Below are 57,671 nucleotides of genomic sequence, written 5' to 3'. Positions count from 1 at the left end.
CTGGAGCAGCTACCGGTTCTGCAACCGTAAGTGCTTTTGGAGGAACTCCGGGTTATACTTACTCTTGGTCTCCATCGGGAGGTACTGCAGCAACTGCATCAGGACTTACAGCAGGAACTTATAGTGTTACTATTACTGATGCTAATTCTTGTATGCGTACAATCAATAATATTACAATAGGAACTGCTACAGCTATTAATGGAGCTATATCTACAACAGCCGTTTCTTGTTTTGGAGGAGCTAACGGTACAGCAACAGTTACACCATCAGGAGGTGTTCCGGGATATACCTATTCATGGTCTAACGGAGCTACAACACAAACTATAACAGGACTTACAGCAGGAACTTATAGTGTTACGATTACAGATGCTAATGCCTGTACAAAAATAGTAACAGGTATTGTTGTGGGACAGCCTGCTGCAGCTCTTGACGGAACTGCTACTACCACAGCCGTTTCTTGTTTCGGAGGAACCAATGGTACAGCAACAGTTACACCATCAGGAGGTACTCCGGCTTATACGTACTCTTGGTCACCTTCAGGAGGTACAGCAGCAACGGCTACAGGACTTGCTGCCGGAACTTATAGTGTTACTATTACAGATGCTAATGCCTGTACAAAAATAGTAACAGGTATTGTTGTGGGACAGCCATCAAACGTTCTTGACGGAACTACCACCACAACCGCTGCTTCTTGTTTTGGAGGAGCTAACGGTACAGCAACCGTTACTGCGACCGGAGGTACTCCTGCCTATACCTATTCATGGTCTCCAACAGGAGGTACAGCAGCCACTGCAACCGGACTTACCGCAGGAAACTATAGTGTTACCATTACAGATGCTACTGGATGTACCAGAACGATAACGGGTATTGTCGTAGGTCAACCAGCTACTGCTCTTGACGGAACCCCAAGTACAACAGCTGTTTCTTGTTTTGGAGGAGCTAACGGTACGGCTACCATAACAGCATCAGGAGGTACTGCAGGATATACTTATTTATGGTCTACAGGAGCTACAACAGCTTCTATTACCGGACTTATCGCAGGAACTTATAGTGTTACTATTACAGACGCTAACGCCTGTGCAAAAACAATAAGCAATATTGTTGTTGGACAACCTGCTGCAGCTCTAGACGGAACGATAGCTACAACTGCCGTTTCTTGTTTTGGAGGAGCCAATGGTACCGCAACAGTAACTCCTAACGGAGGAACTGCAGGATATACTTATGCATGGTCTAACGGATCAACAACTCAATCCATAAACGGACTTATAGCAGGTACTTACAGTGTTACCATTACAGATGCGAACTCATGTTCAAAAACTATCAATAATATTGTAGTAGGACAGCCTGCCACTGCTCTTGACGGAACTGCTACTACAACCGCCGTTTCTTGTTTCGGAGGAACTAATGGTACGGCAACCGTAACTCCATCAGGAGGTACTGCAGGATACACTTATTCATGGGCACCAACAGGAGGTACAGCTGCAACAGCAACAGGACTTCCAGCAGGAACTTATAGCGTGACCATTACAGATGCTAACGCTTGTTCAAAAACAATAAGTAATATTGTTGTCGGACAACCGGCTGCGGCTCTTGACGGGACTGCAACTACAACTGCTGTTTCTTGTTTCGGAGGTGTTAATGGTACTGCAACAGTAACAGCAACCGGAGGTACAGCTGGTTACACCTATTCATGGGCTCCTACAGGAGGTACAGCTGCAACAGCAACGGGACTTCCAGCGGGAACTTATAGTGTTACCATTACTGATGCTAACGGATGTTCTAAAACCGTAAATAATATTGCTATTAGTCAACCTGCTGCTCTTAACGGAACTGCAACTACAACAGTAGTTTCTTGTTTTGGACAAGCTGACGGTACTGCAACGGTTACTCCAACCGGAGGTACAGCTAATTATACCTATTTATGGTCTAATGGAGCAACTACGCAAACCATAACTGGTCTTGTTGCCGGAAACTATAATGTTGTCATTACAGATGCTAACTCTTGTACAAAAACAGTAAATAATGTTACTGTATTTCAGCCAACTGCTATAACAGTTGTCCCTACACAAACTAATGTGAGTTGTAACGGAGGACAAAACGGACAGGCCTCAGCAACAGTAAGTGGTGGAGGCGGAAGCTATACCTATTCATGGTCTCCATCGGGAGGTACGGCAGCAACAGCAACCGGACTTGCTGCAGGAACATACACTTTAACCATTACAGATGGTAGTGGTTGTACTAAAACTCAAGTTTATAACATCTTAGAGCCAGCTGCAATCGCAACTACAATTACAGGAACAAATGTTAGTTGTAACGGAGGAAGCAATGGTTCGGCTACTGTTAATGTAACAGGTGGAACAGGAAGCTATACTTACGTTTGGTCTCCAACCGGAGGAAATTCAGCAACTGCAAGTGGTTTGCCATCAGGAAATTATTCAGTAGTAGTTACTGACGGAAATGGATGTACCAAAACTGCTAATATTGTTATCAACCAACCAGCTATATTGTCTGCTGCTATTGCAACTCAAACAAACATTTCCTGCAATGGAGCAAGTAATGGAGCGATTACTACTACTATAACTGGCGGTACAACTCCATACACTTACTTGTGGTCAAATGGAGCAACAACTAAAGACATCAGCGGATTAACAGCGGGAACCTATACCCTGACAGTTACAGATGCTAATGGTTGTACTGCACCACTATCAGTAACTTTAACCACTACTCCTGATGTAACACCACCAGTACCAAATGTGGCCACTCTTCCGGTAATTACAGGCGCTTGTGCTGTTTTATCGGCTCAGATTCCGGTTCCAACTGCAACGGATAATTGTAGTGGAAATATTACTGCAACCACAACGAATCCTTTAACTTATAATACACCGGGAACCTATACAATAACCTGGACGTATACTGATGCTAGTGGAAACACAAGCACACAAAATCAGACCGTTAAAGTTCTTCCTTCGTCTATTCAAGCAGTAACATTTAGCAATGCTACAGTAACCTACAACAAAAACCCACAAGCAATACAGGTTGCTAATTTACCTGCAGGAGCTACGGTTACTTATACAATAGCACCTGGATCTACAGGAAATTCAGCTACAAATGCGGGTACGTATACGGTAACTGCGGTAGTAACTCCTTCAGCAAGCGAACCTAATTGTTCTCCAATTACGCTTACTGCACAGCTTACTATTCAAAAAGCGGCACAGCTAATTACTTTTCCAATATTGGGAATCAAAACACTTGGAGGATCAAATACTTTCAATCTGGGGGCTACTGCCAATTCTGGTTTAGCAGTAAATTATACCTACACTTACACCACAGCTTTGCCTGCTGCTACTGTTGCTCCAACAACCGGTTTAGTTACTATGCTAAGATCAGGAGAAATAACAATTGTTGCTGCTCAGGCTGGTGATGCGAATTACTTACCTGCTCCGGATGTTTCACAGCTTTTGGTGATCAAAAACAATGACATCACTGTTACTCAAATTACCGTTGGTACTAAAGTTTATCCAAATCCGGCTAAGACTATTAATTACCTGATGGCATGTGGCGAGAACAACGTAAATGTAGCGTTGACCAATACAACCAATGCAACCTTTACTCCTGCGGCTAATTTTACGATCAATACACCTAAACCTGGGATTTATACGCAAAATGTAACAATTACTTCTCAAGACGGAAGTGCTAGCGCTACTTATGCTATAACTGTAGAAAAACCATTTGGATTCTATGATATTGTACACCAAAAATTCAATAATGTACTTATCGTAAACAATAACCCTCAAACGAATGGAGGTTACGAGTTTGTTTCGTACCAATGGTTTAAAAACGGACAAGTAATTGGAACTAATCAATACTTTTCAGCAGGTGAGGCTCAATCCAATACATTGGATTTAACAGCCGACTATAGCGTGAAAATGACTACTAAAGATGGTAAAGTGCTGCAAACATGTCCTTCTAAAATTAAGACACAGAAATCACTTGAGGTTAAATTGTATCCAAATCCGGTTGAAACAGGAAAAATGCTTACTGTAGATGCTGATTTACCGGAAGGTGATTTAGAAAACATGCAAATAAGTCTTTACTCTGTTACAGGTAAACTACTTACAACAATGAAATCATCTACTGCTCAGACACAGCTACAATTACCTCCAAGTACTGAAAGTAATATGGTTCTTGTAGTTATTGAGTCAGGCAATATCAAAAAGTCATTCAAAGTAATTGTAAAATAATCAAAATCATGCCAGTACCACTTCAAAATGGTACTGGCTAATACAACTTTAAGATGAAAAAATATATCAGTACCTCTATAAAATCTATAGCTACAGTTACGGCGTTTTTAGCGATTTGCCTCCAGGGCTATAGTCAGGACAAAAAACAGGAAATATCGATCTCCGTCGCAGGACCCGGCTCCTTTCTAAAGTACAGTGGCGGTGGTACGATCGTACCCGGAAACGGAATTAGTGCAGGAATCAGATACTCCTATTATTTAAACGAAGGCTTAAGCATTGGAATTGGAGCTGAGTATCAATCCTACAATTCTGATGCAAAGTACGCTTCTTTTAGTGGACAATATGTTACTAAAGATGCCGAAAATGAAACCTTTCAGTTTAGATACAAAGCTACTAACTTCAGAGAAGAACAAAGCCTGAGTTACATAAATGTTCCAATTGCAATTCAATTTGAAACTAAGGGAACTACCCAATTGTATGTTGCTGCGGGTGCTAAAGTAGGATTTGCGATTAAAGGATGTTATCAGAGTACCTTTCAAAACCTTACTACAAGCGGTTACTATCCGCAATACAATGTAGAATTATTTAACCCTGCGTTTGCCGGTTTTGCAAGTACAAATGATGTAAAAACCAGCGAACAGGATTTAGATACTAAAGTGTCCTACTCTGCTACTTTTGAAACAGGTGTAAAACAAAAGATTGGAAACAGAACTTCATTCTATCTTGGTGCTTATATAGATTATGGTCTAAATAACATCTACAATAAAAATGGAGACAAAAGTCTGGTACAGTACAATCCGGAACTTCCTGTACAGCTACAATACAACAGCGTATTGGATTCTCCATCCGTACACAATGTCAGACTAGTTTCTTACGGACTTAAACTGAGATTTGCTTTACGTTAATTATCAAATAAAAAATATTAAATAACTACTTTTCCCGCTCGGGAAAAATTAAAAAAGTCGGTTTCTTGGGGGAAATCGGCTTTTTTTTTATGGATTAAAAACCATCTTCAAAAAAATTACCGTTATCCGCAAAAGAATAATAACCTTCCAAAGTAATAATTAAATGATCAACCAATTTAATATCTAAAAGAGCAACTGCTTCGTTAACTTTTTTTGTAAATAATCGATCAGCAATTGAAGGCAGCGTTTTACCCGAAGGATGATTATGAATCATAATAAAAGCAGATGCATTTGCCTTAATTACTGAAGCAAACAATAATTTAAGATCTACCGAAATTCCTGAGGTACCCCCCGAAGATACTTCGTAAACCCCTAGTACCTTATTTGAACGATTGAGCAAAAAAACTTTACACTGTTCGAAGAACTCAATTTTCCCCATGTCCCAAACTTTCAAAGCTAGTTCATAAGCTGTTTTAGAGGATGAAAGATAAGGTCGTTCCGAAACTCTTACTTTATTCTTATAAATCAATTCAATTTCGGAAGCAATTTTCCAATCTTGTTTTTCTTTCCTTGCTCTCATAGTTATTAATTAATACTATTATTAAACACATGCTTAAGAGACAGCCATTACGTAAATGAATATTGTAACCTGAATCTTTTTCCCAAAGCTGATTTTTTCAATAACAACATTTAGCAAAGAAAAGTAATTTCAAAAATTAAAGTGCGGTCGAAAGTACGCACTTTTAATATATTATTACATTTATTTTAGAATTGGTTTACCTTAAACAAGGCAGAATTACTCTCTTGTATTAGCTCTGAAAGAGCCAAAGCACCAACATAGTGCAACGCACTATGGAATAAATAAACCATCTATCAAAGCCCTGTAAGGGCGAAAGATCAAACTCCAATCTATACATCTCGTTTGATCCTTATATATTTCTATCATTTTTTGTTTGAGGGCGCACTTTTAATTACTTTTATGGTATTAAATCTAATCAGTGTCAATGATTATAAAGAAAAAGAATACCTGGTTTAAAATGCTCTTTGAATGGCGAGGCTCCGTTTTGCCACAGCTTCTCCCTAGACTTTTATTATTACTGCTGTTTTCCTTTGTCGTCGTTTATTTTAAACCCTGGCTCCTTCAATATAATCTGCACATCAATCCTGCTATTTTTACATTATTTGGAATTGCGCTGGCCATTTTCCTCGGTTTCAGAAACAGTGTGAGTTACGATCGTTTTTGGGAAGGGCGAAAACTTTGGGGTGCATTACTCAATGATACCCGATCTCTTGCCCGACAAAGCATCACTCTTGTTCCTGATAAAGAATACGAAGCTAAACGCGAAAAATTCACTAATTTGCTTATTGCATTTGTATACAGTCTCAAACATCAGCTTCGGGAAACCAATTCTGATCCCGATATGAGTCGATTACTACCCGAAGAGCTAGCCGACCAATTAAAAGAAACTCGCTATAAACCCATACTTATCTTAAGAGAATTGGGACTTTGGGTAAAAGACGCCAAAGCTGAAAATAAAATAGACAGTGTTACACAACTGGCTTTTGAAGAAAATCTAAATAAACTGTCTGATATTGTTGGCGGTTGTGAGCGAATTGCCGGTACACCTATCCCCTATACCTACAGTGTATTATTACACAGAACGGTTTATATTTATTGCTTTTTATTGTCTTTTGGTTTTGTCGAAACTATGGGTTGGGTCACACCGTTTATCATTGTTTTTATTGCCTATACTTTTGTAGCGTTGGAAGCCATTGCAGACGAACTCGAAAATCCATTTGGTTTACAGCCTAACGATCTTGCCCTTGATACAATGTCTGAAATGATCGAGAACACCTTGTTAGAATTAAACGATAAAAAAATAAATCCGGTAACGCACCATAACAATTACTTTATTACTTAAGAGGTATTACACCTCAATTATACTTCGAATATGAACAGAGTGTTATTAGTTGAAGACGATCCCAGAGTGGCATCATTTATCACAAGAGGATTAGAAGAACATTTGTATGAAGTTAAAACCATTGCCAAAGGTTTTGAAGCCATCAAAGAGGTCATGGAAAACGAGTACAATATCATTATTCTTGATATCATGCTTCCGGACATTACCGGCTTTGAAGTTTGCGAAGTTCTACGAAGCAGAAAAATTATAGTGCCCATACTTATTTTAAGTGCACTAGATACACCACAGGAAAAAGTAAAAGGTTTACAATCCGGAGCCGACGATTATCTCGCCAAACCCTTTTTGTTTGAAGAACTTTTGGCCCGAATTAATGCACAGCTTCGTCGTGCCGAATTCAGTACCGGAATTCTCGATTTTCAGTCCTATGCCGGAATCGAAATCAATATGAAAGAACAAAGTGCCACAAGAGATGGCAAAGAGCTCAACCTTTCGTCAAGAGAACTCAAACTCCTGATTTTCTTTATGAAAAATCGCGAAACTGCCTTATCAAGAGTTTCCATTGCACAAGCGGTCTGGAACATTGATTTTGACAGTACCTCCAATACTGTTGACGTGTATATTAATTATCTGCGAAATAAAATCGACAAGAATTTCCCTACTCCGCTCATTCATACGATAAAAGGAACCGGGTATATGTTGAAACAGAAGGGTTGAAAAGAGTAAAGAGTAAAGAACAAAGAGTAAAGAGTAAAGAATAAAAATCTGCTGAATCTGCTAACCCGAGCGATAGCGAACAGGCGAAGCAATCTGCGAGAGAAAAAACATCACTATGCAGTTTATTTTGAATGATGTCCCGAATGTATTAAAAACAGCCCTAAAGCGTTATGAATCTAAAAAAAAAATTAGCGGTAAATTCGACCCTGCTTTTTGCTTTTATCGTCGGATTACTCATGACCGGATCATTCCTGCTTTTCAGAAGTCATATGAAAGATCTTTACTATGACAATCTGGAAGATCATGCCCTGACCGCTGCTTTATTTTATTTTAAGAAAGATGAAATAAAAGAATTTACAAACGAACGTTATCATCAGATTGAAGTTCAGTACCACCGAATCAACAATGAATCCATTCGGGTTTACGATGCTAAAACCAAAAAATTGTACTTAAAAGATTCAATTGATATTGAGCTTAGCGACCATGAACTGAATACTATTGTAAAAAACAAAATTGAATCGTTTACCATAAAAAACAGGCAGTTTGTAGGTTTATTTTACAAAGACAATCAGGGCGATTTTATAATTGTAGTCTCTGGTATCAATCACACCGGAAACCGACAACTTGAGATTCTGGGTCTAATGTTTATCCTTTTTTACCTGGCAGGCATTCCTCTAAACTATCTTTTGGGAACATTTTTAGCCAAACAAACCTTCCGTCCATTTAAAGAAGTCATTGCAAAGGTAAATACCATCACCACCGAAAATCTGCATTCGAGATTAGAAGTACAGCAAGCTCAGGAAAAAGATGAAATTAAAGAACTTGTAACTACTTTCAATTATCTCTTAGAAAGGCTTGAAACCGGTGTGATGACGCAGAAAAATTTTCTAAAAAATGCCTCGCACGAACTCAAAACTCCCTTGACCATCATCATAGGTGATATTGACGTATCCCTGCAACAACCCAGAACCAACGAGCAATATGAAGAAATTTTAAAATCTCTTAAAAAAGACACGCTGCATTTAAAATCAACCTTAGATGGTCTTCTGGTACTATCGGGACTTCAGCTGTCTGAACCTCAGCAAATGGAAACCATAAGAATTGATGAAATACTATGGAATGTATTGGAGAAAAAAGCAATTGAATACCCCGAATCTAAAGTATCGGTAGATCTAAGCGCTTTGGCCGATCGCGAAAATTTACTTTCGGTTCATGCCAATAAACATATGCTTTTTATAGCCCTTTACAATATTTTAGACAATGCTATCAAGTTTTCATCTCCAAAACCGGTAAATGTTTTAACTTTCTCTGAGCACAATAAACTTTTAATACAAATTACAGATCAGGGTTCCGGGATTTCAGAACAGGACAAAGAATCTATTTTTGATCTTTTTTTCAGAAGTGATCATACCCGCCACATACAGGGACAAGGTTTAGGTCTCTTCATTACCATGCAGATACTTAAACTGCATCATATTCATGTTAGAGTAGATTCTGAAGTTGGAAAAGGTACTTCTGTCACCTTAATATTTCCATAATCTGATTCGTTTTTCTGCTGTTTTAGTAAGCCTTAATCCGGTCTGTTTTTGCAGTTGGTAACCTTTACTTAACACTCTAATCTTTCTCTAATCTACTTTAAACACAATTCTAATCTGTTTATTTTTAATCATTTACACAAATCATTGATTTTAAAGACCTAAAAGATTCTACAAACCTAACAGCTTGATAATTTTAAATTAACACTAACTATTTTTATCATTTTAAGTTAACAAAAGCGTTAAATCCGATCGGAGCAAACTGAGTTTCTTTGTCAAATAAAAACTCAAAAATCAATGACAAAACTAAAACTCATTTTTTCGGCTGTAATGCTCCTTGTTATGGGAAACATTTTTGCTCAGATTACCACCTCTTCATTATCTGCAAAAGTTAATGATGGTACAAGCCCGCTTACGGGTGCAGAAGTTACTTTAACTCATTTACCTACTAATGCAGTGTACAAAGCTGTAACTGACAAACAAGGTAGATTTAGTTTCGAAAATTTAAATGCCGGCGGACCTTACGAATTAGAAATTAAAAGTTCTGCTACTAAAGACTACTCTAATGCACAAATACACTTAGCACTTGGCGATAATGACCTTCCGGTGATAGTGGTTGGCAAAGCAGACAACAATGTGCTGGAAGAAGTTGTGATTACAAGTTCTAAACCCTCTTCCAAAAATAACGGAACGAATATTAATGAAAAACAGGTCAATGGTCTTCCGTTAATCAATCGCGGGATTCAGGATGTGACAAAATTAGTCCCTCAAAGTTCCAACAACTCTTTTGCCGGTACCAATTTCAGATACAACAACGTCACGATCGACGGTTCGATCAACAATGATGCGATCGGTTTTAGCCCGTCTTTAGGGGGACAATCAGGAACTTCAGGAATGCCCGGAAGCAGTACACGTTCCAATTCTATAAGTCTTGACGCTATACAGGATATTCAGGTTTATATCGCCCCTTACGATATTAAATTAGGTAACTTTTTAGGAGGAAGCGTTAATGCTGTTACCAGAAGTGGTACCAACAATGTTACGGGATCGATTTACAGTTACGGAAGAAACGCAGCTATTACAGGCCGTAACAATGCCGGTGACGGTTCTAAAATGCCAAATTCTTTTGGTGATTATCAAATTGGATTCCGATTGGGTTTACCGATCGTAAAAGATAAATTGTTCTTCTTTACGAATATGGAATATGCCGAAAGAACAGATCCTATATTTTACAATGCAGGACAAACCGATTCTAACGGAAAACTGACTTCATTGGTAGACAATACTACCGCACAGCAAATCTCAGACTTCGTAAAAACAAACTACGGATTTGATACCGGAACTTTCGGTGGGTACAATAACTTTGCAAAAAGTCAAAAATTCTTCAACAAATTAGACTGGAAAATTAACGAAAAACATTCGTTATCGTTGCGAAACAACACCGTAATCTCGCAAGCTTCCAACTTAGAGCGTGATGCAGCAAACTTCAGATTCTCCAGCATGGATTTTACGCAAAAAAACCAATCTATCAGTACCGTTTTAGAACTTAAAAGTCATTTTAACAGCCAGTGGTCTAACTCGTTCATTGCAAGTTACTCGGCTATCAAAGATTATCGCGATCCAAAATCAGCTAATATCATGTTTCCACAAACTGAAATTGGATATAACGGCGGAACCATCTTTTTAGGGAATGATCGTGAAGCAACAGTATTCAACATGAAACAAAATACTGCCGAAATCACAGATAACCTTACCTACAAAACCGGAAATCATACCTTATTGTTCGGTACACACAATGAGTTCTACGACATCAATTACGGATTCGTAAATGCCCTTAACGGAAGAGTATCCTACAAATCTCTGGCAGATTTCTACAACAAACTTCCTACCCGTGTTCGCGGAACCTATCCTTTCGACGGTTCTTCAAGAGATCAAATCTTTAACAATCCTTATGCACAGTTCAAAGTAAATCTTTACAGTGTTTATGTACAGGATGAAATTAGAATTGGCAACAAACTTAAAGTTACTCCCGGTGTGAGAATAGACTACACTGACTTGCCTAATAAACCAAAATTAAGCCCGCAAGTACAAAACTCTCCGGCGGATCCAAATTACGGTAACACTTACTCCTATACTCCGTTAAGCCAGATTAAAAATAACTTTTTCAGTACGGCATTAGTTTCTCCAAGAATTGGATTTACGTACAATGTAGACGAAGACAAAACACTTGTTATTCGCGGCGGATCCGGAGTATTCACAGGAAGAATTCCATTTGCATGGCTGGGATATGCTTACTACAATGATGGTGTAGGTTACGGAAGTTATGACAAAAATAACCTTACCCCGGCACAGGTTGCTACGGCTGGAGATCCTTTGGCAACCAACGGATTAAACGGATATCACGATGCAACGCCAAAAGTACAGGCCGATCTGGTGGATAACAAATTTAAAATGCCGGCAGTGTTGAGAAACTCCTTAGCAATCGATAAAATCATCAACGGTTATAAATTTACTACTGAAGGTATTTATACTAAAGTGATTCGTGACCTGGAATTCCAACAGGTGAATAAGACTGATAACCCGACTTATTTTTCTTATGATACCAATCATCAGATGCCCATTTATGCAGCCAATATAAATCCTGCTTTTTCAAATGCTTATTTATTATCAAACACCAACAAAGGATACCGATACAGTATTACGGAGATGATCTCAAAAACGTATGATTTTGGTCTTAACTTTATGGTGGCTTATACCTACGGAAATTCTAAAGATATTACTAACGGAATCCGTAACTCGATGGAAAGTAATTTTCAGATGAATCAGTCGTTAACACCAAATAATCCACAGTTAGCAACATCCAACTTCAACATCAAGCACAGAATTGTTTCAAATGTTGGATATGCTGTAAAAGTGGCCGATAACAATAGGTTCTCAGCAAATGTATATTTCAATGCTCAATCCGGAAATCCGTTTTCATGGGGATTTGTAAACTCCACTATTGCAGGAACAGGTCAGGCAGCAGGATTGGCTTATATCTTCAAGGATGCGGCAGAAGCAGCGAAATACATTGGAGTAAATGCAGCAGGAGTTCCGTCGGCTACAGCAGCTCAACAGGTAGCAGATTACGAAGCTTTTATTAATGGAAATGATTATTTGAAAAGCAGAAGAGGAAACTTCACAGAAAGAAACGGCGCTACTACCCCATGGAACATACAAGCTGACTTGAAACTAATGGATGAAATCAAAATTGTTAAAGCAGGTACTTTACAGCTTTCATTCAGCATAGCAAATGTCGGAAACCTGATTAATAAAGATTGGGGAAGAAGTTACTTTGTTCCGAACACCTACAATTCAACAGCAAATCTTGGGTTAACAAAATCAGGAAACTTAGGCGGAGTTGCTACTGGCGATCCAACTTATACCTTCCAGAAACCTTCGACATCACCTTATACTGTAGATCAGTTAGCCTCAAGATTCCAGGGACAATTTGGAGTGAGGTATACGTTCTAAAGATTGTGTTTTATTTTTTTATTATCCCCCAGTTTCAGTCCCTTTTGAAACTGGGGGATTTTTTTAAGAACCTGAACTTCATTACGAAGACAAATCTAATAGTCATAAATTTAAGCGAACCAAATTTTGCCTTTTTGTAGTGTTTTATTAATTGAGATTAGGCTTTACGCCCTTACAGGGCTTATAAGATCTTGTTTTTTATTCATAGCGCTCCGCACTATGTTATTGCTAGTGCTCTTTCAGAGCAAGGTTACGAATTTTTAATGATATTTTTCAAATCCTCATAAAAATAGGCTGAAAGTCTAAAAAAAATTAGCGTAGTGTATCGCACTACGAAATAAGTTAATCTCACGCATTACCCTGAAGGGGCAAAAGCAAATAATTCCAATAATCATTAAGCATCAGATCAAGAAAAATATACTCTATTCTCTATTCTTTTTTTGTAAAACCTTTTCGGGTCATTTCTCCCCAGCCTTTTGTACCTAAAATTTTTTCTTTATAACCTATCAAAGCAGCGTAAACCGCTAAAGGATGAAAATAAAAAGGTTCGATAAAAGCAGCCATCAAAAGTTTGAAAAAATCCGTTTGTTTGGGATATTTATGATACGTTCTTTCTTCGCTGTACAAAGCAATAACCGAAAAGAAAATGGCAAAAGCATACACAAACAATAACAGTAAAAGGAAAAAATGCCAATTGAGCAGTCCAAATGCAAAAAAAACAATGGTAATAAGAAGACCTGTAAATTCAATACCGGGAGCTAAAAATTCAAACAAAGTCCAGTATGGAATACTCAGCATTCCCAGCAATTTATATTTAGGATTTAAGAACATTTTTTTATGAAAACTTAAGGTTTCAATTGTTCCTCGCATCCAGCGGCTGCGTTGTTTTTTAAATATTTTGAAATCTTCCGGAGCTTCTGTCCAGCAAAGCGGGTCGGGAATGTATCGCACGGAATACGGCAATTTGTTTTCGAGCATATAACGGCGCATTCTTACGACCAGTTCCATGTCTTCCCCTACAGTTTTGGTACTGTAACCTCCGGACAGTAAAGCAATTTCTTTATCAAAAGCACCAAAAGCCCCGCTGATAAGCAACAAACCGTCTAATCTTCCCCAAGCCATTCTTCCTAAGAGAAAAGCTCTTAAATACTCTAAAACCTGTATTCTGGACAACATAACGTCCGGGACATTCACTTCAATCAAACGTCCGTTTTTAATAATACACTGATTTGCAATCCGAACGACGCCGCCCGTTGCAATAATACGCTGTTCGTTGGACTCTAAAAATGGTTTTGCCAGTTTAAGAAGCGAATCTTTGTCGAGAATACAATCCACGTCAATACAAACTACATATGGATTTTGTGCAATATTCAGTCCGGCATTAAGCGCATCAGCTTTGCCTCCATTTTCCTTATCCACAACAATCAGCTTTTTAAAAGCTGCATTTCTGGAAGTATAAAGTCCTCTGATTTTTTTTGTTTCAATCTGTTGATGAAAAGAAAGCTCTGTAAGAACAAGATCGTAAGTATGAATTAACAACTCCATCGAATTGTCTTTACTTCCGTCATTCACCACAATTACCTCATACTGATTATAGTTTAAGGAAAGTAGTGATTTTACATTTTCTTCAATAGTAAAACCTTCATTGTATGCAGGAGCAATTAAAGAAAGTTTAGGAGCCAATCCACTCGTTAAGAGTACATCATAATCTATAAAACTGTTTCTTTTTAAATAATCTCTTAATTCCTTTGCGGAGAGATAGGCCAATATAAGATAAGACGACATAATCAATATCGCATAAGCCAATATCAGAATTAAGTAAGTATGGACAAAAAATGCTATTTCTTGATTAAAAAAAGTCATTAGCTACGATTTTTAAACGGTTAATGCTAACACTACATGCTGAGCTCCATATTTCACTGATGTATTTGAAGTTCTTTCTGCTAATTGTTCTACAAAAATTAGCTTTTGTGTCAGTTTAAGTTCTTTAATAAGTTTTAAACCAAGTGTAACCACTGTAGTATTTTGCGATTCCAATAAAAGTTCGATACCTTTTGTATCTCCGATATCATGTTTTTTGAAGGCATGAATAATATTCACCTGAGCCCAGTCGTCAATAGGATTGGTATGTTCTGTAAGGTGTACAATACCTTTTGTTCCTGCCAGTTTAATACAGGCGTTTATAGCTGTAATCTGCAGTACTTTATTACGGGCATTTGAGAATGTTATTAGGGTATCAAAAGCGTCATAAACATTCATTTCTGCCAGTTCTGTGATTCCCTTACCTCTGACATCCCATTTTAAACTTTTCAGTTTTTTCAAAGAATCATTTATAAGTCCTGAATCTTGATAAAACTGTTCTAGCTTTTGTGCATAAACACCCTGGTAGTTTTTATGAAGATTGATAAGAGATTCTGTAATAACTTCTCTGAAAAACTTATTTTCAGCCATTAACGTATAATCATTATTCTTCAAGACGTCAGAAAAAGAAATATCTTCAAAAACGACAGAAAACAACAGTTTATCAATAAATGCATCATATCTTTCTCTACGTCTTTCTTCTTTAATTTTTCTATTACGGCTTTGAATAATTAAAAGGTAAAAGAATAACGAGGCCAATACAAAAAGACCTATTGAAAAGGTTAAAAATGGTTCAACCCATGTCCCTCTTTTATAAAATTCCCATAGATCTGTCATCTTAAAATCGTTTCGTGATAATTATCTGAGCGTTAAACCTGTTTCTGTATTCGTTTGGCAGATATTCTTCATATTCATACAGAAAAATTGGACGTACAAAAAATGAATTACCCAAACGGTGCTGATACTGCACTCCTGCTCTATATGCTTTTAAAGGCTGTACAAAATCGCTGTACAAATATAAATACGGCACATTTCCGTATTGAACTTCGAATCTTATGACACGTTCTTTTTCTTCATTAGTATGCTGAAAACTTAAAACATGAGAGAATAACGCATTTCCTGTATCATAATAAGGTCTGTAAGCAATTGTGTTTGCTCCGGTTTTATAAGAAATTTGTCCGGTAAGTAATGTCAAATCATCGGTTTCAAAATGCATGTATCTCGCTCCCAAAGCATAGTCGAATCTTTTTTGCGGTCTGAAATAATATTCGGCACCAAATTTTGCCACCGGAAATATAGTTTCTCCTGTCGAAACTCCTGCATTTACATACAGATAATCTTTTTTGGCAAAAGTCTGATAATAATCTGCCTCAAACAATGCCTGAGTATCGTTCCCGATATGCCCCATATTAGCACGTCCTACAAGAGCTGATTTACTGAATTTACGTGTATACTCAACATAGCCGTAATGCAATGGCGCCTGCCCCGGGTTTGAAGTCGAAATGTTTAAATAAGAAACCGAAACGGCATTTTTAGTCTTACGATCAATAAGTGTACGTAGCGCTTTAAAGGCCTGAGTACTATTTTCGTTTACGAATGCTTTTTCGATAATCTCCAGTGCTTCTTTGTCTCTGTCCAGTTTTTCAAGACAGGTCACTTTTATTTTTAAGACGTCAACATTCGTAGCATCAACTGCCAGATAACGATCGCAATAGAATATGCATTTCTCAAAATCTTCTGTCCAGTAATACACATTTGTAATGGCTAGCAGAGCATCCGGATTCGGGTTGACCCTGTCTGCCATTGGGGACAATGCTTGTATGGCTGTTTTATACTCTTTTTTCCAGCTGTAAATACGTCCTGAGAAAGTTTTTATATCTTCATTTTCAGGATATGTTTTAAGCAAAGGATCAATTAGTGATAGCGCTTTATCATAACGACCCTGCTCTGCTTCGCTCCTTGCACTTGTCAGAGTTTCATCGATATTCATTTCCTGTCCCGCAGCAGTAATCGAGACAAACAACAGGGCAGCCAGATAGTATACCCATCTCATTAAGCACGTACATTTAGTAATTTATTAATTCTTACCAAAAGTACGGCAGGGCTTATAGGTTTTGCAATAAACTCGTTTGCTCCGATGTCAAAAGAATCAAGCTCTGTTTGCTCAACCCCTGAAGAAGTAAGTATAATTACCGGAATATCTAAATTAAGAGTTTGCCTCACATACTGCGTAATTTCCATTCCGCTTATGCCGGGCATATTTATGTCTGTAAGGATCAGATCATAGCTATTGCTTTTAATAGCTCCGAGTGCGTCTTTACCATCAGAAAACTGGTCAACGTTATATCCTTTCGACTCTAAGAAAAATGATAATGATTTGCGTAGGATATCATTATCTTCAGCTAAAACTATTCTCATAGGTTCAAAATTTGTCTTTGGGGGGAATTGATAATTCTATATTCTAAAATTAAAAACTACTGTAAAGCTACGTGATATTTCGCTTTTATCATAGTTCTTTTAAATATTTAATTACTTCAATTATGCCACAATGAAAAATATTTACCTTATCTGCTGCGTCGTTTGTAAATTTTTCAGTCCTGGCTTCTTCTTCGATTACAGCTAAACAATTACTGAGATCATCCAACATAAATAAGTCTAAACTGGATCTCATGTTATGGGTCAGGTTTTTTACTTTTATGAAATCATTATTTTTAAATGCTTCCTGAAGCAAAACTTCTTCATTTGGTATTTTTTCGATAAAAAGATTGATCATGTCCTGTCTGAAGTTTAAATCACCACATGCCATCTCATCAATAAGAGATAAATTTACTTTTCTCTTACGCGTTACTTTATACTCCGGATTCATTACTGCTCTTATGGCTTCTAAAAGCACCGGCTGTTTGAACGGTTTCGGTACATAACCATCCATCCCTACATTATAACAACGTTCTTGTTCGCCTACGAGCGAATGTGCGGTCATGGCAATAATCGGAATACTCGAATTCATTTCATTTCGAATATAATCAGTAGTCTGATATCCGTCTTTAACCGGCATTTGAAGATCCATCAATACCAAATCGTATTCATTTTTCGATAAAAGCTCGATGCCTTCTTCTCCGTTTTCTGCTATTTCCAATTCAAAACCAAAATTATGAATGACACTTTTGGCCAGTTTCTGGTTTAAAACATTGTCTTCACAAAGCAATATTTTTAGTTTCCCCAAACTTTCTCCTGATATTTCCTCATCAGTTTCTTGAATATAATCTGCTTTTTTGTAATTAATAACAAAGAAAAATTCCGATCCTCTGTTCTCCTGACTTTTTACATTAATTTCGGCATCTTGTAATTCAATTAATTGTTTTACGATATTAAGTCCTAAACCAGTCCCTCCAAATCTTCTTGTGGTGCTGTCCTCCGCCTGAGTAAAACGTTCAAAAATAGTTTTCAGTTTTTCGGGAGGAATTCCAATACCTGTATCTTTAATGGAAAATTTAAGCAAGTAATAATCCTCTGTTTCTTCAATCACTTTTACCGAGACCGTCACTTCTCCTTCATGAGTAAACTTAAGTGCATTGCCTATTAAATTAACCAATATCTGATTTAATCGTCCTTCGTCTCCAATAACAATTTCTGGCATATCAGCATCCAGAAAAAGATTGAATTCTACTTCTTTAGAAACCTTTATTTTAAGTAAATTGTAAATATGTCTTAAAGTGCTTTTTAAATTGAAAGGCATGGCTTCTATGGTCAGATTACCGGATTCCATTTTAGACAAATCCAGAATATCATTGACAATTAAAAGCAGATTTTCTCCTGCTATCTGCACGCTGTTGATATAGTCCCGCTGAACAGTATCGAGTTTCGTCTGCGCAAGCAGATCGGTAAAACCAATGATACCATTTAAAGGCGTTCTGATTTCATGACTCATATTAGCCAAAAAACTGTCCTTTGCCAGAACGGCTTTCTCCGCAATCTTTTTCTGCCTGTCAAGCTCAATATTCTTTGTTGCCAATTCCAGCTGACTGATTACGTGTTTTGCTACAATTCTGAGTGCATTTCGCTGATCTTCATTCAGTTCTTTTGTAACATGATCAATGGCACATAACGTTCCAATATTATAACCGTCCGGCGTTGTCAGCGGTATACCGGCATAAAATCGAACTTTAAAACCACCCGTAACATTAGCATCGTCTTTAAATCTCTCATTTAAAAAAGTATCATTTATTTCAACCATTTTAGATTCTAAAATAGTGTACTGACAAAAAGAAATTTCGCGAGGCACCTCAGAAACGCCGATTCCAATTTCAGATTTAAACCACTGTCTGTTCTCGTCTATAAAGGAAATATGAGCTATTGGTACATCACAGATATAGGATACTAATTTGGTTGCATCATCAAAAGCATGATCAGGTAGTGTGTCAAGTATATTGTAACGTTTTAGAGCAGCTAAACGCTCTGATTCGTTGACCGGTATTGGAAAGTTGGAAGTTTTCATTGCAGCTAGTGGTAAACTTGGATAAATATAAAAATAATTTGAGATAAAATGTTCTTTTTTTACGACCGATCGTTTGGATATGACGCATAAAATCAAATACCTGAATTTAATAAGCAATCACATATTAAATTAAATCAAAACAATACAAAAGGCAGCTTAAAAAAGCTGCCTTTTGTGTTACTGATCTCCTTTATTCATAAAGCTCATTAAAAGTGTATAAGCATTTTGGATTACAATCTTCGAAGATTGATCTATAATTGGCGACTTTATCTGTCGGTATCCGTACCCTGAAGATCCGGTTTCTACCGGAACCATCTTATAGATTCCGTTTGTACTTACCGAAAAAACAAAAAACTTACCCTGCCATCTTACCACAGCATCTTCCGGAACTGTAAGCGCTTTTGCATTGTCAAACTCTGCCTCAGCATTAATAAAAAGTCCAGGAATTAACGAACTTTCATACTGATTCACTTTACAAATCACCTCTGCTGCACGATCATCATTTAGACTTTGATTGATATAAGCAATTTTTGCCTGGTACTTTTTAGACGGATTAGCATTGGTAAAAGCCGTAACGGTTTGCCCTACCGAAAGTTGCTGTATGTCTTTTTCAAAAACATTCATTGTCAGGACAATGTCGCTCATTTCGATTAATTCAAAAAGCATGTCGGTCGCCGAAATGTATTTTCCCACATTCACATTGATCTTAGCAACCAACCCATTGATTGGTGAACGAATCACAACCGTTTTGCTTATCGTTGAAGCGGTGAGTTTTTTGACATTAATCCCTAACAACCCCAGCTTTTGGGCTAACGATGACATATAAATGTGTTGTGTCTGCATCTCAGTTGCAGTCTGTTCAAACAACTTATCACTACTTGCTTTCTTGGCATTAAGTTCCTTTTGTCGGTTAAACTCACTCTGAGCCAATTGAAATTTTTCTTTCGCGGTAAGATAATCCTGTTGCAATTGTATGTATTGCATGTCCTCGACTACCGCCAATACTTGTCCCTTTCTAACATGCATACCTGCCATTAAATCCGTTTTTTTGATGTAACCTCCTAAAGGAATACTCACTGTAACCACACTCTTCGGAGGTACCGTCACTGTTCCCTGAAGCTGTAATATTCCTTTTACTGCTCTTTCTTCAGGATAACCAATAATCAATTTTGCATTTTGGATCTGTGCATCGCTTAATTGAATACTGTTTTCGGGTGTTAGTACTTTTTTACTTTGTGCTTCTTTTTTGTCGCTCTGGCAGGAAACCAAGCATAGAAAAACAAAAATGATACTGCTATATATTTTCATTATTTTATAAATTATTAAGGGTTTGCCAATCAATTACTGCTTTGTTGTAATCATTAATTCGGTCTAAATATTCATTTTTTATGGTGATCGCCTGATTGACCACTAAAACCCATTGCAGGTAATCGATATCTCCATTTTCCAATTGACTGTTGGCTGTATCGATAATGATTGTCGCATTTTTTAATCCTTCATTTTCATAATAGGAAAGGCTTTCTTTGTATTTTTCGATTTCATTTACCGCATTGACAATCTCTGTCTTCAATTCAATCTTTGTAGTTTCTGCCTGCATTTTGTACGCTTCATAATCTACTTTGGCAGCTTTATTACGCGCGGACTGACTGCCGAAAAAAAGAGGGACTGATAACCCAAAATTGACATAATTAAATCTCTGACTTCCATTGTAATAAACATCCTGACCTGCAGCGCTGGTTTGTGTTCCGATGATGCTTAAATTATTATAGCCAATGGTAATATCAGGTAGTATTTTGGACTGTTCCGTTCTCCATCTCCATTTTGCCGCTTCGGCTTCGTACATTGAAAGTTGTACCTGAGGAAGCTCTGCAGTATCTTTATTTTGATGTAATGAAACCATAAAATCATTTTTTACAGTCTCTGAAGCGGGCACATGAACCATACTATCCTGAAGAACCGTATTAAACGTTTTAAGCGTGATGGCGATATCTTTATTCACCATTGCAAGCTGGTTCATATAAAACTGCCGTGCAGATTGAGAAGCGGTTTTTTCCAAAACATTAGTTTCTCCCGTTTTGTAGCGCAGCTCTGATTTCTGTTCCATTAATCTGTAAATAGAATCGGCATAAGTCAGCAATTCCTTTTTACTGTTGAGCCAGATGTAATAATAAAATAAGTTCCTCACATTCGACTTAACCTGTTGCACTGTTAGCTGCGATTCTGCTTTTGCGGCATTGTGATGTTCTATCAATACTTTTTTCTGATTCGTATATACTGTTGGAAAAGCAAAAGTCTGACTAATACCAAAACGGGTGTCGTTTACAGCGCTATTAAACTGACCATAATCGGCAGTAAAAGCTGTTTTAGGAATATCAAAAGCCGATTTTTCTAATTGTTCTTTTGATCTCTCATTCAATTGAGAAGATTTAATTCTTCTGTTGTGCTGCATCGCTATTGATAAAGATTCTTCAAGCGAAATAGATGCATCTTGTGCCTGAACCGAAGCCGTAAGAAACAAAGCCAGCACTAGTAAAGTCAGTTTATCCATCTTATGTTTTTTATTTTTCTTAGAAAAAACTTTGGTATGATACGTCATTAAATAAATCGCAGGAAGTACAAAGAGCGTAAGCAAAGTAGCCGTAATCAGTCCGCCAATAACGACCGTGGCCAGCGGACGCTGCACCTCTGCTCCTGCGCCATTGCTCAAAGCCATAGGTAAAAATCCTAAAGAAGCAACAGCGGCTGTCATCAATACAGGACGCAACCTGTTTTTTGTTCCGGTAATGATAATTTGAAGCGGATCGGTAATTTCACCTTGTTTTTGTATTCGGTTGAACTCGGAGATTAAAACAATTCCATTTAAAACAGCTACGCCAAACAAGGCAATAAAACCAACACCAGCCGAAATACTAAACGGCATATCCCGCAACGCCAGTCCAAAAACACCGCCAATTGCCGATAACGGAATGGCAGTAAAAATGATAATGCCTTCTTTAAAAGATCGGAAAGCAAAATACAACAGCGCCAAAATCATAAACAAAGCGGCCGGAACCGCAACTCCCAGACGGGATTTTGCCTGTTGCAGGTTTTCAAAAGTACCTCCATAGGTAATGTAATAACCCGGAGCAAATTTGATCTGACTGTTTACTTTCTTTTGCAATTCTTCAACAATAGATTCAACATCCCTGCCTCTTACATTAAAACCAACAATAATTCTCCTTTTAGCATCTTCCCGCTGAATCTGGTTCGGGCCTTCCACTTCTTTTACCGAAGCGACCTGGTACAACGGAATCTGCATTCCGGAACGGGTTGAAATCAGTAAATTTCGAACATCCTCAATATCTTTCCGTCCGCTGGCTTCTACACGTACCACCATATCAAACTTTTTTTCTCCTTCATAAATACTGCCTGCTACAGCTCCTGCAAAAGCGGCATTTACGGTTTGATTGATGTCTGAAACATAAATACCGTATTTCGCCATTTCTGCCCAATCATAGTCAATAACAATTTGTGGCATTCCGGTAACTTTCTCCACATAAAGATCTGTAGCTCCTTCAACAGTATTACTAATGGCTCCCAACTGCTCGGCATATTGAGCCAGTTTGTCCAAATCTTCTCCGTAAATTTTACAAACCAAATCCTGCTTTGCTCCCGTCATTAATTCGTTAAAACGCATCTGAACCGGAAACTGAAAACCAGTCGTAACTCCCGGTGCAACCTCTTTAACGGTTTGGGTCATTTGATCTGCTAATTCAGGAAACGAAGAAGCACTGGTCCATTCTGATTTATCCTTCAGGACAATAATCATATCACCTCCTTCTATAGGCATAGGATCTGTTGGAATCTCGGCACTCCCGATTCTCGAAACGACTTTTTCTACTTCCGGATAAGTATTTTTTAATGCAGTCGAAATTTTCTCAATGGTTGCTGTCGTAGTTGACAAATTTGTTCCCAACAATAAACGAGTTTCTACGGCAAAATCACCTTCTTCCAATTGTGGTATAAATTCACCGCCCATTCGGCTAAAAAGCAACAAGGCGATACCAAACAAAACGAAAGCTGAAATCACAATCCCTTTTCTAACCTGCAATGCTCGTGACAAAACTCTTTCATAATAAGACTCCAGATTTGTCATTATTCGATCCGATAAATTCGGTTTATGATTTATTTTTTTGCTAATGAACAAAGCACTTACCATAGGAACATAGGTAAGCGACAGTATAAAGGCTCCTAAAATGGCAAAGGCCACCGTTTGTGCCATTGGCTTGAACATCTTTCCTTCGATGCCTTCCAGTGATAAGATCGGAAGGTATACGATCAGAATAATAATCTGTCCAAATACCGCAGCGTTCATCATGCGTCCTGCTGATCCCGTCACTTCCTTATCCATCTCTTCTTGTGAAATAGAATCGATTTCTTTGTATTTTTTGGAGGAATGAATATGATGTAAAATGGCTTCCACAATAATCACCGCGCCATCGACTATCAAACCAAAATCAAGCGCACCCAAGCTCATTAAATTCCCGCTCACACCAAACGTATTCATCATGATAATGGCAAACAGCATGGCCAAAGGAATTACCGAAGCTACAATAAAACCTGCTCGCAAATTGCCTAAAAAAAGTACCAGTACCAATACTACAATCAGAGCCCCTTCTATAAGATTCTTCTCTACCGTTCCAATAGCATTATCTACCATTTTAGTCCGATCTAAAAAAGGTTCTATTTTTAAACCTTTGGGTAAGATTTTCTCAATTTCAGCAACTCGTTTTTTAACCTTTACGATCACATTACTGGCATTCTCTCCTTTAAGCATCATTACAATTCCACCAACCGACTCGCCAATATCATCTGTCGTTAAGGCTCCGTAGCGTATGGCAGAAGACATTTTTACCTCAGCAATATCTTTAATCAGAATTGGAGTTCCGGCCTGTGTATTTTTGACAATAATATTCTGAATGTCTTTTATGTTTCGAGTCAATCCAACACTTCGGATGTAAAGTACCGTTGGCCCTTTTTCAATATAGGCCCCACCCGTATTTTCGTTATTACTGTTCAGGGCTGTAAAAACTTCTTTAATAGTCAGGTTCTGCGCTTTAAGCCGCGACGGATTAACGGCAACCTCATATTGTTTTAGTTTCCCTCCAAAAGTAGCGACATCGGCAATTCCGGGAGTTCCCAGAAGCTGTCTTCTTATTGTCCAATCCTGAATAGTACGCAGGTCTTCCAGAGAATACTTCGTTTCATATCCGGGTTGCGGTTTCAAAACATACTGGTAAATCTCGCCCAGACCTGTAGTTGCGGGTGCCATTTCAGGAATACTCGCGTTCTCTGCAATTTCTACTTTTTGCAATCGTTCTACCACCTGCTGACGTGCCCAATACACGTCTGTATCGTCAGCAAAAACAATCGTAACCAACGAAAGTCCAAAACGCGAAATACTGCGGCTTTCTTTCAGCTGCGGTATATTACTAATCGCCTGTTCGATTGGAAATGTAATTAAGCGTTCCACATCTTCGGCTCCCAAAGACGGAGCGGTTGTAATAATTTGTACCTGATTGTTGGTGATGTCAGGAACGGCATCAATAGGTAAACGGGTTACTTCAAACACACCATAGATAATCCATAGCAACGTGAAGATCCCAATTACCAGTTTATTTTTAACGGAGAACTGTATGATCTTATTAAGCATAATTTAATTTATTTGAATATAGTAATGCCAGGGCTAAAACATCAAAAATGTCTTAACCATAATAAAAATTCTATAAAATCAAATTAGGCTACAGGAGGGCGAAATACCGAAAACAAGGAAGGATTTGAATACAAATCTGAGGTATAAGGAGTTGTACCCGATGGTGAAAATCCAACGGTAAAAGGAATATAAAATACCGGTTTGTCCTGCGGAACAAACACCAGCTGTACGTAAGGTCCGGATATGTTCTTAAACGGAAGCTGCATATCACGATCAGAATCATTGTCTTTTAAATCTTCTCCCCAATAATGCATTTCCAAAAAATCAAAAAAACTGATATCATGTCTTTGCTGATGTTCCTTAAAATGCTCCAGCAATATCGGCAATTTATAAAACTGCTGAAAGAACCCAATATTGGATACAATTAAAAAGATGAAGAGATATATAATGATTTTTCGCACCTCACAAATTTAAACGATGTCACAAAATAATTTTACACTTACAACAAGAAGCTACTAACTTTTATGACTTTATTTATTTATAGCAACAAAAATTACAATTATCACATTAAAAACTAAAAATTAAAGAATTTTATCACATTTAAAAGTTAATTCAAAACAACTATTCTCAATTTAAAATTAAATTAATCCATCCTGAGGCATTTTTACTCAAAAAAGAGCTTCAAAATTCTAAAATTCCCACCCCTTTTCTATTTCAAAATGGACGAGAATAATTCCATAAAAATTTTGCTGAAAAGTTCCTAAAACTAGGCTAAATGCTACTTCCCTGCTGGTTTGCTCTCCTCATTTAACTTCTTGTAAGAATCCAAAATAAAACAAGTGTTTTCGCCTCTCTTTTTATCTGTAAAAATTACACGTAACTTCTTTTTTACAATTTAATAATAGCTGTAAAAAGACTTTAAACACTAAAACATAAATTACTTAAAATCAATATATTAAATAATAAAAATCAAAAAGATTTAAAGACAAGTGTACGTTCATTCGTATAAATTTTAAAAAAAACTTTTTTTTCTGTCAGATAAATTTATACTTTTGTTTCGAACTATTCTTATTCATTCTAAATAAGAATTACTTACAAATTTATTTTTATTTGGCCAAAATAAAAAAGAATTTTCTTAGAAAAATTTCCAAAATAAATGAAAATTAAGAACAACCCCAGCAAAATCAAGCTATCAGACTCTTCTTATAAATTAAACAAAATTTCGAAGAACATCCGTAACAGGAGAAGCGTCTATGCCAATCAGTTTATCAAGGGAGAATTACCGGATCAATTGCTTGAAGAAATTTTGACGAATGCCACTTGGGCTCCTACTCACAAAATGACAGAACCCTGGAGGTTTATCGTTTTTAGGGGCAAATATTTGAAGAAGTATGGTGAATATATGGCTCACTATTACAAAGATTTTTATACTGAATTATCTCCGGAAGATCAAAAAGACAAGCTTTCTTATCTCGAAAATTATCCGCTCAATGCAGCCTGCATGATTGGAGTAGTCCTGGTGAAAAACACCAAAATTGACCTGCCTGAATGGGAAGAAATTGCTGCAGTCTCTTCAGCTGTACAAAATATTGCGCTTACCTGCCATGCTCATAAAATGGGCAGTTACTGGAGTACCAAAGGAGTAGCTATCGATTATGTGGCAAAATTTGGTCTCTCAGAAAATGAAAAATCACTAGGGCTTCTTTATCTGGGATATTATCCCGAAGCCTTAAAACCTTCCAAAAAAAAGAGAACCCCTTTATCTAAAAAAGTCGTCTACCTCGACTGAAAAATAACTTTAACCCCTTAAAACAACTATTTTATGAATACCACATTGATCCGTACAGAAGTCACCGAAAAAGGAGTCCAGCAGGACCAGGATTTTTATAAAGACATTTTCCATCAAAACTCCGGAACAGAATACGCTCAAGCCATGAAATTAGCACAGGAACGTGTTTCGAATTTCCTAAAAAATAACAAAAAACCTTTCAGCGGAATCAAACCTGAGGAAATCAGAGCCAAAGTTGAAGAGATAGATTTTGACACTCCACTACCCGATTACGAAAGTCTGCTGAACGAAGTAGACGAGCTATATGTTAACCATGCTACTGCCTTCCACCTTCCGGAATATATTGCCCACCTAAACTGTCCCGTTGTTATTCCCGCACTAGCTGCCGAAATTCTGATCAGTGCCATCAACTCCTCACAAGATACTTACGACCAAAGCGCCGGTGGAACTTTTATCGAAAGAAAACTGATTGACTGGACAAGCGAGCAGATTGGCTATACTCAGGGCGATGGTGTTTTTACAGCGGGAGGCTCTCAAAGTAATTTAATGGGGCTGCTATTGGCGAGAGATTACTATGCTTTGCAGTATCAGAAATGGAATATCAAATTGGAAGGTCTTCCTCCGGATGCACACAAATACAGAATTTTTGTTTCGGACAAGGCGCATTTCAGCAATCATAAAACTACCTGGGTTTTAGGTCTTGGAGAACAGGCAATCGTAAACGTCGGAGTAGATCAAAGATACCGTATGGATCCTGAAAAACTGGAAAAAGCGATTGCGGACGAAATTAGAAGAGGAAACATTCCAATTGCTATTACCGCAACAGCAGGTACGACCGATTTCGGTAATGTTGATCCTCTAAAAACCATTGCTGATATTGCCAACCGCTATAATTTATGGCTTCACGTAGATGCAGCTTATGGATGTGGATTATTACTGACAGAAAAACAAAGGCATTTATTAAACGGTATCGAACTTGCCGATTCTGTAACCATCGATTACCACAAATCGTTCTTCCAGCCAGTGAGCAGCAGTGCTTTTATTGTAAAAGACAAACTTCAGCTCAACATTATCAAGCATCACGCGGATTATTTGAATCCAAAAGAACAAAATTACGATGTGCTTCCGGCTCAGGTTAATAAATCGATTGTTCAGACCACACGCCGTTTTGATGCTTTGAAACTTTGGTTTACGCTTCGTTATATGGGCAAGAAAAAGCTTGGACAATTTACTGAAGCCTTAATTGAAATCACTCAACAAACTGCTGCCTACATTGAAGCCGATCCGAATTTTGAACTGTTATGCCACTCTGATATTGGTATTTTATTGTTCCGCTATCTGGACGGACCCGTTGAATCAAACTCTTGTGACGTCAACAAATACATCAAAGAGAAGCTTTTCTATGGCGGAGAAGTACTGGTTGCCAGCACCAAAGTAAATGGGGAATTCTACCTGAAATTCACCATTTTAAATCCTCTTACCACCCTAAATGATATTAAAAACATTCTTAACCTCATAAAACAAAACGGAGATGAATACCACAGACTCAACTAATTTTTACCAACTGGCAGAACAAGTAAACTACAAATCCCTGCTCAATTGCTATTGCAGAGAATTTAGCAATTGGATCCAATACGAAGGTGTTCCGAAATACGACCCTGCTTTGGCCGAATTTATGAAAACTATCGATCATAGCTCTTTTCTTAAATTTGACTTCACTGCTATTGGTCAGGAAGTTTTTGCTCCTTTGGTTTATTTTTCTGAAAGTGGCGTACATGCTTTCGGATTTCCCGTAGTGTCACGTACTATTGCAACAGATGCATTCCGGGAAATAAATCCAATCGAATTTACGGAACTTGTTGCGGCTTATTCTAAAACAGAAAATCCTGATATTGATCCTGTTCCTACGCAAAAACGCATGCAAAACAGCATCGAGAATCTGGCACTTTATCTGGAACATTACAAAAACAGTGACCGTACAGCCAACAATCCGGAACAGTCTTTTATTGCTTCTGAACAATCTTTGATCCTGGGACATACCGTACATCCGTTGCCAAAAAGCAGAGAAGGATTTACAAAGGACGAATTGGTTCAATATTCTCCTGAAACCCAAGGACAATTCCCGCTCCACTATTTCCTGATCCATCCGGAAAATGTAGCCGAAAAAAGTGCCGAAGACTATTTGATTACCGACTATCTAAGAAAAGAAGTTTCGCAATTTGCTGATAAAAATGCCACAGAATTACTGGATTTCTATTCGCAATACAAAATAGTACCGGTTCACCCTTGGGAAGCGACTTATTTATTGGAGCAAAAAGAGGTGAAAGAAATGCAGTCTAAACAGCTTCTTTTCAGTTTGGGGCAATTTGGACCTTCTTATGCAGCGACTTCATCTGTTCGTACCGTTTACAATGCCGACAGTGAATGGATGTATAAATTCTCTTTGCATGTAAAAATCACTAATTCCTTCCGTGTCAATTACCTACACGAATTAAATCGTGGTTATGATGCCGCACAGCTGATGAAAACAGATTGGGGAAAAGGAATCCAGAAAGATTACCCTCAAATTCAGCTTATTACTGATCCTGCGTTCATTACAGTGGTTTATGAAGATAAAATTATTGACGGTTTCAGTACCAGCATTCGTCAAAATCCTTTTCATGGAGCCAACGCTAATAAAAATGTGACGCTGGTAGCTTCTTTGACACAGGATAACATTTTGACTGAACTCCCAAGAATCGTAACTCTGATTGAAGAATCGGCCAAAAGACAGGATTTGACAGTAGCAGACACTGCTATTGCCTGGTTCAAACAATACCTGAATATTAGCCTTACGCCTTTAATTGGTATTTTCAACAAATACGGATTTGGTTCAGAATTTCACCAACAGAATGTAATGGTTGAATTCGATGAAAATCTTTTCCCTTCAAAATTCTATTTCAGAGACAATCAAGGATACTTTTTCCGTCAGGGACAAGTAGAAGAACTGGAACGTTTGATTCCGGAATTTGGTAAAGACAGCCGTTCTTTTATTGCTGAAAAAAGAATTATTGATTTCTGGGGGTACTATTTCTTAATCAATCACTTGCTTGGAATTGTGAGCGCTTTGGGTAAGAACAAACTTGCCGACGAAGATACACTGCTTAACCTGATTTACGAAGCGATCAAAAAAGAGGGAGAATCAGATGTTACAGGTTTAGTCTCCCATTTCACCGAAAGTGTCAAATTAATCGTAAAAGGAAATTTACTAACCAGTCTAAACAATATGGATGAGGCCAGTGCACCAAGAACCAATCCGGCGGTGTACAAAACTTTCCCAAATCCTTTAAACAGACACTTTTTCTCTAAAAAATTAATTCAGCCACAAGCAAACACTACTGTTTTCAGCCGTTATTTTGAGAAAGAAAATGTAACAATCACCTTGCGTCCGGTAGATGTCGACAAAGATTTGGAGATGCTTCACGAGTGGTTTCACCGCGAACATGCTTTAAAAATCTGGCAGATGAACTGGCCCATTCGCGATTTGGAGGTATTTTATCGCACGTTGCTTCCGGGTGGTCACTCGCACAGTTACATTGGAGAAGCTAATGGTGTTCCTACTTTTAATATCGAAGTGTATTGGGCGAGCCGTGACATTGTGGGAGAATACTATGACGTACTTCCGTCTGATTATGGAACGCACCAGTTTATCGCACCAACGGATCCGAAACTAAAATACGGTTCTCCGGCAACACAATCTATGATGGATTTTGTATTGAGCGAATCAAAAGTAGGCAAAATGGTAGGTGAAGGTTCTGTAGATTCTATCGCTTCGATGATGAACAAAGCTCACGTTGGATTTAAAATTCAAAAAGTAATCGAAATGCCTCATAAAAAAGCCAATCTGAACTTTTGTTACAGAGAATGGTACTGGGCTAAATTCCCGGCTGCCGAAGAGTTTCAAAAAAATATCGTTTCAGCCCCACAAGTTTAATTCATAAAATAACCACAATGAATACAGAAAAAATATATTCGGTAATCGGAATTGGAATTGGTCCTTTCAACCTTGGACTTGCCGCACTTATCGAACCCATTGAAGATTTATCGGCACTGTTTTTTGATCAGTCGGAAGGATTTGACTGGCACCCGGGTTTAATGTTAAACAATGCCACTTTACAGGTTCCGTTTTTAGCCGATTTGGTTACAATGGCCGATCCTACGAATAAATACAGCTTCTTAAATTACATCAAACAAAGCGGACGTGCTTATAAATTTTACATCCGTGAAAATTTCTTTATCTACAGAAGAGAGTACAATGAATATTGCAAATGGGCGGCGGCTCAGTTAAGCAACCTTAAATTTTCGCACAAGGTGATTTCAATTGACCCTGTTGATGATGTGTATAAAGTCACGGTAATCAATACTCAGACGTGTGTTACGGCTGTTTATTATACGCATAAAATAGTTTTGGGTACGGGAACTTCACCTCATGTTCCTGATTTTATTGACACCGAAGCTCTTCCAAATGTGATTCATGCCTCTCAATATTTGTATTTCAAACCTCAGATTCAGAAAAATGCGTCGGTAACAATCATTGGTTCAGGACAAAGTGCTGCCGAGGTATTCCGTGATCTTTTACCGGATACGGAAGACGGATTACAATTGAAATGGTTCACCCGCTCGTCACACTTCTTCCCGCTTGACAATAAATCTAAGCTGACTTTGGAGTTGACTTCTCCGGAATATGTAGATCATTTTCACAGTCTTTCGGCACAAAAAAGAAAACAGCTTTTAGACAGTCAGCATGGGCTATACAAAGGGATTGATCACGAATTGATTAACGAGATTTTCGACAGCTTGTACGAGATGAGCTTAGAAGACACTCCACTAAATGTAGAATTGCGTTCGAACATGCGTCTGACTTCGGTAAAAGAAGATACGGATGGTTCGCATTTACTTGATTTTGTACAAACAGAACTGGAGCAGCCTTTCGAGGATCAAACCGATTATGTGATTCTGGCAACGGGTTACAAATACAAAGAACCTGCTATTCTTTCAGGAATTCAGGACAAAATTGGCCGACTGGAAAATGGCTTATTCAAAGTACATCGCAATTATACTATTGACAAAAACGGTACGGATATTTTTGTTCAGAATGCTGAATTGCACACGCATGGACTTTCGACTCCGGACTTAGGAATGGGTGCTTATCGAAATTCGTACATCATTAACCAAATCGCTAATCGTGAAGTGTATAAGGTTGAAAAACGCATTGCTTTTCAACAATTCGGAGTACAAAGAGCAACTCCTGAATTTTCATCAGCGAATGTTTTGGAATTAGTAAACGAGCAAGTAAATCATTAGATCTTAACCCATTTGATGTAATTAAAAAACACTTAACACATAGAACCTATGTTTCTATGTGTTAAAAAATAATAGAACTATCCATGACTACTAGCATGATGCTAAAAATAGCCACAGATTAGAAGATTTTCACAGATTACTATAATAATTGTGTATCAAATCTGTGTGAATCTGCAAAATCAGTGGCAAAAAACATTTTTGCGGCACATTAGTCACAAAAAATAATTACAGTCAACCATTAGATCATACTAAAAATCAACTCAGATGATAACCCCAGAAAATACCTTTAAAGACGCTCAGCACCTCAACGCCGATATTTGGAATCAGGTCAATCGAAACTTACTCGCCAAAAGTATTTCGGAATTGATGCGTGAAGACGTCGCAAACCCTCAAATAACCGCTAAAGATGAGGATGGCCTTACTCATTTCAGATTAGAAACCGACACCGCAAGTATTTACTATACTTTTTCGGCTTATCCGAGGTTTCTTAACTATTGGCATATCGTTAAAGACAGCCTTTGTAAAGTGGAGCATGAAGTAAAATTAGAGCATATCGATGTCCCTAATTTCTTTATCGAACTTCAGGAAACCTTTGGTATTAACTCTTTTACCCTGGCTCATTATATCGAAGAGTTACTGCACACCTTATACGCTGATGCTTTCATTCAGTCAAACCGTCGTGTGCCTGCTGCGGAACTGGCCGATGCTGATTTTCAAACGATCGAACACAGTCTCGATGGGCACCCGTGGGTAATAGTCAACAAGGGGCGTATTGGTTTTGACTCGGAAGATTATACGAAATACAATCCCGAGTCTGATCAAAGAACACGTTTAATTTGGATTGCTGCTCATAAAAACAGAGCTAATCTGCGTTTACAGACCGATGTGGACGATCAGGATTTTTATGAAAATGAAATTGGAAAAGAAAAACTGGATGCCTTTAGAAGCAAGTTAGCGACATTAAATGTAGATCCGTATGATTATGTTTTTATTCCGGTGCATGTATGGCAATGGCAAAATAAACTCGTGATGCAATTTTCTAATGATATTGCTTCCAAACATCTTATCCCATTAGAATTAACCGAAGACATTTACAGTCCTCAACAAAGCATCCGTACTTTTTTCAACGAAAGTGCACCTCATAAACATTATGTAAAAACATCAATGTCTATTTTAAACACCAGTCATGTCAGAGGTTTGTCTCCTAAACAATTATTGATAGCGCCACGTTTGACTGAGTATCTGAAAAATGTTCTTAAAAAAGACGAGCACTTGCAAAAAATGGGAGTTGTACTTTTAGGCGAAGTCGTTTCGGTTACCTATGCCCACCCAAGTTATAGTAAAATTGACAATCCTCCTTACCAGTACAATGAATATCTGGGTGCTATGTGGCGCGAAAGTCCTATAAATTCCCTTAGAGAAGGAGAGAATTTAATGACAATGGCGGCATTATTATATGTAGACAACACCGGAAAAAGTCTTGTACAAGAACTTATAGAAAAGTCAGGTCTTTCTACAGAACAATGGCTCAAAGCTTATATGACTGCGTATCTTAAGCCTGTGCTTCAGATTTATTACCAGCATTCGTTATCTATCGATCCACATGGGCAAAATGTGATTCTGATTCTAAAAGATTATGTGCCAACACGTATTGCCTTGCAGGACTTTGTGGGAGATATTTTAATTAATGAAGAAGCAAAGAAAAAATTGCCACAGGAATTTATTGATAACTTGTTTAATGCATCTCCAAATCCGGAAAATGCACCGTTAACAATACTAATCGCCATTTTTGATGCCTTCTTCAGATACCTGAGTCACGTTATGATTACAAACGCTAACTATACAGAGAAGGAATTTTGGAATTGTGTTTACGACATTATCATCGAATATCAGGCAGAACATCCTGAGCTTCAGGAAATCTTCGACAAGTACAATATGTTCATACCTGAATTCAAACGTCTTATTTTCAATAGCCGACGTTTGTATAATGGTTATGAAGAAACGGCCGGATTTCCACACATGAAGAAAAGTGGTTTTGTACCGAATCCGTTACATCAGTTAATCCATGAAAAAATAGTAACAGCAAAAGAAAACTAATGAAAGAAGCCCTTTTAAAAACACGCTCCTTCTTTGGTTTATTAAGGCGTTCTCTTGCCGGAAGTGAAAAAAACTTCACTTCGGGCAGCATTAACAAAACCATTCTTTTACTGTCAGTTCCAATGGTGGTTGAGCTTCTGATGGAATCACTATTTGTATGTTCCAATCTGTTCTTTGTTAGCCGATTGGGTACGAATGCTATTTCAATTGCGGGAGCGACCACTACTTTCATCACTTTTTGTTATTCGGTTTCCATTGGTTTGGGGATAGCGGCTTCAGCGATGATTTCCAGAAGAATTGGCGAGAAAAAATTCAAAGCGGCAGGTCAGACCACCATGCAGGTGATTTATGCTACAGTGCCTATTGCCGCCCTGATTAGTATTGTCTGCACCATCTGGACCACCGATATTATGAGTGCCATGGGACTTTCGGATGCTATGGTTGAGGAAGGAAGAACTTACGGCATCGTCATGTTTGCTTCCAGCGGATTTTTGATTCTTCGAATCGTCGTAAATGGAATCTTTCGAGGTGTTGGAGACGCCTCGACTGCCATGAGAATACTGTGGCTTTCCAATGCATTGAACATTATACTGTGTCCCGTATTTATTTATGGCTGGGGTCCTGTTCCGGCATACGGTTTATTGGGAGTTGGACTGGCTACTTTAATTGCGAGAGTAATTGGAGTGCTGTATCAGGCCTGGTATCTGATAAGGGCAAAAACCATGTTAAAAATTGGTCTGGCACAAATGGTCTTTAATCTTGCTATTTTCAAAAGAGTACTGAAACTGGCTTTTGGCGGTACCGTACAATTCATCATTCCGGCATCAAGCTGGGTGTTCATGATTAAGATCATGTCGCATTTTGGCGAAAGTGCTCTTGCAGGTTACATTCTGGCACAAAGAGTCACTTCTATCGCTACGATGCCGGCTTGGGGTCTTGGAAATGCAGCAGGAATTTTAACCGGACAAAATCTGGGAGCGAAACAGCCCGAACGCGCCGAAAAATCAGTTTGGAGAGCGGGAATGTTAAACATGGGATTTCTGGTTTTAATTGGAATTTCCTGGATATTCCTTGCTGTTCCGGTCATAAAAATCTTTACTGATATTCCTGAGGTGATCTCTTTTAGTACCATGTACATTCATCTAATTTCGATAGCCTACATCTTATTAGGTTATACGATGGTGATTTCAAGAGCCCTTAATGCTGCCGGTGAAGTAAAAGTGGTGACCTGGCTATACATCCTAATGTTCTATGTCATACAGATTCCGCTTGCCTATGCTCTGGGAATTTCTTTTGACCTGGGATCAAACGGTGTTTTTACAGCCATCCTTGTTTCAGAAATTATATTGGCAGTGGCTTGTATTGTCGTCTTCCGAAAAGGAAAATGGAAACATACAAAGGTTTAATAAAATCAAAATTCAAAAAAATTGTTTCACGCAGATTTTAAAAAGATTGAGCAGATGTACACAGATTATTAAATCAAATTGAAATCTGCCTGAATCCGCAGAATCTGCGTGAAAGAGTAACACAAATAAAAAATATCAATTTAATATTAAATAATAGAACAATGAGTACAATAGAACAATTACACGGAGTATTTGCAAGAGCTTTTGAAATTCCTGTTGAATCAGTAAACGACGGACTGGAATATCAGGCTATAGCCGAATGGGATTCGATGAGTCATTTGGTATTAGTAGAAGAACTTGAAAGTACTTATAAAATCTCAATCGAAATGGAAGACATTCTGGAGATGGGAAGTGTAGCAAAAATTAAAGACATTCTTAAAAAATACGGATTTGAAATCAATTAGAATAGACCACTAAACTTATGGAACTATACGATTTAATCAGAAAAAATGAAAAACTGACTTTTACCGACGCCAGTACCGGAGTTTCAAAATCTATTGCAGAAATGGATCAGTCACTGGAAATCGAAAACATCCGTTCAGTTGTTTTTATTTACAATGACAATCAGTTACCGGCTATTGAAACGCTTCTAAATTTTTACCAGAGCAGGTTTACGATTGCTTTGTTGGGAATGGGTTTACTTGAAAATTTTAAGGAAAATCTGGAACAGAAATATACTCCTTATTATATCTACGACCCTACGCGAACTGAAATAGAAGGTTATACGGCGGTAAATGCATCAGAAACGATAGTATTGTTTAAACGAAACGTAAATTTAATTTACCCGATACATGCCAAAATAAAACTTTTGCTAAGTACTTCCGGGACTACAGGATCGCCTAAATTTGTTAGGCTTTCTGATGAAAACCTGGTGCACAATGCAAAATCGATTATGGAGTATATGCCAATCCGGTCAGATGATGTAGTGCCTTTAAATGTACCTATTAATTTTGTGTATGGCTTGTCGATTTTTACCACCAATTGTATCAAAGCCAGTCAGATTGTTTGTACGGATAAAGATGCTTTTCAAAAAGAATTCTGGGCCGATTTCAAAAACTACGGATACTCTACCTTAGGTGGAGTTCCGTACTTCTATGAGATGTTGTACAGTATCGGATTCTTCAAGAAAGATCATCCTTCCTTACGTTACCTGACTCATACGGGCGGAATGCTGAACCACAAACTAATTGAGGCAATTTCAGATTTTAATGAGAAATTCGGCAAACAATTCTTTGCTCAGTATGGTCAAACGGAAGCCTCCGGTCGTATGGCTTATCTGCCTCCGAAAGATCTGCTACGAAAAGGAACTTCTATTGGTTTACCAGTTAAAAATGGACGTTTTGAGATCGATAACGAAACAGAGGAATTGATTTATATTGGTCCCAATGTCTACGGCGGATATGCCAATGTGAGAGCCGATCTTCAGTTTTATGAGGAAAAGGAAAGGCTCCACACCGGAGACAAAGCCCGAAAAGATGAAGAAGGTTACTACTATATTGTTGGCCGAATCAAACGAATCGTTAAATTGTTCGGAGTACGTCTCAATCTTGACGAAACAGAATTATTGCTGAAAGATGCATTGGGCGGACAAACGTTTATCTGTATCGGAATAAACGATAAACATCTGGCCGTAATGTACACCGACGAAAATCTGAACAAAGAATTGATTCTGAAAGTGCTAAAAGCCAAACTAAATCTTCATGCCAGTTCTTTAAAAGTGATGCACATAGAAGACGTTCCGCTTACACCAAACGGAAAAGTAAACTATCCTTTACTTAAGGAGTCACTGGAATTAGAAGGAGCTTTATAGTTTTTCAATCACAGTTTTCAGTCGCAGTTTACAGTCGTATTACCTAGTTTCAGTGTTTACTGATTACTGAGACTGTAAACTGTGACTTTTTTATATCCTTCCAAAACAAAAAAGGCTCCTGACAAAACCGCGTCAGGAACCTTTTAAATAAAAAAACAAAATAATACTATTTGAAAAGCTATCTCTTAGAAGCTATATCCCAGTGCTAAATTAAATCTGGTACCGTTTCCTCTTGTATAATTGGCATTTGTACCGAAAAATTGCGAAGTCGTTGGATAATAATCGGTATTGAATATATTTTCAATTCCAAGTTTAACACGGATGCTATCTGTTACTTTATAAGCAGATGCCAGATTCCATAAATTGAACGAATGAATTGGTCCTTCACCAATGGCATAAGCTCCTTTTGCATTTGGTTTGAAAACATCACGATCACCAACGTACATCCAGTACAATTCAACATTTAATCTTTTACCGCCATACTTTGCGTAACCTGTAATTTTAACCGGAGGAATTCGGTTTGATTTCAAATAAATATCGTTTGGTCCGTAAAAGTTCCCGTCAGAATCTTTATCCCCTCTTCCCTGTACATTTGCATAGTTACCCCCTACTGTCAATTCCTTAAGAATTTGGTAATCGGCCTGAACTTCATATCCCCAAACTCTTTCCGGCAAACGTTCTGCTACTAAAAATCCGTCTACCTGAATCAAATTGGTTCCTAATTTTGATGTACTCAAATAATAAGAAGCACTTAAATTGAATTTCCCTAACTGACTGCTAAAACCTCCTTCATAGTTGTTGACAATAATTGGTTCTGTCTCTAACTTAGAGATGGCATCCTGTTTTGCATTGGTTAAAACCCTTCCTAAATCAAATACAGAAAAAGCCTGAGAAAAACTCACAAACGGATTGAAGAATTTAAATCTTGAATATCGAATACCTGTATTAAAAACAAAAGCATCATAATTAAGTTCACCACCTTTTACAGCGATACTTCCCGCTCCATTTGCACCGGTAGCAAGAGTATTATAATCGTCGATATTGATTTTAATATTTTCTGCACGTAAACCTGCTTTTACATTCCAGTCACCAAACAACTGTGTCGATAATTGCGCATATGGTGCCAAATTGACCATATCGATGTTCGGAACCCAAACACGTCCGTCAACCAGTTTTTGATTCGTTTTATCGTTTAGTAAATCGAATCCGTAAGTCACATCACCTGTGAAGTTTGACGAAATTACAAAAGGAGAATTCAAATATACTCTTAACCCTTTTTTAGTAGATGCTGTTTGTGATTGTCCGCTTCCGTAGAAAAAAGTAGAGTTAGAAAATGCCGTCAGGAAATCCTGAAAATACAAGTTAGCTGTAAGTGAAGTGCTTCCAAAAATCCCTCTGTTTACATATTGAAGATTAGCGTTATGATTGTAACGATTTCCTTCGTCTACACCAGGCCTGTTACCCAATACTCCAATTGCCGGGCTTACACCGTATACTCCATTTTTAAGGATAAAATCCGAATCCTGATTCGAACTGAAGTAATTGTACATGAAGTCAATTCTTTGCTTAGGAGTTAAATCGTAACCTACTTTGGTAAACACATTATACGTTTTAGTTTCCCCTAATCCGTATTCAGGAGAAATAACCTTCCCTCCTCCATCACGAAAAACACCCGTTTTTTCATAAGTTCCGCCTACCATATAGTTAAACTTACTGATTTTTCCGTAAAACTGCTGATTGAATCGGTATCCTAATGTACTGTCACCTTTTATATTTCCGTTAGTTCCTGCCTCACTGTATCCGGCAAATTTCTTCTGAGTTTTACCTGATTTTGTAATGTAATTAATCAAACCTCCGTCAGCACCATTCCCATAAATGGCAGTTGCTCCCTTAATGACTTCGATACGTTCAATTACCGAAGGATCTATAGAACGCAGTTCACGTCCTGCAGATTTCAACGGTGTCGATTGCGGAATCCCATCAATCAAAACTAAGGGATTTCTTCCGCGAAGTGTCTGACCGTAATTCCCTGTATTGTTTGTACCCGATCCCAAACCCGGAACTGCAAATGCCACAGTATTGGCAATATTTGAACTTACAATTGATAAGTCTTCAATATCCTTAGCGTTGATTACGGTTACCGAAGAAGGTGTTTTTGATAAGGTTTCTACTTTTCTGCTCGCTGAAACGATAATTTCATCGAGTTGGTCACCATTGTCTTCAGAAGCTCTGGTTTCTTTACCATTAAATTTCAATTGCAAAGTCACATTGGTCGTTTCATTGTTGGCAACCGTAACTTCCTGTTCAATCGTTTCGTAACCCGATAATGAAGCTTGTAGTGTATAAATATTCTCTGCAATTTTGTTCAGTCTAAAGCTGCCGTCAATATTTGAAATGGTTTTATATCTTGAATTTTTAAGTGTAATAATAACTCCCGAAGCCGATTTTCCGTCAGAGGTTGTGATTTGTCCTTTAATTTTTCCACCATTTTGTTGTGCAAAAGAAGAAAAGACTGAAAATAAGAGGCTGATAATAAATAAAAACTTTGATGTTCTTAAACTAAGATATTTCATTGATTTTAATTTTTTGGTTAGTGATTTTATTCTTATTTAGAATTAATAAAAACAGCGCAAAAATAAAGATTAATAATTGTTTAACAAGTATTATTTCGATTTATTCTATAGAATATTTAATAATTCATGCGCCTTTGTCAGAAAATAAATCCGTTTCTTGATAAAAAAGCAATATTGCAACTGCGGCAGCTTAAAAAATTGTACGAATGTCACAAAACGATTCAAAATCAATCTGTAAGTTTTCTCTTCTCAAAGTTTAAGACTACTCCATTCAAAAGTTAATAAATGAGCATTTTTGAGGTTTTACGGTTCTTTTTTTCATTTAAAAAATAAAGATTTAGTCTAAATAAGTATAAATTTGCGACGCATTTTCTGTGGATTCAAGTTTAATTCCAACAGAAAATGATGCTATTACGGTGTGAACCGGAGTGCCAATAAAACCAAATAAGCTACTAAATGAAGAAAGGAATAAAAAAAACGATCAGACAAATACATTTATGGCTGGGGCTTGGCTCAGGTTTAATCGTTTTCATTGCGGCCTTAACCGGCAGTATTTTAGTTTTTGAAAAAGAAATTGACTCATTCTTACATCCTCAATACTATCAGGTTTCATCTGTAGGAACTACCAAAAAAACGATTGATTATTGTACAGACGTTCTTCAGAAACAATACGGCATCAAAAAAATCACCCGAATTTATACCTTTAATGATCCTTCGCGTACCTTCCAAATTCTGGCAAAGGATGCTGATAAAAAGGCACAGTTTTTTTCTATTGATCCTTATACCGGAAAAGTGCTCGCCACAACACCTCAGGAAAGTCGATTTTTTGTGGTCGTACTTTCACTCCACAGACAACTGCTAATGGGTGATGCCGGTCAGCTTATTATGGGATCTTCCTGTATTATCTTTGTTCTGATGCTGCTCACAGGTATGGTGTTATGGTGGCCGAAAAAAATTAAAAATTTAAAACAACGACTAAAGGTAAAATGGAGCGGTTCTTTCAAAAGAATCAATTGGGATTTTCATTCTACTTTTGGCTTTTACAGCTTTTTAGCTTTACTTATTATTTCGCTAACCGGTCTTTCCTTCGCCTTCGACTGGTTTCAAAATGGTCTTTATTTAATGGCCGATGGAACAACCAGTAAAAAACTGTCTTTAAAAGTAGAGAATCCAACAAAAATAGATCCTAAACTCAATAATACTGCTTTTTACCAAAGTATTTACAATAAGACCGACAGTATTTTTCCTTATACCGGAAATATCCAAATTAGAATGCCGGTGGATACAATTAATAGTATTACCGTTCTGAAGGAAGATCTCGAAAGAATCATTCCACATCAATCCAGCTCGGCTTATTTTGATAAGTATACGGCGGAAAATATTGAAAACAGACCTTATAAATCCTATTCAAACGGTGACAAACTGAAACGTTTGATGTATCCTATTCATACCGGAAGTGTTTATGGATTAACCACCAAAATAATTGCTTTTTTGGTTTGCCTTTTTGCTGCGACATTACCAATTACGGGACTAATTATTTGGCTCGGCAGAAAGAAAAAGTAGCTTTTTGATAAAACAAATCATCTTATTCGGTTGTTGTATTTCTTTGGAAAAATTTTCTTACCTATTCGGTAATTAGGATCCTTTTGCTGTGTTCTTCGAAATAAAAACAATCGTAAGTTGCTATATTTCAAAAATTTAACTAAATTTAATCCCCCCATTTCTAATAAATCTTTTTAGGACTTGTTTAATCTGTTGGCTAAAATCTCAAAAGCATGAAATGGTTCAACACTTTAGTAATAAAAAAGTTTACGGAAAGACTTTCAAAACCCGTTTCTAATGATGGTTCTCTTCATCTGGAAAAGGGCAGACAGTTTTATTTGTCGAATCGGTTTCAGGATGCCCTGCTGCATTTAAACTGTGCGATCAATTCCGGATTTGATCAGGGGGTATATGCCTTAAGAGGAACTTGTCTTCAAAAACTGGATTACCATTATAATGCTATTGAGGATTTCGACAAAGCCATTGAAACTGATCCTTTAGAGTTTTCTATTTACTACAATCGGGCGGTATCCAAAAGAGCAATCTTAGATTTTACGGGCCACATAGAGGATTTGCACAATGCAATCTATTACTACAAGAAACATTCAACTATCGAAAATCAGGTGCTCAGAGCGTTCGAAGCCCATTTACAGGCTGCTAAAATGGACATAGAGGGCCCAATTCAAAACAGACATGAAATTCGCAAAGCTCCATCGTTAGAAATAAAATCGTTAATCAGGGATTCTCTCAACCTCATTAAAAAAACAAAGGTTAGAAATGTCACGGTGAATTGATTTCTGTCCTATTTTAAAAAGCTTCTTTTTAGTTTTTAAGTTCGTACTAAAAAAAATACACGGATGAAGCGGATTCGTTTCACAAAAACGCGGATGAAAGCGGATGAAAACGGATTTTTAGAAGAATAAAATGCGTAATCATGATAAAATAATCCTATCCCGGATAAAACAAAAAAATCCGTGCAGATCCGCGTCTTCACCTAGCGAATCCGTATCATCCATGTGCCATGATCCGAGCTATAAAAAATGTAAAATTAACGCAAAGGCTTCCCTGCTTTTGCAACTCACCCGCTAATTGTATTATATTTACCATACTAAACTGAAGTTTTTATTATGGAAGATTTTTTAATTGGTATTGGAAAGAGATTAAAAGAGATCAGGAAGAAAAATGCATTAACCATACACGAAGTAGCCAACAGAGCCGGAGTTAGCAACGGTTTGATTTCCAGAATTGAAAACGGAAGAACAATTCCTTCCCTACCCGTTCTAATTGAATTGATCCAATCCTTAAATACGGATGTGAGTTACTTTTTTGAAGGCGTTGAAAATACCAAGAATGCGAAATACATTCATATTAAAAAAGAAGATTATCAAAAAATAGAAAAAGAGGACCGTGCCGAAACTACCGGTTTTAACTATTATCATATTTTCAGTAAAAGCATTAACTCTATTGGTTTTGAAGCTGTAATTCTTGACGTAGAACCCAACTGTAAACGTGAAAAAGTAATTACAGATGCCTGGGAGTTCAAATACATCATTAAAGGAAGTGTGACTTATATTATAGATGATGCAGAAGTGGTTGTCAATGAAGGCGATTCGCTATGTTTCAACGGAAGGCATCCGCACGTGCCTCAAAACCGAACAACAGAAAACTGTGTGATGCTGGTGCTCTACTTTTATTCTGAGAGTAATAATTAGATTTAACCGTTTTTAACCGCAAAGAACGCTAAGTTATTTTTACAGGTCAAACCTTTTAAAAAACAAAGTTCGCAAAGCTTTGTAAATAAAACTTCGCGAATCTTGCATAACATCTGTGCGCTCTTTTCGGTTAAACCATCTCTTTACATTAAAAAACTTTGCGAACCTTGTGTAACATCTTAGCGTTCTTTGCGGTTAAACTCCAAGCCAGAATCAAATCAAAAAGGCTACCTTCAAAAAAGAAGATAACCCTTTAAAAAACAAAAAACACAAATTTTTTAGTTCGCTGTCGGAAGCCATGAACGGCCGTCTAATGACCAGCTTGTATTGATGGGTACACCAAACCATTGCAATGAAGAATAGGCGATATCTACCATCTTTGGAACTGCTCCTGTTGCGGTACCACATTTTAAGGTAGCTGTACTGCTTGTCCATGTTGGAGTATTTGGAAAAGCAAGGTTTACCTGCTGAACGCTTGAATCGGTAAAACTGTTTCCTGATCCGTTATCTCCTTTCCAATATCCAATAAGATTGGAGTAATCCGGATGTGAAGCGGTAACTGAAGAACAGGTATAATTTAAAATCGAAGCTTCCGATAAGGCTTTGTTCCATACACGCACCTCAGCAATATTTCCGTTTACATTGGCACCATATGTGAGCGTTCCGTCCTGTCCTATTGCGAAAGGCAGTCCGGAAGTCAGACTTCCGAAACTGGCTCCAATAGCAGCCTGCCCCACAAAAGCACCGTCCTGATACGTTTTAACCAATTTGGCTGTACGGTCTACTACAAGTGTCAAGTGATGCCATTTCCCATCATTGATTGTCCCACCGGAAATATCCACACGACTTTGAGTGTCCCCAATATTTACCTTCCATGTTCCTCCGGTATTGGCACAGATAACAAAACCTCGGTTTTTACCACTCACCCAGTTTTTATTCGAAACCAGCGAAGGATCACTGCTATATCCTGATGTTTTTACTCGACATTCTACTGTAAAACTCGAAGTTCCGAAATTGTAAAGTGCATTGGATGTTGAAGCATAAATAGAATTGGAATTAAAATTGACAAATTTACCCGTTACCGTTGTAGTGGGATCAACCGGTTTTTCGATTTTAGTCGAAGTAAAGTTTTTATTGTTGAAAATAGTAAAGATGTTTCGTTCTTCGTAAGAACTTCCGCCATGAGATCCGCTAGAACCTGTAACAATCCCTCCGTGATCCGGCGCTACCACAACCAGCCAGTCTTCATTGGCATAATTAGGTCTGTTCTTTAAAGCCGTTAAGATTTCACCTATGTAACCGTCTGTGGTTTCGATTGAAGATTTGTATTGTGGCACATTAAGCGAAAATCCATAGCTGTGTCCTGCATGATCCACATCATCAAAATGCAAAAATAAAGCATCCGGGTTGTCATTTGTAAGTGCGGCAACCACTTCATTTTTAACGGCCAAATCGGTGGTGAGCGTTTTCTCTACATCAATGCCATCCACAATATAGGTATTGATGGGTGCCCAATGCACAATCGACATGGTTTTTAAAGCAGAATTATACGTTTCAAGTCTTTTCAAAAAACTAGGATACGAGGTAAAATTCGGACTCGAAAATGAATTATCGGTTACGCCATGTTTTAAATGGGTCACACCGGTAAGCATCGTCGACCAGCCGTTTCCACTCCACGTAGGTGCTTCGGTCAATGCATCTAAACTGTAAACCGCATTCGGTAATAAAGCATGAACATTAGGAGTATTGGCTCCCATTAGGGCATCTCCACGACAGCCGTCGATTCCTATAATAAGCAATTTTCTGGTACCACTGCTTAAAGCAGATTTGCCGGTTTTAGAGTTTGTTTTAGCATTTACTGCCTGTTCGTCTTTCACAAGCGCTGAATCGTTGGTACAGGAAGTGACTAAAAGCACACTTGCAAGAATTGTAATGTAACTTAATCTAAAAATCTTTTTCATTGGGTTGAATTGTTTTATGGTTACTATTTATTTACTTGTTTGAAACTTTTCCTGCAGGGATATTGTTTTTACTAATTGTTAATTGATAATTGATAATTGTTAATTGTTAATTGTTACTTCTTTCTTCTTGCTTCTAACTTCTTGTTTCTAACATTATTCACATCAAACACCTCACTTCATAACACTATAAAGCGATGCCAGCGAATTTAATATGTAATCGGGCTGGGCTGCTTCAAGCTGCTGTCTGGTTTGTGCGCCGGATAAAACGCCTATTGTTACACCGCATTTAGCATTTTTACCTTCTTCAATATCTATCGCAGAATCTCCCGCTTTTAGTACTTTTGAAGCGTCTGTAATTGCAAATAATTGCATGGCTTTGTATATCATATCCGGAAATGGACGTCCCAGCACTACATCATCGGCGGTGATTAAGGCATCGTATTGGTTTCCTTCCTTCCAGTTTAACTTTTCTAATAAGGTATTCGCAACGTGACTGCTGTAACCAGTGTTTAGTACCACTTTTACACCGTCCTTTTTTAAATTTTCAAAAACATTTTCAACGCCTTCAATAGGTAAAACGGAAGCTGAAAGATATTCATTGTCCAGTGTTTCTTTAAAATATTCGAATATTACATCTGATTTATTCTCGTCTGTGATGTTATTGTATTCTAAAATATCCCTGATCGCCTGATGTTTTTCTTTTCCTGCTCCTAATGACAATACCGATTCCAAAGAAACCTCGATCCCGAATTTGTTGATGGATTTATGCAATGTTTTGTAAACTATATTTTGCTCATTTATTGTTGTTCCTGCCATATCAAAAACAACCATTTCAATTTCATTAATTTTCATTTTGTGTATTTATTTTAAAAAATTTATAGTTTTTGGTTGGTGGTTAATGGTTGATGGTTTAAAATCTATTGTTTATTGCTCTAGAAAGCACTATAAATGTAGATTATAAACTATGATTAATAATTTCCCATATAACTCATAACTCAAAACTTACAATCCCTATGCATTAAAAATTGTATCAATATTATGTTTGGCAAATCCTGCACTTCCCGTCATGCCCTTTCCTCCTATTCCGGTTATGATGTGAATATTCTGGTCAACGGTGTATTCGAAAATATCTTTGGTCTTACATTGCGAGTACATTCCAAACCATCTGTTCTGGATTTCATAAGTAGGCAAATCGATTATCTTTTTGGCTTCTTCAATCATAAAATGATCGATGTCCATATTCAGATCAAATCCCAAAGAATCAATTTCTTTTGCGGGAGCATACTCATGAGAATCTCCTAAAATCACCGAACCGTCAAGGGCTTGCTTGAACAGGATATGAACGCCATACTTTTTCTCAAAACTATCCGGATTCTCTTTTGCTTTGATGGCCTGATACGATTTACATTCTTCAAACGATTCATATCTTCTGATGGTCAATCCCGTTAAAATAGAGCCGTCCAGTTTGTAATTATTCTGAGGTTTCGTCTGCAGCATCTGTAGTTTAGAAACAATCAGATCGCTGTTGTTGTAAATCTCAGGATATAATATTTTGAAATCACTTCCGTTACAAATAATAATTTTTGAAGCTTTGTATACTGCACCTGCCGCAGTTCTTGCTATTACTTCATCGTTTAGGTCCCGGGTTTCTACGACAGTAGTATTCATAAACAAATCAAGTCCAAGATTAGCTGTCATATACTGATGTAATTTATGAATCATTGTGGAAGGTTCAACGGTAACTTCCTGCGGAAAAAACAATCCTCCTTTACAATAGTCAGCACGTAAACCGTCATATTTATTCAGGCATTGCTCCTTAGTCAGCAAATTAGATTCGTAATCGTTCGAAATATTAATCTGATGGAGTTCTTCAATCAATTGTAATTCTTCTTCATTTGAAGCCAGATAAACAGTTCCGTTCTGACGGATACTAATGTCAAACTGCGATTGAATATCTTTATAAATCTTTAAACTTTCTTTTCCAAAATTCTGCCATTTTCGATCCATTCCGGACGGTACAACCTGTCCAAAATTTCTAACGGTCGCACCTTCCGGTTTACTATTTTTTTCCAGAATGGCAACCGACATTCCTTTTTTCAGGGCATGGTAGGCGTGAAATGTGCCCAGAACTCCCGACCCGACAATTATTAAATCATACTTCTCTTTCATGTTTGTGTTTTTATTTGTTTTACTGTTTATTTGTTTTTGGTTTGTTGTTTCAGGTTTCAGGTTTCAAGTTTCAAGTTTTAAGTTTCAGGTTTCAAGTTTCAGGTTTTCCACGGCGTCTCAAATCTTGCATCTTGCATCTCATAACTCACATCTCATAACTCATAGCCGCATGAATTTTAGCAGTCTTTCTAAACTTCCTTTTAAAATAGTTAAAGGACATGATGGTAGTGATGATCCCAACAAAAGAGAGCAGATAAATACAGGTGGTAAAAAAGCTTAACAGGGAAATATTCTTGTCACCAAAATTTTTAAAAAACAATACCAATACACTTCCTAAGTAACCAAAAGCATCGGCGATGTAAATTAAAAATCCGGTATTTCCATCTATCTTATAAGTGGCAATCATACGGTCAAAAAACAAACCGTTGAACGGAATGTAGCAAACGTACATTCCAAATCCGGAAATCATCATCCACAGAAGTGGCGACATTAAGTGCTTTTGAAACAATAAGGTTGTGATCCCTATAAGTACAGAACCCAGGAGCAATACCAAATGATAATTTTTGAAGGCTTTGTAGTTGTTTTTCATACTTCCTAAAAATCCTAAAATGACCAAAACAGATATCGCAATAGGAATCTCGGAATACATATAAATCGAAATACTCTCTTTGTATCCCAAAGAATCCCATAATTCTCTTGCAAAATTATCTCTGAATTCACGCATTGCCGTTAACATGGCATAAAAAATGATCAGTATGGTCAACGGAAAAGCAAATTGTCGGAATAATGATGCACGTTCTTTTTTATCTAAAGGTCTTCGTTTGGATTTCATGACCAGATCTTCGTCATCCGGATTTGGGATTTTTTCCAAAAACAATGAAAATACGATTAGCGGAACAATAAAAAGTAATCCCGAAACAAAAGGCATCCAAAACTCATTGCACCCCAAAATCTTCAGAACAAATACTCCGACAGATTTTGCCGCTCCTGAGGAAACGATAAAACTCGAGCATAAAATTACCCCCAGTAATTCAGTTGTCTTTCGGCCTTCAATATAAGAGAAAACGATTCCCCAAATCATTCCCAAAGGCAATCCGTTGATGAATAAAAATAGAATGTTATAAGGTGCCGGTACCAAAGCAAAGCCCAGCAAAGCCAGTTCTGAAATGGCTATAAAACTGATTAAATATAAAATTCTCCTGGCCGACTTTAATTCGGATATGATTTTGATTCCTAAAAATTTAGAAAAAGTATAGCCTAAAACCTGTGCTAAAATGAGTAGAATTTTATAATCTATTCCCCAAAAAGACAACTGATCGAAAGTAGCGACCGTAAAAGGTTTTCTGAAAGCATACATACAAAAATAAGTGCCGAATGCCGCTATGGACGTTTTGAGTATGAACCTGAAATTAGACGCTTTTTTAGACATTAGTTCTTAAGATTTAACGTGATGGGGTTGTGATCAATGTGAAATAAGTACGGTTGTTTTAGAAACCCGTTGATTGCAGCAGATTAAAAAAAAATAAACTGTAAAAATAAAATCTGCGCACATCCAACGGGTTAACTTATAGTTGTCTATAAATTATATTTTAAACCAAGGTTAAACTTCATTCCGTAATATTCTACCTGTTTTGGGCGGTTTGGTGTTTCTCCAAAATGGTACATCAAAGGCTCATTCAATACATTATTTACATCACTGAAAATGGTAAAATGATCTCCAATTTTATAGGAAGCAGAAAAATCAAGCGAGTTGTATTTACCGTAATAAATATCATTCATGTCTGTATTTTTAGCATTGGCATCAAAACTTGTGGCATAAGCTCCTTTATGGTTGAAGGCAGCTCTCACATTCAGTTTACCGCTCTCATAAAACAGTTGCAAGTTGTATAATTGTTTTGCCTGATAAGGTGTTGATACTTTTCTTCCGTTAGGATTGTTAGCATTTTTTCCTAAAGTCATTTCAGAGTCCATAAGAGTTGCATTGATCTGAGTTCCAAAATATTTCAGGAATCCCGGCAAGAAGCTGAATCTCTTGGTAATTCCAAATTCAACTCCGCCAATCCACGCATTTCCTCCGTTAGCAGGTGAACTGATTTCTATATCAGGAATGCCGTTAATGGTACCCTGATAAGTATCGTCAAAAATTGGATCTGTAATCGATTTGTAGAATACTCCGGCGTTAATGATTCCCACTTCGTCAAGGAAATACTCTCCTAACAAATCAAAGTTCCAGGAATAGGTAGGGTTCAAATTTGGATTTCCTCCTGCATACTCTCCGTCAATCGTGTTTAATGAACCTGCCGGTGAAATGTCTCCAAAATTAGGTCTTGCAAATGTTCTGGTTATTGCAAAACGTAGGTTCAAATTCTCAATCGGAGTGTATTTTACGTGCAACATTGGAAGCACTGACGTATATGTTTTAGTATTCTCAGCATCTACCACCACATTGTTTTCTACTGTTTTACCCGTTACCTGTGTTATGGTATTGGTTACACGCAGACCTCCCAAAACAGTCCATTTATCAGACAGATTATAGGTAGACATCGCATAAACAGAAGAGGTTGTCTCCCCTACATTAAAGTTTCTTCCTAATCCTTTTCCCAGTTCCGGAATCTGCGAATCAGCAGGATTTAAAACCAGATTTGCTTTTGAGGTATTGAATAATTTTGTCATTCCGTCCGGAGATAAAACCGGACCGAAACTATTTCCAATCAAAGTGCCTGTTTCTTTCCTTAAGTAATCTGTACCTCCCGGTTGAAGAATTAAATCAGAAGCATAGTTGGACAAATAAGGAGTTGGAGAACCCGTCCAGCTGTAGTATTCGTCTCTAAAAGTAGCGATACGATCTTTATCTGTTACTTTCGCTCCGAACTTCATTTTAAGATTCTCATTAAAATTATGCTCGTAGTTTACAGCCGCAATAATGTTGTCTCTTTCTACGATATTGATTTTGTAAAGTTCTAAAGTAGAGAACTTCATTTTTGTTGGATCTGTTTTGAAATTTGGATCGGAATAAAAATCAAATATTGATTTTGGATTGCTTGGATCCATAATTCCGCCATCAGCAGCCCAATACGCTCTTGGACCTCCTGCTCCACCACTGGCAAGCGGCACTGTTTTTAAATATTCGGGTTTAACCCCTACTCCGGTTTGATTGAACTGAATTAAAAAATAACTGTTGTCTTCTGCATTTGGAATGTTGCCATACTTAAACCTGTTTCGATAAGAAGCCAGACTCCAGTCTAATTTTCCGTTCGCTAACTGATGTTTTCCTCCTAAATCAAGACCTAAAAATTGTGTCATTAATTGGTTGTGAATATCTTGCTGTTCCACCGTTAACGCATTTGTTGTACCGTTGAATTTATCAAATCGGATACGGTGTTTGTAATGTGTTTCTTCATCTGTAAGTCCGCCATAAGTTACTTTCAGAAAAATTTTATCTCTCGATGAAGGATTAAACTCCATTGCACCATTTAAACCTGTGGTTTTTCTAACTCCGGTGTAATCTCTCAACTCCAATCTGTAAACGCCCTGATCACCTTGTCTTCTCGCCTCGTAATTATCGGTAGCCCAGTTTCTATCCCAATACGTACCATTGATAATGTATCCAAACTTTCCATTTTTACTTTTGTCCCCTATTGTAAGCGATCCACTATAAATCCCTTTATCAGATTTTTGATTGTATCCACTAAAAGCACTTGCTTTAATTGTTCTTTTCGTTGGAGCGGTTTGTGTAGTAAAATTGACACTTCCGCCAATCGCATCACCATCCATGTCGGGTGTAAGCGCTTTAGTAGCTTCAACATAGGCGATAAGATCTGAAGGGAAAAAATCAAATGCGGTAGCTCTCGAAGTCGTTTCTTCTTCTGCAGTTGGAATTCTGTTTCCGTTAATTGTAGTCGACGACCAAAATGGCGGTAATCCTCTCACCGATACGAAACGTCCTTCACCCTGATCACGCTCTATTGAAACTCCCGGCATACGCTGTACGGTTTCGGCAGCATTACGATCCGGTAGTTTTCCAATCCCGTCGGCAGCAATTACATTTACAATACTCATTGATTTTTTCTGCATGTTCAATGCTCTCGCTTCACTATTTCTTTGAGCCATTCCGCTCACGACAACTTCATTCAGTTCTTTGGAATTGCTTTGCAGTTGAATGATTCCTAACTTTAACTGTTGATTGTCTTTAATATCAATTTTTATATTCTTTACCTCATATCCTATATAGGAGATCTGTAATTCAAAGCTGCCCGATCCTACATCCTGAATTGTAAAATAACCACTAAAATCAGTTGTTGCTTTTTGATTATTAGACAGTACAATGGTTGCGCCCGGAAGTGGGGACTGCGCATCGGTAATCGTTCCGCTTATTGTTGCCTTTTGGGCGGTCATGTTTTGAGTAAAAAGTGCAACCGAAAAAATTAAAATTGCCTTGTAAATTGTTTTCATGGTTAATTTGTTTACAAATATTAAATTTATACAAGCAAATAAACAATGATTTTTATAAATAGTAAATAATCAAAAATTATCTAATTGTTAAAGAAAAGAAAATTGAGAGGTCCAATTTGTTAAGTATTTGTAAAAAAATAGTTTTATAATCCTTGAAATATTGACAGAATAGTGCTTGATTTACATCTTTAAAGTGAGGAAATTCAAGGAAAGTAGCAGATAAAATACTGCACGGAGCATAAGTTAAGTATTGATTAAGCGTAACTTCCCTGGAAAGTTATTTTTTTTACTATTTGTAAAATATTAATCTTTTTTTTTACCAAAAAACAATAAAAAAAGTAATAAAATAAAACGGACAAGTAACAAAGACGCAAATGTTTTTCAGCTTATCGCAGATCAAGAACAGAAGCTGCGGAAAAAAGGGCTGAAAGCCTGAAAAGCAACAGCATAGTGCAAAGCACTATGTATTAGATCAAGATACAGAATTGCCCTGAAGGGGCAAAAGCAATTTTCATCCCCAACAAATTCAAAAAAAACGCTCGCATTCTTAAAGAATCTTATACAAAATATGTGGATGCCTTCCTTTTCGATCAGGCTTTTGCCCTTTCAGGGCGTAACCTATAATTGCCATTATCATTCATAGTGCTGCACATCATGTTAATGCTAAAACTCTTTCAGAGCAAATCTGACCAGATATCTTCCTGGTTAGATTATCTAAACTTTTTGTTTAATTACCAACTTTACAACTGATTCTTTTTTAGGTTTTTAATTTATAACTTGAGTTTATTAAAAACAAAAAAGACCGCAAAAGCGGTCTTAGGTGTGTAATATACCAATTAAATTATCTAAAAAACGATTCCGTTATTACAATCCGGAAAACGACAAAAGTTCATTGTTTTATAAAATCAAACCGAATGGCAGACGGTTTTATTGAATAACTCTAAAATGCTGCACTCTCAGCCAATACTGTATTAGAGTGATCTTCTACAATAGCGTGTGGTGCATATTTTCTAAATTCCAGTATTCCTTCATCGCGGGAATCTCTGTCTTTAAATATTTTACTTGTTCCGATAATCTTTCCGTTAAAAGCTTTAAGATTAAAATATCTTTCATCTTTTGAATTTGTTTTCCGGAAGAATTTTGTGTTGTCCTGTGAATTAACTTTTACTGATTCAATCCCTTTCATACACATGAATTTTCGGGTATAATCGCCACTGCTTAAAATAATTTCACCATTTTTATTTACAAATTCGAATTGAAATTCTCCATTGGCTTTTTTAATAACGATAAATTTTTCCATTCTAAAAATAATTATTTATGTAATCTGAAATTCTATTTATAATGCTGAACACAGCACCTTTAATCTTTAAAAAAGACTTTAAAAGTTGTCCCCTCTCCTACCTGACTTTCTACTGTAATGTTTCCATTCATAGATTCGATCTGATTTTTTGTAATGTATAAGCCCAAACCGTTTGCTTTTTCGTGTTTGTGAAATGTTTTATACATTCCGAAAATTAAATCTCCGTGTTTTTTAAGATCAATTCCCAAACCATTGTCTTTTATGGTGAATACTTTTCTTCCATTTTCTCTGAAAAAATTAAATTCAACGATCAGTGGTTTTTTAGGATCTGCATATTTTATAGCATTGCTACTTAGATTTTGCAATACACTTTCAAGATATGCCGGATTAAAATGAACCACTGCTTCAGGGGAAACGTTGTTGATTATCGTAACATTATTCTTGTTGTTATAGGCATTAACAATGTTGAGTACCCTGTTTAAATAACTGTTTAAATTCAGCGCCTCGATATTAATTTCGGCATTGTTTTGAACATTTACAATTTGCGACAGATCTTCAATTGTTTTACTAAGATCTCCGGAAACCGCACGCAGGTATTTTAATGTTTCAACTTTTTCATCAAAACCTTCTTCTGAATCGATCAAGTCCAAAAGAACTTTAAAATTACCTGCGTGCGAGTTTAGGTTATGAGAAACGATGTGCGAAAAATTCAACAATCTGTTGTTCTTTTCTTTATACACTTCCATTTCTCTTCTTAACTCAAGCTCTTTCTCTTTTTGAAAAGAAACATTGCTGTAAGTTCCTATTACTTTTAATGGTTTTCCTTCAAGATCACGCTCGGTCACCATTCCTTTACTGAGAATCCATTTGTAATTTTTATTTGAGGTTAACACACGTTGAAAATTTTCGTAGTAAGGAGTTCTGTTATCAAAATGATAGTTAAATGCCTTTTGACAATCCTCAACATCCTCCGGATGTATCATTTTCTTCCATCCCTCACAAGTATAAGAAATATCAGAAGCTTTTAATTCCAATATATTTAAGGCTTGCGGCGAATAATAAATTCGATCACTGGTTAGATCCCAATCCCAAATGCCTTCGTTTGAAGTCATCAGCATAAACCTAAAACGTTCTTCCGTTCTTCTGAGTTTTAACTCCTGCTCCTTTAATTCGGTAATATCAGTTATACGACCATAAAATTCCGTACTTCCATCTTTATTGACTATTCTTTTTGAAGTCACTTTAAACCAGCTTAATCCGTTGAAAGGTAATTCTGCCCTGAACACAACACTCCATTTTCTTCTTTTTTTAATAGCGTCGAATAAAGAGTTTTTCACTCTTTTTTTATCATCCTGATGAATTCGATCGTATATAGAAAGTACGGTATTAGTAAACATGGTATTGGATAAAACTTCAAACATTTCATAAGTAGCGTCATTTATAAATGGCATTTCATAATCGTTATCTGCCGAAATCGTAAATACGAAAAGAGCGTCATGAACCTCATCAAATGCTTTAGATTTAAAAACATTCACATTTGCCTTCTTCTTTGTATTATAAAAATCGAATTCCATAGTCTTACTTTTATACATTCCCTTTCTATTAACTGTAGTTTTCTTTAGCACTAAAATTTGCATTAGATTATAAAAGCACTATTTGTTGATCAGACGGCGATCTTCTAAAAAAATAAAAATTGACCTGATTTTTATAACCCAAAAAACAAAAACAAAAAAAGCCGTCCGTAACAACAAAAGAGTATCTTTTAATACAGGAAGCTAGATGCTGAAAAAAAATAATCCATTCTGCTACAAATCCATCTTATTTATAAAGTTCCAGCAACTGCGTCTTCCTGACAAAACAAAAATACATGCAATAAAATCAATACGTTATAGAACATGGAACGCCTTGTTGTAGAATTATTTCTACAGAAAAAACATCACAAAAAAAATATGAATCACAAAAAAAACAGGCACTTAAAAAGTCCTGTTTTTTAAAATAGGTTTGAAGTACGTTGTTTATCAATCCGCATACAACTGAAAAACTTTAATCAAATCGGCCAGATTATCAATTTCCAGCTTTTCAAAAATCCTGTTTTTATAGGTGCTTACTGTTGTTTTTTTAATGTTCAGATGTTCAATTATTTCGAGATTGCCGTAGCCTTTAATTAAAAGCTGTGCCACTTCGATTTCTCTGTTGGACAATACATCTAATGGGTTTGTTGGTTTTTTTGAAATATAAGAGTCCAGAATCCTGTCTTTAAGATTCTGCGTAATATACTTTCCGGACAAAATCATCGAACTGATTGCGTTTTTCATTTCTTCCTCCGAAGTTTCTTTGTTCAGGTATCCGGATGCTCCGGCATTCAGATAACGCATTGCATAGATATTCTCATCATAAGCGGAGAAGATCAGTATTTTCACTTCGGGCTGGATGGATTTAATCTCTGTTATGATGCTGATACTGTTTCCATCAGGAAAATTCACATCTAAAATTAATAAATCTATACTCTGTTCTTTTAAAATAGTAAGGGTATCCTTAAAATTTCCGGCTTTATGAATTAAAGCATTCGAAAATAACTCTTTTATCATCAAAGAAACGCCTTGTCGAACCACACTATGGTCATCAGCTACTAAAAAGCTATAGTTATTGGATGGGGATTTCATTTTCATTTACCTAATTTAGGGTTGTTTCAGCGCTTTTCTCTAACTAATTGCCTTTTTACTGTCAATATACAAAAAGTATATTAATTTGGTCTTATTTTAAACTAAACTTATGAAGAGGTTGAAAATAATCGTTGTCCCTTTGCCTTCTTCGCTTTGAACATCTATTTTCCCATCAAACAATTCTACTATTTCTTTACACAAATTGAGCCCCAAACCTACGCCAAGATCATTTACTTTTCCTGAAACGGTACCCTGATAATAAAGTTCGAATATGTTTTTCAGGTCATTCTTGGCAATTCCTATTCCACTGTCTTCAATTTCTATTTTTAAATTTACTTGCTTATCGGAGGTCTTCTCAAGATCCATCGCAATTTTTATCAATCCATTTTCGGTAAACTTATTCGCATTACCAATAATGTTATAAAAAAGCTGATGAATTTTTGCTGCATCGGAATTCACTTCAAGATTTGAAATCAGATTAGAATTCACTTCAATCTTGTTTCCTTTACTTTCAACCAATGAAGCCATCGAATTAACAATCTGATGAATTTCTTCCTTAAGCAGGAATTTCTTATTGTTTAATTTGGGCTCATAATTTCCATCTTTCGAATACTCCAGAATCTGATTGGCCAAAAGAAGCAATGAGTTTGTAGTAAACTGAATTGATTTAAAAGTATCTTTTATTTCAGCATCCTTTATAGATGCACTTATCATTTTACTATAAATTGAAATGATGCTTAAAGGAGATCTGATTTCATGACTGATCATTCCCATAATTCTGTTCTTAAAACTTAGGTTTTCTCGGATCTGCATCTGAGCGATAGTCAGTCTTTTTTCATATTGAAAAGCCAGTCTTGTGAAGCCAAAAAGTACAAGCGAAACGATAAACATCATTAAGATCAAAATCGCAATGGTATAACTTCTCGCAATTTTATTTGAATCGTATTGCTTTTGCAATTGCTTTTGAGTATTATCCTGAAGCAATTTCAACGAATTGTTGTAATTCGGCATAATCTCTGCCTCTAAGTTCAGTAATTCGTTATTAAACTCTTTTAGTTTAGCATCCTGATCTTTTAAATTGGCAAATGATCTCTTTAGATTCTTAAACTGTTCTTCGTAAAATTTATTAGTCGTATTAAACAGGTTAGCAAATTGTTCTTCAATGCTTCCGGTTACTACTTTATTATCATATTTCATTGTAACCGTAATCTTCAACTGCTCTTTCTGCACATCCACTTTTCCGGCCAAAGCAGCTCCCAATCTTGAAAACAAACCTTTTTTAGACACACTATCTACTTTTATATATGAGTCAGTTTTGATACTGTCTAAAATCTTCTTATACGCAAATTTGTTCAGTTTAAAAGGTTTAGACAAAGTAGTCTTGTCCGGATTGATTTGTGACTCGATAATAGAATCGATACTTAATTTTATCGATTCGACAGAACTCTCAGACTGATTCTTTTCTTTAAGAATCCTCATGAACTCCTTATTGTCTTTTGTAATCAAGGTTAAGCTGTCAATCAATCGGCTGATCTCATTTAAGGAAGCGGTGTACTTATTTAGTGATTCTTTGTCTTTATAATAGGTATAATTGTTAAAACTTTTTTGAGAACTGACAAATGAATTATTAATACCGCTGGTAAAATTCGTTATTCTGTTCAATGAATCCATCGAGTTTAAAGTCTTCGACATTTCTGATTCATTAGACGATTCGTTGTACCAAATAACTATTGCAATTATTTGTAAAAGAATAACACAGGCTATTAAAGTGTAGTGAGTTATCTTTCTGTGTTTGAACTTTAGTTTAAAAAAACTAAAAGTACTATTTAAGGAATGTTTTCTAATCAAAATTTATATTTTAAAATGATAAATAAAATAATGAGTCAAAGAATCAAATCAATAACTCATGCCACTTTTTTAATTAGGTATCGAAAGAACATCCTGAATGATGTACTACATTTTGAATAAATATTGTTC

36 protein-coding genes (1 of these 36 running past the window's edge) are annotated in these 57,671 nt (G+C 36.9%); 17 read left to right on the top strand and 19 right to left on the bottom strand.

Annotation, left to right across the window (positions count from 1 at the left end):
• A protein-coding gene (locus B0A80_RS01375; RefSeq protein ID WP_089076165.1) for an HYR-like domain-containing protein crosses the window boundary here: on the top strand, window positions 1–4,241 show its 3' portion. It extends 1,852 nt beyond the left edge of the window; the window shows 4,241 of its 6,093 coding nt (coding positions 1,853–6,093); its start codon lies beyond the left edge, outside the window; its stop codon occupies window positions 4,239–4,241.
• Window positions 4,242–4,294: 53 nt separating this feature from the next.
• A complete protein-coding gene (locus tag B0A80_RS01370) occupies window positions 4,295–5,146 on the top strand; it encodes an outer membrane beta-barrel protein (RefSeq protein WP_089076164.1) in 852 nt (283 codons plus the stop codon).
• A 94-nt stretch (window positions 5,147–5,240) separates the two neighbouring features.
• Here the strand turns inward: B0A80_RS01370 and B0A80_RS01365 are convergent, their stop codons facing one another.
• The gene (locus B0A80_RS01365; RefSeq protein ID WP_089076163.1) at window positions 5,241–5,726 is read right to left on the bottom strand and encodes a JAB domain-containing protein; all 486 of its coding nucleotides are present in this window, start codon (window positions 5,724–5,726) and stop codon (window positions 5,241–5,243) included.
• Between the two features lie 424 nt (window positions 5,727–6,150).
• On the opposite strand from B0A80_RS01365, the gene B0A80_RS01360 reads away from it, so the two are divergent.
• The 4 genes from B0A80_RS01360 (at window position 6,151) to B0A80_RS01345 (ending at window position 12,830) form a co-directional block, all read left to right on the top strand.
• Window positions 6,151–7,068: a bestrophin family protein gene (locus B0A80_RS01360; RefSeq protein ID WP_089076162.1), complete on the top strand. Its 918-nt coding sequence runs from the start codon at window positions 6,151–6,153 to the stop codon at window positions 7,066–7,068.
• 30 nt (window positions 7,069–7,098) lie between these two features.
• Window positions 7,099–7,782 carry a response regulator transcription factor gene (locus tag B0A80_RS01355; protein ID WP_070908347.1) on the top strand — a complete coding sequence of 228 codons (684 nt, stop codon included), beginning with the start codon at window positions 7,099–7,101 and terminating at the stop codon, window positions 7,780–7,782.
• 170 nt (window positions 7,783–7,952) lie between these two features.
• The gene (locus B0A80_RS01350; protein ID WP_233430682.1) at window positions 7,953–9,320 is read left to right on the top strand and encodes a HAMP domain-containing sensor histidine kinase; all 1,368 of its coding nucleotides are present in this window, start codon (window positions 7,953–7,955) and stop codon (window positions 9,318–9,320) included.
• Between the two features lie 294 nt (window positions 9,321–9,614).
• A complete protein-coding gene (locus B0A80_RS01345; protein ID WP_089076161.1) occupies window positions 9,615–12,830 on the top strand; it encodes a TonB-dependent receptor in 3,216 nt (1,071 codons plus the stop codon).
• Window positions 12,831–13,259: 429 nt separating this feature from the next.
• Here B0A80_RS01345 and B0A80_RS01340 read toward each other — a convergent pair whose 3' ends face one another.
• The 8 genes from B0A80_RS01340 to B0A80_RS01305 form a co-directional block, all read right to left on the bottom strand.
• Window positions 13,260–14,693, bottom strand: a complete 1,434-nt coding sequence (locus B0A80_RS01340) for a glycosyltransferase family 2 protein (RefSeq protein WP_089076160.1) — start codon at window positions 14,691–14,693, stop codon at window positions 13,260–13,262.
• 12 nt (window positions 14,694–14,705) lie between these two features.
• Complete coding sequence (locus tag B0A80_RS01335) at window positions 14,706–15,527, bottom strand: hypothetical protein (protein ID WP_089076159.1); 822 nt, start codon at window positions 15,525–15,527, stop codon at window positions 14,706–14,708.
• Window position 15,528: 1 nt separating this feature from the next.
• Window positions 15,529–16,743 carry a YaiO family outer membrane beta-barrel protein gene (locus B0A80_RS01330; protein ID WP_089076158.1) on the bottom strand — a complete coding sequence of 405 codons (1,215 nt, stop codon included), beginning with the start codon at window positions 16,741–16,743 and terminating at the stop codon, window positions 15,529–15,531.
• Entirely contained in the window at window positions 16,743–17,108 is a 366-nt protein-coding gene (locus B0A80_RS01325) for a response regulator transcription factor (protein WP_017495704.1), read from the bottom strand. Before B0A80_RS01325 ends, B0A80_RS01330 begins: the two co-directional genes overlap by 1 nt.
• An 88-nt stretch (window positions 17,109–17,196) precedes the next feature.
• Window positions 17,197–19,185, bottom strand: coding sequence for a GAF domain-containing hybrid sensor histidine kinase/response regulator (locus B0A80_RS01320; protein WP_089076157.1), 1,989 nt, complete (start codon window positions 19,183–19,185; stop codon window positions 17,197–17,199).
• Window positions 19,186–19,362: 177 nt separating this feature from the next.
• A complete protein-coding gene (locus B0A80_RS01315) occupies window positions 19,363–20,493 on the bottom strand; it encodes an efflux RND transporter periplasmic adaptor subunit (protein ID WP_089076156.1) in 1,131 nt (376 codons plus the stop codon).
• Between the two features lie 4 nt (window positions 20,494–20,497).
• A complete protein-coding gene (locus B0A80_RS01310) occupies window positions 20,498–24,877 on the bottom strand; it encodes a CusA/CzcA family heavy metal efflux RND transporter (protein ID WP_089076155.1) in 4,380 nt (1,459 codons plus the stop codon).
• 83 nt (window positions 24,878–24,960) lie between these two features.
• Entirely contained in the window at window positions 24,961–25,338 is a 378-nt protein-coding gene (locus B0A80_RS01305; protein WP_070908338.1) for a hypothetical protein, read from the bottom strand.
• A 695-nt stretch (window positions 25,339–26,033) separates the two neighbouring features.
• On the opposite strand from B0A80_RS01305, the gene B0A80_RS01300 reads away from it, so the two are divergent.
• From B0A80_RS01300 to B0A80_RS01265, 8 genes are all read left to right on the top strand, one after another.
• Window positions 26,034–26,666, top strand: a complete 633-nt coding sequence (locus tag B0A80_RS01300; protein WP_070908337.1) for a nitroreductase family protein — start codon at window positions 26,034–26,036, stop codon at window positions 26,664–26,666.
• 33 nt (window positions 26,667–26,699) lie between these two features.
• Window positions 26,700–28,220: a pyridoxal phosphate-dependent decarboxylase family protein gene (locus B0A80_RS01295; RefSeq protein WP_070908336.1), complete on the top strand. Its 1,521-nt coding sequence runs from the start codon at window positions 26,700–26,702 to the stop codon at window positions 28,218–28,220.
• On the top strand, window positions 28,198–30,639 hold the full coding sequence (locus B0A80_RS01290; protein ID WP_089076154.1) for a GNAT family N-acetyltransferase: 2,442 nt from the start codon (window positions 28,198–28,200) through the stop codon (window positions 30,637–30,639). Before B0A80_RS01295 ends, B0A80_RS01290 begins: the two co-directional genes overlap by 23 nt.
• A gap of 17 nt (window positions 30,640–30,656) precedes the next feature.
• Window positions 30,657–32,009: a lysine N(6)-hydroxylase/L-ornithine N(5)-oxygenase family protein gene (locus B0A80_RS01285; RefSeq protein WP_089076153.1), complete on the top strand. Its 1,353-nt coding sequence runs from the start codon at window positions 30,657–30,659 to the stop codon at window positions 32,007–32,009.
• A 264-nt stretch (window positions 32,010–32,273) separates the two neighbouring features.
• Window positions 32,274–34,106, top strand: coding sequence for an IucA/IucC family protein (locus B0A80_RS01280; RefSeq protein WP_089076152.1), 1,833 nt, complete (start codon window positions 32,274–32,276; stop codon window positions 34,104–34,106).
• Window positions 34,106–35,512 carry an MATE family efflux transporter gene (locus B0A80_RS01275; RefSeq protein ID WP_070908332.1) on the top strand — a complete coding sequence of 469 codons (1,407 nt, stop codon included), beginning with the start codon at window positions 34,106–34,108 and terminating at the stop codon, window positions 35,510–35,512. Before B0A80_RS01280 ends, B0A80_RS01275 begins: the two co-directional genes overlap by 1 nt.
• 161 nt (window positions 35,513–35,673) lie before the next feature.
• Window positions 35,674–35,916 (top strand): acyl carrier protein, encoded by a 243-nt coding sequence (locus tag B0A80_RS01270; RefSeq protein WP_017495693.1) that lies wholly within the window; start codon window positions 35,674–35,676, stop codon window positions 35,914–35,916.
• 17 nt (window positions 35,917–35,933) lie between these two features.
• On the top strand, window positions 35,934–37,322 hold the full coding sequence (locus tag B0A80_RS01265) for an AMP-binding protein (RefSeq protein WP_089076151.1): 1,389 nt from the start codon (window positions 35,934–35,936) through the stop codon (window positions 37,320–37,322).
• A gap of 185 nt (window positions 37,323–37,507) precedes the next feature.
• Here the strand turns inward: B0A80_RS01265 and B0A80_RS21060 are convergent, their stop codons facing one another.
• Window positions 37,508–39,895 carry a TonB-dependent receptor gene (locus tag B0A80_RS21060; RefSeq protein WP_089076150.1) on the bottom strand — a complete coding sequence of 796 codons (2,388 nt, stop codon included), beginning with the start codon at window positions 39,893–39,895 and terminating at the stop codon, window positions 37,508–37,510.
• Between the two features lie 456 nt (window positions 39,896–40,351).
• On the opposite strand from B0A80_RS21060, the gene B0A80_RS01255 reads away from it, so the two are divergent.
• The 3 genes from B0A80_RS01255 (at window position 40,352) to B0A80_RS01245 (ending at window position 43,149) form a co-directional block, all read left to right on the top strand.
• Entirely contained in the window at window positions 40,352–41,458 is a 1,107-nt protein-coding gene (locus B0A80_RS01255) for a PepSY-associated TM helix domain-containing protein (RefSeq protein WP_089076149.1), read from the top strand.
• A 212-nt stretch (window positions 41,459–41,670) separates the two neighbouring features.
• Entirely contained in the window at window positions 41,671–42,231 is a 561-nt protein-coding gene (locus tag B0A80_RS01250) for a tetratricopeptide repeat protein (RefSeq protein ID WP_089076148.1), read from the top strand.
• Window positions 42,232–42,564: 333 nt separating this feature from the next.
• Complete coding sequence (locus B0A80_RS01245; RefSeq protein WP_089076147.1) at window positions 42,565–43,149, top strand: helix-turn-helix domain-containing protein; 585 nt, start codon at window positions 42,565–42,567, stop codon at window positions 43,147–43,149.
• A 278-nt stretch (window positions 43,150–43,427) separates the two neighbouring features.
• Here B0A80_RS01245 and B0A80_RS01240 read toward each other — a convergent pair whose 3' ends face one another.
• The 9 genes from B0A80_RS01240 to B0A80_RS01200 all read right to left on the bottom strand — a co-directional run bounded on the left by B0A80_RS01240 (window position 43,428) and on the right by B0A80_RS01200 (window position 57,386).
• Complete coding sequence (locus B0A80_RS01240) at window positions 43,428–45,110, bottom strand: DUF4983 domain-containing protein (RefSeq protein ID WP_089076146.1); 1,683 nt, start codon at window positions 45,108–45,110, stop codon at window positions 43,428–43,430.
• A gap of 171 nt (window positions 45,111–45,281) precedes the next feature.
• The gene (locus tag B0A80_RS01235) at window positions 45,282–45,962 is read right to left on the bottom strand and encodes a phosphonatase-like hydrolase (RefSeq protein WP_089076145.1); all 681 of its coding nucleotides are present in this window, start codon (window positions 45,960–45,962) and stop codon (window positions 45,282–45,284) included.
• A gap of 159 nt (window positions 45,963–46,121) precedes the next feature.
• Window positions 46,122–47,279 carry a TIGR03364 family FAD-dependent oxidoreductase gene (locus B0A80_RS01230; protein WP_089076144.1) on the bottom strand — a complete coding sequence of 386 codons (1,158 nt, stop codon included), beginning with the start codon at window positions 47,277–47,279 and terminating at the stop codon, window positions 46,122–46,124.
• Between the two features lie 145 nt (window positions 47,280–47,424).
• Complete coding sequence (locus tag B0A80_RS01225; protein WP_165769207.1) at window positions 47,425–48,708, bottom strand: DUF5690 family protein; 1,284 nt, start codon at window positions 48,706–48,708, stop codon at window positions 47,425–47,427.
• 146 nt (window positions 48,709–48,854) lie between these two features.
• On the bottom strand, window positions 48,855–51,731 hold the full coding sequence (locus B0A80_RS01220; protein ID WP_089076142.1) for a TonB-dependent receptor: 2,877 nt from the start codon (window positions 51,729–51,731) through the stop codon (window positions 48,855–48,857).
• Between the two features lie 940 nt (window positions 51,732–52,671).
• Window positions 52,672–53,031 carry a YegP family protein gene (locus B0A80_RS01215; RefSeq protein ID WP_017495681.1) on the bottom strand — a complete coding sequence of 120 codons (360 nt, stop codon included), beginning with the start codon at window positions 53,029–53,031 and terminating at the stop codon, window positions 52,672–52,674.
• Between the two features lie 59 nt (window positions 53,032–53,090).
• Entirely contained in the window at window positions 53,091–54,605 is a 1,515-nt protein-coding gene (locus B0A80_RS01210) for a sensor histidine kinase (protein WP_233430681.1), read from the bottom strand.
• A 444-nt stretch (window positions 54,606–55,049) separates the two neighbouring features.
• A complete protein-coding gene (locus B0A80_RS01205) occupies window positions 55,050–55,700 on the bottom strand; it encodes a response regulator transcription factor (RefSeq protein ID WP_026109902.1) in 651 nt (216 codons plus the stop codon).
• 90 nt (window positions 55,701–55,790) lie between these two features.
• Window positions 55,791–57,386, bottom strand: coding sequence for a sensor histidine kinase (locus tag B0A80_RS01200; protein ID WP_089076141.1), 1,596 nt, complete (start codon window positions 57,384–57,386; stop codon window positions 55,791–55,793).
• Window positions 57,387–57,671 lie beyond the last annotated feature (285 nt).

Origin of the sequence: Flavobacterium tructae (assembly GCF_002217475.1) — a bacterium.
Taxonomy (GTDB): Bacteria; Bacteroidota; Bacteroidia; order Flavobacteriales; family Flavobacteriaceae; genus Flavobacterium; species Flavobacterium tructae.
The sequence above is the reverse complement of the archived record's forward strand: the minus strand, read 5'-3'. Positions and strand labels throughout refer to the sequence as shown.

What these genes read in the sequence shown, in the direction of transcription:
- B0A80_RS01370 (WP_089076164.1), top strand. Translation starts at nt 4,295, where the DNA reads ATGAAAAAATATATCAGTACCTCTATAAAATCTATAGCTACAGTTACG.
- B0A80_RS01365 (WP_089076163.1), bottom strand. Translation starts at nt 5,726, where the DNA reads ATGAGAGCAAGGAAAGAAAAACAAGATTGGAAAATTGCTTCCGAAATT.
- B0A80_RS01360 (WP_089076162.1), top strand. Translation starts at nt 6,151, where the DNA reads ATGATTATAAAGAAAAAGAATACCTGGTTTAAAATGCTCTTTGAATGG.
- B0A80_RS01355 (WP_070908347.1), top strand. Translation starts at nt 7,099, where the DNA reads ATGAACAGAGTGTTATTAGTTGAAGACGATCCCAGAGTGGCATCATTT.
- B0A80_RS01350 (WP_233430682.1), top strand. Translation starts at nt 7,953, where the DNA reads ATGAATCTAAAAAAAAAATTAGCGGTAAATTCGACCCTGCTTTTTGCT.
- B0A80_RS01345 (WP_089076161.1), top strand. Translation starts at nt 9,615, where the DNA reads ATGACAAAACTAAAACTCATTTTTTCGGCTGTAATGCTCCTTGTTATG.
- B0A80_RS01340 (WP_089076160.1), bottom strand. Translation starts at nt 14,693, where the DNA reads ATGACTTTTTTTAATCAAGAAATAGCATTTTTTGTCCATACTTACTTA.
- B0A80_RS01335 (WP_089076159.1), bottom strand. Translation starts at nt 15,527, where the DNA reads ATGACAGATCTATGGGAATTTTATAAAAGAGGGACATGGGTTGAACCA.
- B0A80_RS01330 (WP_089076158.1), bottom strand. Translation starts at nt 16,743, where the DNA reads ATGAGATGGGTATACTATCTGGCTGCCCTGTTGTTTGTCTCGATTACT.
- B0A80_RS01325 (WP_017495704.1), bottom strand. Translation starts at nt 17,108, where the DNA reads ATGAGAATAGTTTTAGCTGAAGATAATGATATCCTACGCAAATCATTA.
- B0A80_RS01320 (WP_089076157.1), bottom strand. Translation starts at nt 19,185, where the DNA reads ATGAAAACTTCCAACTTTCCAATACCGGTCAACGAATCAGAGCGTTTA.
- B0A80_RS01315 (WP_089076156.1), bottom strand. Translation starts at nt 20,493, where the DNA reads ATGAAAATATATAGCAGTATCATTTTTGTTTTTCTATGCTTGGTTTCC.
- B0A80_RS01310 (WP_089076155.1), bottom strand. Translation starts at nt 24,877, where the DNA reads ATGCTTAATAAGATCATACAGTTCTCCGTTAAAAATAAACTGGTAATT.
- B0A80_RS01300 (WP_070908337.1), top strand. Translation starts at nt 26,034, where the DNA reads ATGAAAATTAAGAACAACCCCAGCAAAATCAAGCTATCAGACTCTTCT.
- B0A80_RS01295 (WP_070908336.1), top strand. Translation starts at nt 26,700, where the DNA reads ATGAATACCACATTGATCCGTACAGAAGTCACCGAAAAAGGAGTCCAG.
- B0A80_RS01290 (WP_089076154.1), top strand. Translation starts at nt 28,198, where the DNA reads ATGAATACCACAGACTCAACTAATTTTTACCAACTGGCAGAACAAGTA.
- B0A80_RS01285 (WP_089076153.1), top strand. Translation starts at nt 30,657, where the DNA reads ATGAATACAGAAAAAATATATTCGGTAATCGGAATTGGAATTGGTCCT.
- B0A80_RS01280 (WP_089076152.1), top strand. Translation starts at nt 32,274, where the DNA reads ATGATAACCCCAGAAAATACCTTTAAAGACGCTCAGCACCTCAACGCC.
- B0A80_RS01275 (WP_070908332.1), top strand. Translation starts at nt 34,106, where the DNA reads ATGAAAGAAGCCCTTTTAAAAACACGCTCCTTCTTTGGTTTATTAAGG.
- B0A80_RS01270 (WP_017495693.1), top strand. Translation starts at nt 35,674, where the DNA reads ATGAGTACAATAGAACAATTACACGGAGTATTTGCAAGAGCTTTTGAA.
- B0A80_RS01265 (WP_089076151.1), top strand. Translation starts at nt 35,934, where the DNA reads ATGGAACTATACGATTTAATCAGAAAAAATGAAAAACTGACTTTTACC.
- B0A80_RS21060 (WP_089076150.1), bottom strand. Translation starts at nt 39,895, where the DNA reads ATGAAATATCTTAGTTTAAGAACATCAAAGTTTTTATTTATTATCAGC.
- B0A80_RS01255 (WP_089076149.1), top strand. Translation starts at nt 40,352, where the DNA reads ATGAAGAAAGGAATAAAAAAAACGATCAGACAAATACATTTATGGCTG.
- B0A80_RS01250 (WP_089076148.1), top strand. Translation starts at nt 41,671, where the DNA reads ATGAAATGGTTCAACACTTTAGTAATAAAAAAGTTTACGGAAAGACTT.
- B0A80_RS01245 (WP_089076147.1), top strand. Translation starts at nt 42,565, where the DNA reads ATGGAAGATTTTTTAATTGGTATTGGAAAGAGATTAAAAGAGATCAGG.
- B0A80_RS01240 (WP_089076146.1), bottom strand. Translation starts at nt 45,110, where the DNA reads ATGAAAAAGATTTTTAGATTAAGTTACATTACAATTCTTGCAAGTGTG.
- B0A80_RS01235 (WP_089076145.1), bottom strand. Translation starts at nt 45,962, where the DNA reads ATGAAAATTAATGAAATTGAAATGGTTGTTTTTGATATGGCAGGAACA.
- B0A80_RS01230 (WP_089076144.1), bottom strand. Translation starts at nt 47,279, where the DNA reads ATGAAAGAGAAGTATGATTTAATAATTGTCGGGTCGGGAGTTCTGGGC.
- B0A80_RS01225 (WP_165769207.1), bottom strand. Translation starts at nt 48,708, where the DNA reads ATGTCTAAAAAAGCGTCTAATTTCAGGTTCATACTCAAAACGTCCATA.
- B0A80_RS01220 (WP_089076142.1), bottom strand. Translation starts at nt 51,731, where the DNA reads ATGAAAACAATTTACAAGGCAATTTTAATTTTTTCGGTTGCACTTTTT.
- B0A80_RS01215 (WP_017495681.1), bottom strand. Translation starts at nt 53,031, where the DNA reads ATGGAAAAATTTATCGTTATTAAAAAAGCCAATGGAGAATTTCAATTC.
- B0A80_RS01210 (WP_233430681.1), bottom strand. Translation starts at nt 54,605, where the DNA reads ATGGAATTCGATTTTTATAATACAAAGAAGAAGGCAAATGTGAATGTT.
- B0A80_RS01205 (WP_026109902.1), bottom strand. Translation starts at nt 55,700, where the DNA reads ATGAAAATGAAATCCCCATCCAATAACTATAGCTTTTTAGTAGCTGAT.
- B0A80_RS01200 (WP_089076141.1), bottom strand. Translation starts at nt 57,386, where the DNA reads ATGTCGAAGACTTTAAACTCGATGGATTCATTGAACAGAATAACGAAT.